Raw genomic sequence first — 57,671 nt, forward strand, 5'->3', positions numbered from 1 at the left:
AACTAATGTATCTGGTAAAACAGAATTATAAATGTGTTTGTAATTTTCTTCTGATGGAGGGAAAACATCTTTTATGTATTGTACATATAAAAAATATTCTGAGTTGGTAACTTCAGCTTCATCCATGAAAAAAGAACGAACGTGTATCTTTTTAGGAGTCGTATTCCAATCGAACATGACATCATCTTGTACTTGCCCCATTGTAAAAGAACCACCTTCTACACCTATCATTCCTGGAGGTGTTTCTTGCCCACTAAAAGAGTTATTTCTAATAAAGCCACCGTTTTTTTCATCATTAAAATTTAAACCGGTAAGTCTAGATTTATTTGAATTTGAGCTTTTACAGTTAGATAACAATAAAATTGTTAATAGAACAAAAGAGATTTTAAAAATGTTTTTCATTTCCTAATTTAAAATTGATAGGGTTTTATATAGCGAATTTACGATAAATATACATTCTTACAAGTAAAACACCAAGTTTTAATGCATCATTTATGTACATATTTTTATAAACGATTGCTTTTTTACTTTAGTATAATTTATCTTTGTTTGCCATAAAATATCTAAATTTTATTTGCGTTATTTGAATAATTAAATGAAAAAACAGTTTTTACTTCTTTTTTGTGTATTTCTATTGCAGCAAAACTATGCCCAGGTTGGCAATTCTGTGTTGGCTTCTGGAGCGTGGTTTAAGTTTTCTGTAGATACTACAGGAGTCTTTAAAATTAATCAAAATTTCTTACAACAAATTGGTATTTCTACCAACGGATTAAATCCGAAGAAAATTCATATTTATGGTAATGGTGGTCAGCTTTTACCAGATTTGAATAGCGAATTTAGGTACGATGATTTACAAGAAAATTCTATTTTTATTCAAGGTGAAAATGATGGTTCTTTTGATGCTAATGATTATATTTTATTCTATGCAAAAGGACCACATAATTGGACAGTAAATTCAGCAACAAATTCCGCAACGCATAAGCAGAATATTTATTCAGATAAAGCCTATTATTTTATTACCGTTAATGCTATTGATGGAAAAAGAATTCAACAGAAGCCTAGTGTAACAGCTAGTGCAACAACACCATTAACTACTTTTAACGATTACACTTTTTACGAAAAAGAAGAAAAAAGTATTCTGGCAGTAGGTACGCAATGGTTTTTTAATACGGATTTTAATATCGAAAACACCCAAACTTTTAACATTCCTTTTCCTGATGCAGTTTCAAATGAAGAAATTACTGTAAAAGTTGGTGGTGTTTCTAATTCTGTGGTTTCTTCTACTATGGATGTAAAAGTAAACGGACAAGACCTATATACCATTAATTATCCTGCAGTTAATTCTGGTTCTTTAACCAAAGCATATGCAGTACAAAGAAGTGCAACTATTGTAAATTCATCAGAAAATATTGATGTTTCTGTTACTTATAATAACAATGGAAATCCGTCTGCCAGTGCTTTTTTAGATTATATAGAAGTTGTTGGTAAGAAGCAGCTGAGGTTTAGCGATTTCCAATTCTCTTTCAGAAGTTTTGAGCAGGCAAATACTACTGGAGTTGTTGAATATCAAATAGAAAATGGAAGCTCAGCTTTTCAAATTTGGGATGTTACCAATTACATAGCGCCACAAGTTATTCTAAATGAAAGTACAGCTGCAAATTTTACTTTTAAAGATAATGGAGGTGAGCTCAAAGAATACATCATTTTAAATGAAAATGATTTTTATACACCAGAGATTGTTGAAAATTCTAAAATCTCAAACCAAAATTTACACGCTATAAAAGATGTAAATTATATTGTAATTACAAATTCAGAACTTTCTGGTCAAGCACAAAGATTGGCAGATTATCATCAAGCGAATTCAGGTTTATCTACAAGAGTTGTGCTTTTAGATGAAATTTATAACGAATTTTCATCCGGTTCTAAAGACATTACAGGAATTCGAGATTTTATAAAACACGTATATGCAACAAATTCATCCGAAGATACAAAGCTAAAATATGTTTGTTTTTTTGGTGATACTTCTTACGATTATAAAGATCGAATTGCGAGTAACAATAATATAGTTCCTGTTAAATTATCGACTATCAGTTTTAATTTGGCTAGTTCTTGGGTTACTGACGATTTTTTTGTGATGCTAGAAGATCATGAAGGTACTATGTCTAGTACTCATACCGTTGATGTGGTTTCAAGCAGAATTCCGGTTTCTACCATTAGTGAAGCTACTGTAGTTGTTGATAAAACTCTAAATTATTACAGCAAAGAGGCTATAGGCGATTGGCGAAATACCATTACACTTTTGGCAGATGATATTGATGTTACAGGAGAAGAAGTGATTGAACAAGGTGTAGAATCTATTGCAGATGAAATAAAAACTAGCAAACCTATTTTTAATGTAAATAAAATTTATGTCGATGCTTATGTGCAAGAAAATTCTTCAGGTGGTGAACGCTATCCAGAAGTAAATGAAGCCATAACAAATGCTATTGAAAAAGGTACTTTGGTTTTCGATTATTTTGGTCATGGAGGAGAAGATGGTTTTGCATCAGAAAGAATTTTAGATGTACCACAAATACAGTCTTTTAATAATCCAAATACCTTACCACTTTTAATTACAGTAACTTGCGATTTTTCTAGATTCGATAACCCCAATAGAATTACAGCAGGCGAGTTAACCTTTAAAAGTGATACAGGTGGTGCAGCAAGTATGATTACCACAACAAGAGAAGTTTTTATTTCTACAGGGCAACGTTTTAATGAGCAATTGGTTCGAATTTTGTTAGAATTTAATAATGAAGATTTAACAATTGCTGAAGCTTTAGCAGCCACAAAAAACAATTTTACAAGCACTCAAAAATTCTTTATTTATCACTTTGGAGATCCTGCAATGAAATTGGCTGTTCCAGAACCAAATGTGCGTATTACAAAAATGAATGATGTGGCTATAACACAATCATTAGATACCATAAAAGCACTATCAAAAGTGAAATTTGAAGGTGTTATTACAGATGATGCGAATACAGTTTTAAACGATTTTAATGGCACTTTATCTACAACAATTTTCGATAAATTGATTGATAAAACCACCTTAGATAATGATGGTTTTGGTATTGAAATGATTTTTGATACGCAAGATAGTAAGTTGTTTAGAGGTAAGTCTACAGTTACAAACGGTACTTTCAGTTTCGATTTTATTGTGCCTAAAGACATTAAAATTGCTTACGGAAAAGGTAAATTAAGTTTCTATGCAGAAAATGGTGAAACTGATAAAGCAGGTGCAAATTTTGACATTGTGGTTGGCGGAATTAACGAAAACGCACCAGAAGATAACATTGGACCAGAAATAAGTTTGTTTATGAACGACGAATCTTTTATAGATGGTGGTAACACAAATTCATCTCCCAATTTAATTGCAGTTTTATCAGATGCTAACGGAATTAATACTTCCATAACAGCAGTAGACCATGATATTGTGGGTATTTTAGATGGAGATACATCAAATCCTATTATTTTAAATGATTTTTATCAAACAGAATTAGACGATTATTCGAATGGAAAAGTAAATTATACACTTAGAGATTTAGAAGTTGGGCCACATACTTTAAAAATTAAAGCTTGGGATACTTACAATAACTCATCAGAAAGCACGTTAAACTTTGTGGTTGTAAGCGATGCGATTCTAAATTTAGAAAATGTGTTGAATTATCCAAATCCTTTTGTAAATTATACAGAATTTTGGTTCAATCATAATAAACCTAATGAGCCATTAGAAGTGCAAGTGCAAGTTTTTACGGTTTCTGGTAAATTGGTAAAAACGATTCATCAAAATGTGCAAACAACAGGTAATTTGTCAAGAAATATTACTTGGAATGGTTTAGATGATTTTGGTAATAAAATAGGTAAAGGGGTTTATGTTTATAAATTAAAAGTAACGGCTACAGCAAGTAATTTGGTTTCAGAGAAATACGAAAAATTAGTAATACTTCAATAAAAAGTAGATATTTGTAATAAATAACAAGAAAATTAAGAATGAAAAAAATAGTATTTTGTTTAGCACTTTGTGCATTGACTAGTTTAAAATTCAATGCGCAAACAGATACACAACAAACAGGTGGTATTACCACTGCAACTCCTTTTTTATTAATTGTACCAGATGCTAGAGCAGGAGGTATGGGAGATATGGGTGTTGCAACTACTGCAGATGCTTGGTCTTTATTTCATAACCCTGCAAAAATTACATTTAGTGATCGACAAATAAAAACAGGTATTACATATTCCCCTTGGTTACGTAATTTAACAGACGATATTTTTGTTGGTAGTGGTGCTTATATCAATAGATTTAGTGAAAATGCTGCCTGGGGTGCAGACTTTAAATATTTTTCTTTAGGGCAAATCGACTTAACTAATGATGATGGTAGTGATAATGGTTCTATAAATCCAAATGAATTTGTAGCAACAGGTTCTTATGCTTTAAAATTAAGTGAAACTTTTTCTATGGGGGTTTCTTTAAAATACATTCGTTCTAACTTAGCATTTAATGGTACTTCTGGTAATGCTTTACAACCCATTAATTCTTTTGCTGTGGATGTTTCTGGATATTACCAATCTTACGAAGAAAACTATGGTAATTTTAACGGGCGATATAGAATAGGATTTAATATTGCGAACATTGGACCAAAAGTTTCTTACACACCAGGTGAAGAAGATTTTATACCAACAAATTTAAAGTTTGGTGGTGGTTTTGATTTTATTTTAGATGATTATAACATCATTTCTACAAACATTGAATTTACTAAATTATTAGTACCAACTCCACAAGAAGATGGTTCTGATGAAGAAAAAGGATGGATACAAGGTATATTTGGTTCTTTTGGAGATGCTCCAGGAGGATTTAGTGAAGAGTTAAGCGAATTTACTTATGCTTTAGGTGCAGAATATTTATACAACAATGCTTTTGCTTTAAGAGCAGGATATTTTCACGAAAGTCCAGATAAAGGAAACAGACAATATTTTACTTTAGGTGGTGGATTTAAAACCAACGCATTAAATATAGATTTATCTTATTTGATTAATTCTTCTGATGTAAATAATCCATTAGAAAACTCATTACGTTTTTCTTTATCTTTTGATTTAGGAGAAATTTACGATAATTACTAAAATTGATTTTTTTTTAGTAGATTTATAACAATATAAAAGCAGTCAAATAAGGCTGCTTTTTTTGACCAATTTATTTATGAAAAAAATTGAAATAGCTACAACTGCTACATTATATAATGATGTGTCAGAACTCTCTTCAGAAGACAAAATGTTGATGAACAAAGCTATTGAAGCCAGACATAAAGCCTATGCTCCCTATTCTAAATTTAATGTAGGCGCAGCTTTGTTATTAGAAAATAACGAAATTATTTTAGGTAACAATCAAGAAAACGCAGCCTATCCTTCTGGTATGTGTGCAGAAAGAGTTGCAATTTGGAAAGCAGGTTCTGATTTTCCAGGAGTTAAAATCTTAAAATTAGCAATTACTGCAAGTTCATCGATTACTAAAGTTGATAAACCTGTAGGTCCTTGTGGCGCTTGTAGGCAATCTTTATCAGAATATGAAATAAAGCAAAAACAATCATTTCCTATTTTGTTTATGGGCGAAGTTGGTGAAATTGTAAAAACAGAATCACTACTTTCTTTATTGCCTTTTTCTTTTGATAGTTCGTACTTGTAAAATTTCATGCAAGATTTTTAGAATCTTTTTAGTATGCCAAAACTGTGAAATCAATTAAGGAAATACAAATAAAGAAGAAGACTTTATATTCTCCTGCAAGGTTTCCAAAACCTTGTAGGTATGCAAAATTACTTATTAAAATTAAGTTAGAGTTAATTCAATAATACACACAACATCCTGCAAGGTTTTTAGAACCTTGTAGGTATATAAAAACTATTTATTTGAATTAAATATTTATTAATTTTAGAGGTAGAAGTACAACATCCTGCAAGGTTTCCAAAACCTTGTAAGTATTTAAAAAAGTAACAATTGAAACCAGATATCAGCTCAAGAAAAGACATCAAATTAATCATTACCAAATTCTACGATAAGTTACTAGTAGATGAAAAGATGCTGCCTTTTTTCGAGGAAATTGTTGCAAAAAATCAATTTGAACATCATCTAGAAATTATCACAGATTTCTGGAACGATATTTTGTTTGATACCCTTACTTACCAAAACAACGTGATGCAAAAACACTTGAATATAAATACTTTTATAAACTTAAAAGAAGCACATTTTGCTATTTGGGTATCGTATTTTTTTACCACGATTAATTTTTATTTTGAAGGAGAAAAAGCGCATCAAATGAAAAATAGAGCAAGCTCTATTGCAACAGTAATGAAGCTTAAGCTGAATATTTACAAGAATTAAAATTAAATAACATTAATTTTTTATCTATGATAAGTACTAAATTTTCTATTTGAGTTTTCCATTACTATGCACGCATAGTAAATTGATTCAAACGGATTTTTATAACTTGCTTACTGAAAATACTAATAATATGAATTCATCAAAAATTATCGGAACAGGAACTTTTATTCCTTCTTTAAAAATAGAAAATTCAGACTTTTTAAATGAAGATTTTTTAAATGCAGATGGTACAACTTTTGCTGCAACAAACGATGTAATTGTAGAGAAATTTAAAGCAATTACAGGAATTGAAGAAAGGCGTTACGCACCAGAAAAATATAAAACATCAGATATGGCTTTCTTTGCTGCTCAAAAAGCTGTAGAAAATGCAAACATAAACCAAGAAGATTTAGATTATATTATTGTAGCTCATAATTTTGGTGATTTAAAAAAAGGGATAATTCAAGGAGATACGCTGCCAAGTTTAGCCACTAGAGTTAAGCATAAATTAGGAATTAAAAATCCGAATTGTGTGGCTTACGATATTTTATTTGGTTGCCCTGGTTGGATTGAAGGTGTAATACAAGCACAAGCTTTTATTAAAGCAGGTATTGCGAATAGATGCTTAATTATTGGAGCAGAAACTTTGTCTAGAGTTACAGATAGGTTTGATAGAGATTCTATGATTTATAGTGATGGAGCAGGAGCTTGTATTATAGAAAAAACAGCAGAAGAAGGTAAAGGAATATTAAGTCACGCAACACAAACTTACGCCAATGAAGAGGCTTATTTTTTACATTTTGGAGGTTCTTATAATAATGACGAAGACCAGAATGTGAGTTATATAAAAATGTTTGGGCGTAAAATTTATGAGTTTGCAATCACCAATGTTCCAGCAGCAATGAAATCTGCTTTAGACAAAAGCGGAGTGGAAATTGATGATGTTAAGAAAATATTTATCCATCAAGCTAATGAAAAAATGGATGAAGCTATTGTAAAACGCTTTTATAGACTCTTTAAAAAACGAGTGCCAGCAGACATTATGCCAATGAGTATTCATAAATTAGGAAATAGTTCTGTAGCCACTGTGCCTACTTTATTAGATTTAGTTTTAAAAGGAGAGATTGAAAACCAAGAAGTAAATGAAGGAGATGTAGTTATTTTTGCTTCGGTTGGTGCAGGAATGAATATCAATGCCATTGTGTATAAATTCTAGTTTTACAGGTTAAGAATATTTTATAAACTGAGATTGTGTTATTCAAATAGCACAATCTCAGTTTTTTTAGTTTATCCTCAGACAAAAGATACTTTATAATTTTAGTTTTACGTAATAAATAATTAAATTTACACGTAAAAATAAATGTAATGGATAAAAAACTCACATTAAGTCTTGATAAAACGATTATAGAAAGCGCAAAAAATTATGCTAAATCGAATAATATTAGTTTGTCTAAACTTATTGAATCGTATTTAAAGACACTTACAAAACGAAAAGTACAGGCAACAGAAATAACTCCTTTAGTAGAAAGTTTAAGTGGAGTGATATCATTAGATAAAGATTTCGAGGTAAAAGACGATTATACTGATTATTTAATAGAAAAATATAAATAATGAGGTTATTAATTGATACTAATATCGTTATAGATTTACTTTCGAAAAGAGAAAATTTTTATGAAGAAGCTGCAGATTTATTTTCGAGAGCAGATAAAAATGAATTAGACTTATCTATTTCGTCATTAACTTTTGCGAACACAAATTATATTCTCACAAAACTAACATCAGCAAAACAGGCCAGAGAAATATTAAGAAAATTTAAAGTGCTAGTAGATGTTTTAAGTTTAGATGATAAAATAACGGAATTAGCTTTAAGTGATGATAATTTTCCTGACTTTGAAGACGGTCTTCAATATTATTCTGCTATGGAAAATGAAATTGATATTATAATAACAAGAAATAAAAAAGACTTTAAAAATTCTAAAATACCAGTTTTAACTGCTAAAGAATTTCTAGCTAGAACATAATGTCTTTTATAAATACCTTGTATTTTTATTTAAACATTAATAATCTTTAAAACCCACATCAAAAAAAAACGAATTCTTAGCTATTTTAACGAATTCTAATCCGTAGAAAAAAATATAAATTTCAGTGTTAAAAATTTAATCTGAAATAGTATTTTTGCGCATGCAACAACACAACGTACTTATTTTAGATTTCGGTTCTCAATACACGCAATTAATTGCAAGAAGAGTTAGAGAATTAAACATTTACTGCGAAATTCATCCGTATAACAAATTACCAGAAAGTTTAGCTAGTTTTAAAGCTGTAATCTTATCAGGTAGTCCAAATTCTGTGAGAGGAGAAAATGTGCTTCATCCAGATTTATCAGAAATTAGAGGTAAAAAACCTTTATTGGCAGTTTGTTATGGTGCACAATATTTAGCGCATTTTTCTGGTGGAAAAGTAGCAGAATCAAACACAAGAGAATATGGAAGAGCAAATTTATCATTTATAAAAAGTGATGAAGCGTTCTTTAGAAATATTAATGAAGGCAGCCAAGTTTGGATGAGCCATTCAGATACCATTAAAGAATTACCTACAAATTCAGTGTTATTGGCAAGTACAAAAGATGTACAAAATGCCGCTTATAAAATTGAAGGTGAAAATACTTTTGCTATTCAATTTCATCCAGAGGTATATCACTCAAAAGACGGTAAACAATTATTGGCAAACTTTTTGGTAGATATTGCCCAAGTAGAACAAACATGGACACCAGATTCTTTTGTAGAAAGTACTGTAGAAGCGATTAAAGAAAAAGTAGGTAATGATAAAGTTGTTTTAGGACTTTCTGGAGGTGTAGATTCTTCTGTAGCTGCTGTTTTATTAAACAAAGCAATTGGTAAAAATCTGTACTGTATTTTTGTAAACAACGGACTTTTACGTAAAAATGAGTTCGAAACTGTATTGAAAAGATACGAAGGAATGGGTTTAAACGTTAAAGGGGTAGATGCCTCTGAACGTTTTTTGAAAAAGTTAGAAGGTATCACAGATCCTGAAGGAAAAAGAAAAGCCATTGGTAATACTTTTATTGATGTTTTTGATGATGAAGCGCATCAAATTAAAGATGTAAAATGGTTGGCTCAAGGTACAATTTATCCTGATGTAATTGAATCAGTTTCTGTAAACGGAGGACCATCAGCAACGATTAAAAGTCATCATAATGTGGGTGGATTGCCAGATTATATGAAATTAAAAATTGTAGAACCTTTAAGAATGATTTTTAAAGATGAGGTAAGAAGAGTAGGTGCTTCTTTGCATATTGATAAAGAATTGTTAGGACGTCATCCATTTCCAGGACCTGGTTTAGGAATCAGAATTTTGGGTGATATTACTGCTGAAAAAGTTCGTATATTACAAGAAGTAGATGCCATTTTTATCAACGGATTAAAAGAAGATGGTTTGTATGACAGCGTTTGGCAAGCAGGTGCAATGTTATTACCTGTAAATTCTGTGGGAGTTATGGGTGATGAAAGAACTTATGAAAAAGTGGTAGCCTTAAGAGCCGTAGAAAGTACAGATGGTATGACTGCAGATTGGGTAGATCTACCTTATAAATTTTTGCAAAAAACATCAAACAAAATCATAAATCAAGTAAAAGGTGTAAATAGAGTTGTGTATGATATTAGCTCTAAACCACCTGCAACTATAGAATGGGAATAAAGTATATGAAGCATTTAAAATTTTTTATTTTTCTGTGTATTTTAACATTCACAGTTTCTTGTGGTCAGCAGAAAAGATACATTCAGTATAAAGTGCAGCAAGGAGAAACAATGAGTAAAATTGCTGAAAAGTTGGCGATGAAAACTCCAGATTTAAAGCGATTAAACCCGGATGTAGAAGGCGAGCCTAGAGCAAACACTTTTTTAGTTGTACCAGAAAAAAAACTAAATAATTTTAAAAATCAAGTAAAAGAAAGTGCTGAGGTTGTATCAGATTCAATTGCGAATACAACTAACTTAAATGAAGACGAAAGGCTTTTAGAAGAAATAAAAGAAAAGTTTGTAGTTTACGAAGTTAAAAAAGGGGATACTTTTTACAGCTTAAACAAAACTTTTGAGGTTTCTAGAGGAGAATTATTACAATTAAATCCAGAATTAAAAGAAGGTTTAAAAGTAGGAATGCTTTTAAAAATTAAAGAAATTCCGTTAGAAATTGTATCCGAAGAAATTTTTTATAACGATTATATCAATACAAATAAAAGTTTAAAAGTGGCTTTATTATTGCCTTTTAGAACGCATAAATACAGAAACGATTCACTTACTTTAAAAGAAATTTTTGATAGAAATTCTACCTTACTAAACATCACTACCGATTTTTATTTGGGAGCAGAAATTGCCATAGATTCTTTACGAAGAAAAGGTGTTGATATAGAGTTTACCGTGTACGATACTGGTAATAGAAGATCTAACCAAATTACGAATATTATTTCTAGAAATAACTTAAATAGTAATGATGTGGTTATTGGACCTTTGTATTCAGAAGAAGTTAGCACAGTAGCTTCTAATGTAAATATTCCTGTAATTTATCCTGTTTATTCTGATGATCAATCTGACTTTAGTGCTTCTAATATTGTAAAAACATCACCAGAAAAAAAGGTGTTTAGAGAAGAATTAGAAAGGTATATCATAGAAAATATTAATAAAGTTGAAGTTGTAGCAGATAGTAATGAAATCCTTTTAAACAATACTATTAATGAAAATGCTGTTTTGGATAGAGGTAATATTATAATTGTTAGTGATGATAACTATAAATCTAAACAAACTAGTAGAGCAATACAATCTAATTTAAGTTTGGGAACTTCTGCTACTGTAAATGTATTATCGCCACAAAATGGTTATATCGCAAAAGAACGATTCTTAGAATTGTTAAAGCCAAATGCTAAAAATTGGGTAATTATTGCTACTGATAATAATGTTGCAGTTTCTGATGCGATTAATAGTTTAATAAGTTTGCCAGAAGAAACTACTGTAAAAGTTTTTACTTTTGATAAAGGACGTGTGTACGACAGAATTGACAATAGAAAATTAGCTAAAATCGGTTTTACTTATGTAAGTGATGAGTTTGTTGATGAAAACTCTTTAAGCACAAGAATATTTAATCAGCAATATCAAAAAAAGAACAAAGCTTTGCCTTCTTTTTACGCAACCAAAGGTTTTGATATTACTTATGATATTTTAATTCGATTGGCTTCTGGTTATGATTTAAAATCCACTTTAAACGAAGGAATGTCTGAAAGAGTAGAAAGCAAGTTCGATTATAGAAACAGTACTTATCTTGCAGAAAACCAAGGTTTATTTATTGTACAATACAATAAAGATTTGTCTTTAACTAGGTTAAAGTAATTGAAATAAAAGCTATTTTATTTTTAGATTATAATTCGTAGTTATAAAAGAATGTTGTTAAATACAAGTCTTTTAGCAGCATTAAATTCTTTATATCATTAAAATAGAAACTTTATAAAACTAAAAAAATCCGCTTTAAGCGGATTTTTTTATGATATGATATTTTACAAATGATGCTTATAAACCTAGATTTTCTTCATCTGTTGTTTCATCATTTGCATTTGTTCTTTTAGCATACCGTGTTTGTCTAATTTTTTAGCTTCTGCCATTAAATTAGTTGCTTCACGTTTACGTCTTTTTGTCATTGCAATTCCTGCTAATTGTAGTTTAGCCATTGCCAAATCATGATCCATAGATAAACCTAATTTTACCGCTTTTCTTAAATACTTTTCAGATTGTGTCATGTTAGTTTGGCTTAACATAATACCATGTAAATAATTATAATAACCTTGTTGTTTCGTTATTAAAGCAGCTTCTGGATTTTTAATATAACCTAACCATTTTTGAGCAGCAGGAAAATTTTGTTTACGTAATTGTAAAAAAGCCAATAAAATAAATTCATTTTTAAAATAAAATAAAACGAAGATTCCAGCTAATAATAAGATAGAAATTCCGTTCATAATATTTCCTTGCGTAAATTCATATACAGACCAAACTGTAATTAAACCTGCTAAAACTAATTTTATATTTTTATGAAACATTTTGTGTTTTTAGTTATTAAAATTGAAAAGCAAAAATACATTTTTATCTTAAAAAGATAATCATTTACTTCTTGTAATATTTTTTGTGTTTAAACCAAGCTAAAGCACCAAGAATTGCTACAAAACCTACTGAGTAAAAAACAGAACTTGGTGTTATAACTCTATCTCCACTAGCATAAGAATGCAAGCCAGATAAGTAAAAATTAACACCAAAATAGGTCATCATTATAGAAGCATAGGCAATAATTGTCCATAAATTAAAAGTGTATTTACCTCTTAAACCAGGTATTAAACGCATGTGTAATACAAAGGCATATATCATAATAGAAATTAAAGCCCAAGTTTCTTTAGGATCCCAGCCCCAATAACGCCCCCAACTTTCATTAGCCCACATACCTCCTAAAAAGTTACCAATAGTAAGCATTACTAAACCAACTGTAATCGCCATTTCATTAATAACAGTAAGCTCTTTAATATTTACATCCATTCTCTTTTTATTCTTCTCGTTTGTAAAAGCGATCAGAATTAATGAAACAACTCCAAGAATCATCCCTAGAGAAAAAGGGCCATAACTTGCTACTATAATAGAAACGTGTACTAAAAGCCACCAAGAATTTAAAACAGGTTGTAAGTTGGCAATTTCTGGATCTAGCCAGTTTTGATGCGCAAATGCCAAAATAATAGCAGCTAAAAACGTTGTTGCTCCAATGGTTAGAGCAGATTTTTTACCTAAATATAAACCAAATGCCATAGTTGCCCAAGCCACATAAATAATAGATTCATATGCGTTACTCCAAGGTGCATTACCACTTATGTACCATCTAGAAATTAATCCAAAAGTGTGGAATAAGAAGCTTAAAATAATCAATGCTATTAAGCCTTTTACAATGTAATTTAAAACTTTAGACTTGTAATAAAAGATTTTAAGAATTTCTATAAATATTAAAAGTAAACCGAGTATCATATAAAAAATAGAACTCTTTATAAAAATACCCAATTTGTTATATGCAATTTCTAAATCAATTTTTCTTTCTGTTGGATATACTTCAGCTCCATATTTCTTTTGATAGGTTTTAATTCCGTCTAAAATTTTATTGGCTTTACTGTAATCACCATTTCGTTTAGCGGTTTGTAAAAGTTGCATATACAAAGGCAACAATTTAGGTACATAAAGCGAATCTTTTGTTTTTAATATTTTACTATTTGCAATTTCTGGATGCGAAACCCATTTGTTATTTTCATCATTAGGAATTGGGTAAACTCTTAAAATACCACCACCAATTGCACTATATAATAAACCAACTCTTCTATCAATTTTTATTAAATCCTTTTCAAATTTATTTTGAATTTTCTTCTTTTGAGCCTCTTCTATTTGGTTTTTAATGATGTACTCTCCTCTGTCTGAGAAAAAATCTGATAAACGAGCATATTTTGCCGTTTTTGCAAGGCCTAATTGTTCTCTAATTTTAAAATTATTTTTTTCTAAATAAATTGCAGGTACTTCATACCAAAGTCTAGCATTTTCTATGATTGATAACAAAACCTGGCTAGGTTCCATATCATGTAAAGTTTCTGTTTGAGCTACTTTTCTAACCAATTCAGATGCGAAAGTATGCGCAGGTTTCATTCTACCTCCAGCATCTTGTATTACTAATTTATTAAAATCTTCTGCGTGTTCTAAGGATACTAAATTTGCTTTTAAAATAGAATCAACCTGTTGGTCTGTAATTCTATTTACTCTATGTGGACTACTCTGTTGTTGCTCTGATTGAGTTGTTGTAGTATGCATATGATTTGGATCTGAATGATCATGATCTGCCTCTTGCCCAAAACTAAAAGCAGAAATGAATAGAGCTGCAGTTAAAGACATCAAAGCTTTTTTCTTTCTGATTTTATTTAATGAATTCTTAAGTGAATCAAAACGAGTGTTTTTTGCAAAAAAGATGCAAATTAAACCTGTGTATAAAAGTGAATACCCTAAATAAGTAATAAAAGTTCCCCACCAATCGTGATTTACAGATAAATGTGTTTGTTCTCTTTCACCAGATAAATCGTAACTAGACTGGAAAAATTTATAACCTTTGTGATCTAAAATATGATTCATAAAAATTCGAAAATCAAAAGTTTCATCAGTATCAATAACGGTAACTTCACTAGCATATGAAGCTGCACTTTCTGATCCTGGATATTTTTCTAATTGAAAATCATTTAACTTTACACTAAAAGGCGTTTCTAAAATTTTAGCACCATACCACAATCTAAAATTTAAACCATCTAAAGTAAAATCTTGTGCATTATCATTATTAAATTTACCACCAGTAAGTTCTACTCTTTGGGTTTCTGAGCCTGTTTTTATATCTAAAACAATTACGTCTAAAACTTTGTCATCTTTAGGACCACTTACAGTTTTCATGGTTCCTTTACTTGGATATTGAGGCACTACAAAAGGCAAACCTGCAACATTGTATAAAGAACGCAATTTAAAATCTTGAATGCTATCTTTTACTAAACCACCTTGTTGTTGTGTAGCCATTACTTGATAATTACCATCAGCTTTAGAAAGAATTTTTAAACTATCATTTCTTTTAAATATATTGATATTCGCATTGTTATCTTCAGCATTAAAACCTACTAAAACATTATGAATATTAGCAACTGTACCTGATTTTATGTAATGTTCGTGTCTATTTCCGCTAGAAGATTCTACGATAAATAGATGTTCTACACCATTTTCATCTTCAACTAATTTTTTTTCAGCCCAAGGGATATAATCAACCAAATTAACCTCGTAATCTTTTCCTTTAAAATTATCAGAAAAAGACCAAGAATTAGAACCCCAAGCACTTAATAAAATCGGTTCGTGCTTTGATTTTTGCACCTCATTATTATCAACAATAAGATTTACGTAGGTTGTTTCTGATAAAAATTTATTGGTAGTTTCACCTTCGTCAATTAGCATAATGCCTTCAAACCCCACATATCTGGTTACACCTGCACCAATTATGATAAATAAAAATGCTAAATGAAACATTAAAACTGGCCATTTTTCTTTTCTTAACAGTTTGTATCGGAAAATATTTCCAAAAAAGTTGATGACAAAGAAAATCATAATTACTTCAAACCACCAGGTATTATATACTAGAGCTTTTGAAGTTTGGGTTCCGAAATCATTTTCTATAAAAGTGGCTACTCCCATTGCTGTAGCAAAAAGGAAAAATAAAACAGCCATTAAACGAGTTGAGTATAGAAAATTAAGAAAATTTTTCATCTGAAAATAAGTGCTTTTAAAAGAGCAACAAATTTAAGCATAAAAGCACAAATAACCTTTTTGATATAACTATATTTAATTGTTAAAAAAGAACTAAAAAAATGAATAAAACACACATAATTCCTAATAATATTGAAGAAAGAGTACAAGTTGCGTTAAAATATTTTCCGCAATTAGCGGATATTCAGATTGAATTTAAATTAAAGAAAAACATCAAAAAATCTACAATGCAAGCCAGACCCACTTTTGATAGTTTTTTTAAAAGTAAAAAAAATAGAAAATATTTAATTTTAATCAGTAAAAAATTTAAAATCTCTGATCAAGAATTTTCTACTTTAGATATACCTGATGATATTTTTATTGGTTGGATTGGTCACGAATTAGGGCATATTATGGATTATCAAGATAGAAGTAGATTTAATTTAATTTTGTTTGGACTTAAATATTTGTTTTCAGAAAATCATATTGTAGAAGCAGAAAGAGCAGCAGATCGTTTTGCTGTGAAACATAAAATGGAAGATTACATTTTAAAAACAAAGAATTTTATTTTAAACCACGCAGAAATCTCAGAAGTGTATAAAAATAGAATGAGAAGATATTATTTATCTCCAGAAGAAATTATGTTTTTGGTAGAAGACCGAGATAAAATGGCAGATAAGCTAGAGAAAGCTTTGTAGAAACAAAAGCCTTTGCATTTGCAAAGGCTTTTATTTTAAATTTCATCAAACATCAAACATCATTCAATAATTAATCAATCCAAATTGATTTAGTATTTACAAATTCTTTAATTCCATAGTCTGATAATTCTCTTCCATAACCGCTATTTTTAATTCCGCCAAAAGGCAATCTTGGGTCAGAAGCTACTAATTTATTTACAAAACTATTACCAGCTTCTAATTGTAGCGCAATTTTTTCTCCGCGTTTAGAATTACCCGTTAATACTCCAGAACCTAATCCAAAAGTAGAATTATTAGCCAATTGAATCGCTTCATTTTCATCTTTTGCTTTAATAACAGAAGCCACTGGTCCAAACAATTCTTCATCAAAAGCAGTCATTCCAGGTTTTAAATCAGCTAAGATGGTTGCAGGATAATAAGCCCCTTTTTGCTCAGGAATTTTACCACCTATAACTAATTTACCTCCTTGTTGTATTGTTTTTTCAACTTGTTCGTGGATTTCATTTCTTAAATCAATTCTAGCCATTGGTCCATAATACGCCTCTTCATTGGTAGGTTCATCCATTTTGGCAGCTTTCATTTTTTGGGTAAATAGTTTTAGAAAATCATCATAAATCTCTTCTAAAACAATAAAACGTTTGGCAGCAATACAGGTTTGCCCATTATTTTGAAGTCGACCTTTTGTAGCCAAATCTGTTGCTTTTTCTAAATCAACATCCTCTAAAACAATATAAGCATCACTACCTCCTAACTCTAAAACCGTTTTCTTTAAATTTTCTCCAGCAATTTTTGCTACAGAACGTCCTGCAGGTTCGCTACCTGTTAAAGTTACAGCAATAATATTTTTATCTTCTATAATGGTTTTTATATCTTTTGATTCTACATTTAAATTGGTAAAAACACTTTCTGGAAAACCGGCTTTTTTAAAAGCTTCTTCTAAAGCAAAAGCACAACCTTGTACATTAGAGGCGTGTTTTAAAACACCAGTATTACCAGTCATAACAGCAGGAGCAGCAAAACGAATTACTTGATAAAAAGGAAAATTCCACGGCATCACAGCCAAAATAACTCCTAAAGGTTGATAGGTTACATAACTTTTTTTAGCTTCTGTTTTAACCACTTCATCCGCTAATAATTCGTGAATATTATCAGCATAATACCTGCAAATTAAAGCACATTTTTCAATTTCACTTCTCGATTGTTGAATCATTTTACCCATTTCTTGAGTTGCTAATTGTGCATATGCTTCTTTATTTTCATCAAAAATATTGGCAAGATTACTCATTAATTTAGCACGTTCATCAAATGAAGTTTTTTTCCAAGATTGATACGTTTGGTTAGCTTTTGCTACTTTTTCAAGTGCTTGATCTGCAGTTAATCTGGTATAAGTTGCAATTTCTTCTTCAGTTGCAGGATTTATTGTGGTTACTTTTTTCATAAGTTTAGTGTTTTGTTTTTTCTTTTAATAATACATTCAATATTTTATGGTTTAGCGAATAATCTACAGCTAAATCAATAATGTGAACGCCTTTGGTTTTTAATGTTTTTTCGAAAATTTCCTCAAAATTTTCAACGGAGTTTGGTCTGTAACCTTTGGCTCCAAAGCTTTCTGCATATTTAACAAAATCTGGATTTTGGTATTCCAAACCATATTTTGGGAAACCTTCACCTTCTTGTTTCCATTCTATCATTCCATACGCATTATCATTTAAGATGATAACTACTAGATCTAATTGCATTCGAATGGCAGTTTCTAGTTCTTGAGAATTCATCATAAAACCTCCATCACCATTTACAGAAACTACTTTTTTATTCGGATACAATTCTTTTGCCATTATTGCAGATGCAAAACCTGCACCCATAGTTGCTAAGGCATTATCTAATAATAAAGTATTTTGTGCGTAAGCAGGATAATTTCTAGAAAACCAAATTTTGTATATTCCATTATCTAGCGTAACAATATCATCATTACCCAAAAGATTTCTTATGATTTTTACCAAACGTTGAGGTAAAATAGGAAAACGATTGTCTTCTTCGTATTTTGATAAATGATTGGCTACATTTTCTTTTACACTTAAAAAGAAATCGGTATTCCATTTTTCAGCACAATGTTCTAGCTGATTTGTTAATTTATGAATGCTATTTGCAATATCTCCAATAACATTTAATTGCGGAAAATAGACTTCGTTAATTTCAGCAGCAAAAAAGTTGATATGAATTACTTTTCTATCATCCTCAATATCCATAATAAATGGTGGTTTTTCAATAGTATCATGACCAACATTTATAATTAAATCAGCCTTTTCAATCGCTTCGTGTAGAAAGTCATCCGAAGAAAGTGCAGCTGTACCTAAGTATAAAGGATTGCGTTCGTCTATAATTCCTTTACCCATTTGTGTATTAAAAAAAGGAATTTTTAATATATTAACAAATTTGGTTAAAGCTTCACTAGCTCTTTTTCTGTTGGCACTTGCACCAATTAATAATAAAGGTTTTTTTGCAGCCGAAATCATTTTTTCTGCTGCTTTAATCGATTCTAAATTCGCAGACGGAATTTTAGAAGTTACAATATCAAAAAAATGAGGTTTTTCAACTTCTTCTTTACAAACATCTTCAGGTATTTCTATGTGTACACCTCCAGGTCTTTCTTCTTGAGATAATCGAAAAGCCTCTCTAATTACAGCTCCAGAATTTTTACCATAAGTAATTTGTTTCGAGAATTTGGTTAGTGGTTGCATCATTTCTAAAATGTCTACAATTTGAAATTTACCTTGTTTACTTTCTTTAATTGGTTTTTGGCCAGTAAGCATTACCATTGGCATTGCACCTAATTGTGCATATGCAGCAGGCGTCATTAAATTGGTGGCTCCTGGTCCTAAAGTAGACATACAAACTCCGGGTTTTCCTGTTAACCGTCCGTAAGTTGCAGCCATAAAACCTGCACCTTGTTCGTGTCTGGTTAAAACTAATTTTATTTTTTCTGATTTTCTGATGGATTCTAATAGATCTAAATTTTCCTCTCCTGGTAAACCAAAAATATATTCAACGCCTTCGTTTTCTAAGGCCTGAATTATAAAGTCTGATGTTTTCATTTTACATTTTTAAAGATTATGTTTCAATTTAAGGTTTTTAGTTTTTTTAACCCAATTTATAATCTCAAAAAAGTGTTAATTTTAAAGGGTTTACGCGATTTTTTATGTATTTTTAAATGCGTTCGTTTTTAATTTAAATGAGCCTTCTTTTTAGGTTTGTTTAAAATATATTTACATAATTTTCTTTAATTTAAGGATATGAAAAAGTTAGGAATAATCGGTTTTGGTCCAAGAGGTTTATATGCTTTAGAAAGTCTATTTTTTGAGTTATCTAAAAATAGAAAAGTTAAAGTTCAAGTTTTTATTTTCGAAAATGAAGATGAACTTGGAGCAGGACAAGTTTGGAACTCTAAACAAGCTACTATAAATTGGACAAATATTTCTGTAAGAGCTTTAAGAAATTTAAAAGGCAGACCAGAAATTAAGATTGATGACATTATAATTCCTGAATTTCCTTCTTATATTGATGCATTACCAAAAGAAGAACAAGAAGCTTTACAAAATTTACCAGATCAATTTCCGCCAAGAAGTGCAATTGGTCAATATTTAAAGGATAGAGCAACATCAATCTTAAAAGTTTTAGAGAAAAATGATTTGGTTATAATCCATAGAAAATTTATAATTGATATTAATTACAAAAACTCTGAATTTATAATCACTGATTCTTCTAAAAATAAATATATAGTTGATGAAGTTTTGGTAACAATTGGTCATCAACCTACAAAATTATCTAAAGATTTACAACATCTAGAAGTTGAGAGTTTAGAAAGTGATAAAATTTTTTTCTCAGAAACTTATCCTATTGAAAATATTATACAATCAGCTGCAACTCACAAAGCAAAACATATTGTAATTCGAGGTTTTGGATTGGCAATGATTGATGCTGTTAGAGCATTAACTATAGAAAAAGGAGGGGAGTTTAAAATTACAAATGATAGAACTTTTGCCTCTGAATTTATTTCATCAGAAAAAGTAGCTCAGAAAATTATTCCTTATTCTTTAAATGGATTGCCTATGGTTCCAAAGCCATTAGATAAAAATGTTGATGAACAATTTGAGCCATCTAAAGCGCAAATAAAACATTTTAAAAACACAGTTTCTAAATATGCAATTGAGGATGAAAAAGCTAATGACGCTAAATTTTTAAAAGAAATATTTGCTGAAATTGGTGTAGAAATTTATTTAGCTTTAGAAAATAAACTAGGTTCTGGAAACAGTGCTAAAGAATTAGAAACTGCCATTTTAAATTGGTTTGATGATGATAAATATAAACACGAAACCCTTGTTGATTCTGAAATTGACACGAATACTTTAATTGCAACTTATGTAAATATGGCTGCAAATGAAGTGCCCATTTCATTAGATTTTTGTCTTGGCCAAGTGATAAGGCATTTGCAACCTACTTTATACAAAACATTTTCTCACGCAAATGTAAGTGATGCTGTTTTTGCTGATGTAATTCAGTTTGATGAACAAATGAAACGTTATTCTTATGGACCACCAATTGAAAGTATGCAGCAATTAATTGCACTTCATAATGCTGAAATTCTTGATTTTAATTTTGCGAATAATCCAGAAATAACAGCTAAAGATACTTTTTGGACTTTTGAAAAAAACGAACATAAAATTGATTGTGAAGTAATTATTAATAGTGTATTAAGTGCACCAAAACTTCTAGAGGTAACTACACCATTAATTTTAAATCTTTTAAGAAATGATTTAATTCAGCCTGTTCACAGTGAATTAGGGATTGAAACCCATACAGATGGTACTATTGTTTTAGATGATGAAACACGTAAAATTCCATTAGCAGTTTTAGGACGTTTGGCAAAAGGTAGCGTAATTGGTGTTGATGCAATTTTAGAATGTTTTGGTCCTAGAATTAAAGATTGGGCAAAGGGTTTTATAAACAGATTATAAATTTGGTTGTTTTTCGCTTAAATATTTCCAATAGCGTTTTGGAACGTGTCTAATATGCAATTTCATATTTTTACGTTCTTTGATGTTTGTACTATCAAAATAATCTTTCCAAAGTTTTTGAAACTCGAATTCCTCATCAGCAAAAAAGTCTGAACTGGTTTTAGAAAAATCAAAATTCTCTGGAAAATCTAGATTGATGAAATCTAATTTATGTAAATCATAAAACAAACCATAATTTCTTCGGATGTCATAAATTACCCATTTTTGATCTGCATATCTGCTTTTAAAATGCTTAGCAATTAAAGGTAATACATTAAAATCGGGTTCTATATTTGCAAAATAAATGTTGTCTTTGGTTAATTTAAAACGCACAAAAGCTTCCATTCTGTGTTTTTCTCTACTTACATTTTTTGCAATTTGCGATGTTTTTAAAACACTTGGTTGTGTAAAATCTGTATCTACTTTTTCTGAGCTGTTAAAAATATACAGCATATAATCTAACAATACATTTTCTACTTTAGGTTGCTCACTTAAAAAAGCATAATAAATTTTGGTGGATGATAAAGTAGATGCTTTTTGCTTTAAACCTTTCCAAACACGATCTGATTTTTGCTTATCAGTATTAATAGTTTCATTATCGGAAAACAATTCACTTTGATTTACAAATTGGTTTTGAATCGTTACATTTTTTAATTTGTATTCGAAAACGTAAAATACACAAGACAAAAAACCTTCGAAAGTACCATCATAAAGTAAAGTTTTATGTTGCATTTAAGAAAATAAGTTTAATTGCGGACTTAACAATTTATCGTATTTGCTATTTGAGTTTTTAAGAATTATAGCCTTTAATTTTGTAGCTGTTAAATCTCTTCTTTCAAACTGGTTGCTATCGCAAACTAAAAAGTATTGCGCTCTGTTAAAGGCAATTCCTATTTTTTTAAGATGATCCCAATTTAATCTTCTATATTTTCTTGCCATTAAAATTTTAGCAACAGATTTCATACCAACTCCAGGAATTCTAGCCAACATTCTTTTATCAGCTTTATTTACATCTACAGGGAATTCGTGTAAATTACGCAAAGCCCAACTCAATTTTGGATCGATATCTAAATCTAAATTTTGATGATTTAAGTTTACAATTTCATTGGTATGAAAGCCATAAAAACGCGTTAACCAATCTGATTGATATAGTCTATTTTCCCTTAACATAGGTACTTCACTACCAATTGCTGGCAATCTATTATCATAAGAAATAGGCACATAACCAGAATAATACACTCTTTTTAAATTGAAGTTTTTGTAATAATGTTCTGCAGTTTTTAAAATCTGAAAATCATTTTCGCCACTTGCACCAACAATCATTTGTGTGCTTTGACCTCCAGGCGCATATTTAGGTGTACTTTTTATAATTTTCTTTTCAGATTTGTATTGAATAATTTCATTTTTCACCTTTTCCATAGGTTTTATAAAATCATCAAAGTTCTTATCAGGAGCTAATAATTTCAATCCGCTTTTTGTGGGAATTTCGATATTAACACTCAATCGATCTGCATACAAACCAGCTTCACGCATTAATTCATCTGAAGCACCAGGAATTGATTTTAAATGTATATAACCATTAAAGTTTTCTTCTAATCGTAATTTTTTAGCAACAGCCACTAAACGTTCCATTGTATAATCTGCACTTTTAAAAATACCAGAGCTTAAAAAAAGACCTTCAATATAATTTCTTCTATAAAAATTAATGGTTAAATCCACTACTTCTTGCACTTTAAAAGCAGCTCTTTTTACATCGTTACTTTTACGAGTTACGCAATAGGCACAATCGAAAATACAGTGATTGGTTAATAAAATTTTTAGTAAAGAAACACATCTGCCATCTTCTGTATACGAATGGCAAATTCCCATTCCTGTAGCATCGCCTAAACCTTTATTTGTATTGGTTCTTTTGCTGCCACTTGAAGAACAAGAAACATCGTATTTAGCAGCATCTGCTAAAATTTTAAGTTTTTCTAAAGTGCGCTCAAAAGACATAAATTACTGGTATTTACAGTTTTATTTGTGTTGATTTTATTCGATAAATAGGTTTGGTAGGTTTTGTAAAAATACTGCTTTTTATAGTTTGAAAAATACGGTTTTAGAATAGTTTTCCACAAAAGTGATTAGCTTAAAAATGGAATTTATTTTCTGAATGCTTGATGTTTGCAAACAAGTTTAGCCCAGATAGCAACGACATCCTTTTTTAATTTTTGTGATAAAATAAGCCATCCGTTTTTGTAAAAAGATGGCTTAGCAAATGTGCTTTTCGTTTGAATAAAGTATTAAAAAAGATATAGTGGATAGCTGGAAATAGCTTCTAAAAAAAAGGCTTGATCTATTTTACAAACTTTTCCCATTTTTTAAATTTTTTCTCTTTCATAACACGTTCCATTTTAACTTGCCCACCTTTTTTCTTATTTTGATCGCTCCAATTATGGAATTTTTCTACATCAATAATGGTTACTTTTACCCCTTTTAGGGCTTTGCTTCTTGCTACTTTATAATTTTTATTTGCCTCTTTTAAAAAGTTGTCTAAAGCATCAGCAACCTCTTTTTTATTGGCTTTTAAATCTGTACCTAAATACCAAGAATGATAAAATTCGCCATCATCAAATCTTTTTGCACAAATCGTATATTCAGAAATTTTGGTTGAGAATTTTTCTTCTAAATGTTTCATAGCATCATCCATTTTATTTACAGAAAGTTGAGAGCCTACTGTGTTTAAAAAGAATTTTGTACGCCCAGTAATTTTAATTTCTGCTTTTTCTACATCTGTAAAAGCAATAGTATCACCTATTAAATAACGCCAAGCACCACTTACAGTACTCATAATTAAAATGTAATCTTGATTTAATTCTACCTCTTTTAAAGTTAAAGAAGGTGCACTTTTTTTAATAGAACCATCTGCTTTTATATAATCAGGATTCATTGGTACAAACTCAAAATAGATTCCGTTTTCGGTGTTCAATTGCATTGCATCTGTTTCTGGTCTTGTTTGTGTGGCAATGTAACCTTCTGACGCCAAATAAGTATCTATAACAGTTACTGGCTTACCTAAAAGTGCTTTAAAACTCTTTTCGTAAGGACCAAAAGCAACTCCACCAGAAGTATACACTTGTAAATTTGGCCAAATATCGTGAATGTTGTCTGCTTTGTGGTATTTAATAACTTCTTGCAACATTAATTCTATCCAAGAAGGAATTCCGCTTAAAGCACCAATATCCCAATTTTTTGCATTTTTTGCGATGTGCGCAACACGTTCATCCCAATCATCAATCTTAGCAATATCTTCACCAGGTTTGTAATATCCTTTAAACCAAAAAGGAATGTTGCTTGCGCTAATTCCGCTAATTTCTCCTTCTAAATGGTCATTTTTTTCTTGTAAATCTGTAGAACTACCCAACATCATAATTTCTTTTTCGAAAAAATCTGCAGGCAAATCGAAATTGTTTAAAGACAAAACTTGCTTTATTCCAGAACTTTGAATGGCATCTATCATAGCATCTGTAACCGGAATTCTTTTACTGCTTTTACCTGTTGTACCCGAACTTAATGCAAAGTAAGAAGGTGTGCCTGGCCAAGTAACATCTACTTCGCCTTTGTGTAATTTGCTCCACCATTTTTCATTGATTTTGTTGTAATCGAAATAAGGCACAACATCTGCAAAAGATTCGCAAATATCATCACTTAATAAAATAGTTTCAAAACTGTATTTTTTACCAAATTGAGTTTCTTTTGCAGTTTCTAAAAGATTTTTTAAAACGGCTTCTTGTGCTTCTATATGATTTGTTTCTGATGTTAATGTATCTGTTAAGTTGATAACTCCTTTTATAATATTACCTAAAATTGCCATAGTTGTTGATTTTTAACAAAGTTGCACAATATTATAGTTATTGTTTAACTCTAATCATATAAAAATGAATGCAAAAGAAATAGGCTCGTACTACTATTTTTGAGTTAAGATTTATAGCATTTGCGATACTTTATAAATTGGATTTTTATTTATTTTGATGAAATTTAAAAACATAAACAATGGAAAATCAGAGTAAAAATGAATTGGATTTTATAAAAGAATACGAAAGTAAAGGGTATAAAAATTCATACAGAGTACAAGAAAATAAGTTAATAGAAAATGAAACAAAATCTGAATTTAGTTCAAAAGATATTAAAGTAGTTGCAAAACATAGATATGAAGGCATGAGTAACCCAGAAGATATGTCTATTTTATACGTTATTGAAACTAATAAAAATACAAAAGGTACAATTTTAGCACCTTATGGACCTGCAGGAGATACAGGAGTTTTAGAATTCATAAATGAGATTCCTGAAGAAAATATATCAGATTCAGAAAATATTCTGAACAAATAGAAAAGATTTTATGTAGTGAAAATTAATTCTGATGGAGTTTAATTTTCTTCTTTATTAAATGCTCTTTTTCTAGCTGATTATTTACGCTTTCTATGGCTAGATTAATATGTGTAATTGCTTTTTTTAAGTTTTTTTTAGCAGCATAAAAATCTGATTTTGTCCCATAAAATAAATATTTACGTTGTTCAAAATCATTAGCATTTAGTTTGCTTAAATAAGTGTCTGCTTTTTGTAAATCGTTTTTTTGAATACAAATTACTGCCATAGTTAGCAAATGATTTGCCATTGGTTGTAAGGAATTTAAGCATTTATACCAGTATAAAATTTTATCCCAATTTGTAGCATTAAAAGTTTTTGCTTTTAAATGCTCTGATGCTATTGCAGCTTCATAATGATAGCAAGAAAACTCATTGTTTTCTACAGCTTTGTACATCATAGAATTCCCTAATTCTATTAACGGGTAATGCCACAGACTTCTATCTTGATGCTCTAAATCTAGAATTTGGTTTTGTGCATTTGTTTTAGATTCTAAACGTGCAGCATGAAAACACATTAACGCAAATAGAGCATAACTTTCTGAAGTTCTTGTATGTATATTTTTTAAAAGCATTTTGCACAAACGCATTGCTTCACCACACAATTCTTCTTGTATTAATTGTTCTTTTTTATTGGAGTGAAACCCTTCGTTAAATATCAAATACAATACTTCTAAAACACTCTCAAGTCTTTTTTTAAGAGCTTTTCCTTGTGGAATTTGGAATGTTAAATTTTCTTTTTGGATAACTTTTCTTGCTCTAACCAAACGTTTTTTTACAGTTTCTTCTTTGGTTAGTAAAGCTGATGCTATTTCTTTACTACTAAAACCAGAAACTGTTTTTAGAGCAAAAGCAATTCTGTCTTTAGCGTTTAACTTCGGATGACAAGCAGTAAAAATCATTCTTAATTGAGCGTCTTCAATTTCTGATTCTAAAAAAAGTTCGTTAATTGCAATAGTGTTTGCGCCTTGATAGAAATTTGGTAGGTAGTTTTTTTCTGTTTTTAATTTTCTAAAAATATCTAGAATTCTATTTTTTGCAGCCTGTGTTAACCAAGCTTCTGGGTTTTCTGGTACCTGTTTACGCCAAGACATACTGGCTTTTATAAAAGTGTCTTGCACAGCATCTTCAACAATTTCTAAATTAGATAATCCAAAAATTCTTGTTAAAACAGAAACCATCTTTCCTGAGTGATATCTGAAAAGATGGTCTATGAGTTGGTTTTCCATTATTTATCAAAAACCATTATTTCTCTAATTTCAACTGTTGCTCCTAAATCATAATCAGGAAAATCTTGTGCAATTTCTTGTACAGCATCAAAATCTTTGGCTTTTACAGTGTAATAACCACCAACAATTTCTTTTACTTCTGCAGATGTTAAATCTGTTACTGTTCTGTTTTTACCAACAATTCTTCTAATGTCTGGTGTTAAAGCTTCTCCGCCAACAAGAAAACCTGCTTGTTGCATCTTATCATTCCAAGCAAACCATTTGCCCATTCTTGTTTGTAATTCTTCAGGAGAAAGACCAAGATCAGCATAATCTGCGCCAATAAAAATCATCATAAATTGTTTCATCATATATATTTTAAATTGTTATTATATCTATAAGACGTATGCCAAATTATAAAAGGGACAATTTTTAAAAAATTATTTTTTTTGTTTTTGTTGATGATTGTAATATGTTGTACCAATTAAAACTACACCAATAAAAATAGAATAGAAATAGGCTTTAAAATCGCCACCTTTTATTAGTGAAAAAACTCCAACCAAAATACTTAGAGCACCTATGATGATTAAAAAATAATACAGTATTTTTTTCATTGATGAGGTTTATTTATGAAATATAAAATTAAACTATTCAGCAACACTATCAATCAAAATTTCTAGTAAATCAATAGCTGCTTGTGCTATTTTTGTTCCTGGACCATAAACACCTACAGCACCAGCATCGAATAAATATTGATAATCTTGTGCAGGAATTACTCCACCCACAATAACCATAATATCTTCTCTGCCATATTTTTTTAACTCTGCAATTACTTGTGGTACTAATGTTTTATGACCAGCAGCTAAAGAAGAAATTCCTAAAATATGTACATCATTTTCTACAGCTTGTTTTGCAGCTTCTTTTGGTGTTTGAAATAAAGGGCCAATATCAACATCAAAACCTAAATCAGCATAAGCAGTAGCAACAACTTTTGCGCCTCTATCATGACCATCTTGTCCTAATTTAGCAATTAGAATTCGTGGTCTTCTACCTTCTAAATCTGCAAATTTATCTGCGAATTCAGATGCTTTTTTAAATAGTTTATCGTCTTTTATTTCTTTACTATACACACCAGATATGGTTTTAGTAACTGCTTTATGTCTGCCAAAAACTTTTTCTAGAGCATCAGAAATTTCGCCTAATGTGGCTCTGTTTTTTGCTGCTTTTACGGCTAAATCTAAAAGGTTACCTTTTTTTGAATTTGCTGCATTGGTTAAATTTACTAAAGATTTTTTTACTTCAGCGGTATTTCTACTGGTTTTTAATTGATTTAGTCTTTCAATTTGTGATTTACGAACAGCTTCATTATCTACTTCTAAAATATGTAAAGGATCTTCTTTTTTTAGTTGATATTTGTTTACACCTACAATTACATCTTGACCACTATCTATTTTTGCTTGTTTTTTAGCAGCAGCTTCTTCAATTCTTAATTTCGGAATTCCTTTTTCAATGGCTTTGGTCATTCCACCTAAATCTTCTACTTCTTGAATCAGGTTCCAAGCTTTGTTGGCAATATCCTCCGTAAGTTTTTCTAAGTGATAACTACCAGCCCAAGGATCTACAGTTTTTGTAATATGGGTTTCTTGTTGTAAATAGATTTGAGTATTTCTTGCAATTCTTGCTGAAAAATCTGTAGGTAAAGCAATCGCTTCATCTAAAGCATTAGTATGTAAACTTTGTGTGCCTCCAAAAGCAGCAGCCATTGCTTCTATAGTTGTTCTGGCTACATTATTAAAAGGGTCTTGTGCTGTTAAAGACCAACCACTTGTTTGGCAATGCGTTCTTAAAGCTAATGATTTTGTGTTTTTAGGATTGAATTTTTTTACAATTTTAGCCCACAACATTCTAGCTGCTCTCATTTTAGCAATTTCTGTAAAATGATTCATACCAATTGCCCAAAAGAAAGACAATCTTGGCACAAAAGTATCAATATCTAAACCAGCTTCAATTCCTTTTTTTATGTATTCTAATCCGTCTGCTAAAGTGTAAGCTAATTCAATTTCTGCAGTTGAACCTGCTTCTTGCATATGATAACCAGAAATAGAAATCGAATTAAATTTTGGCATATTTTTACTGGTATATTTAAAAATATCAGCAATAATTTTCATTGATGGAGAAGGAGGATAGATGTAGGTATTACGCACCATAAATTCCTTTAAAATATCATTTTGAATCGTTCCTGATAATAATTCTGGGGCAACACCTTGTTCTTCTGCCGCAACAATATAGAAAGCTAAAATGGGCAAAACGGCTCCATTCATTGTCATAGAAACCGACATTTTATCTAAAGGAATTTTATCAAATAAAACTTTCATGTCTTCTACAGAATCTATGGCAACTCCAGCTTTACCAACATCACCTTGTACACGTTCGTGATCTGAATCGTAACCTCTGTGTGTGGCTAAATCGAAAGCAACAGATAATCCTTTTTGGCCTGCTTCTAGATTTCTTCTGTAAAAAGCATTGCTTTCTTCTGCAGTAGAAAAACCTGCATATTGTCTTATTGTCCAAGATCTACGAACGTACATCGTAGAATATGGACCTCTTAAGTTTGGTGCGATTCCTGCTATAAAATCTTCGTGTTTTCGAGTTAGGTTTTGCTCATCTAACTCAGAAATTTTTAACTTTATTTTGGACACATCTTTTCTACTCATTGTCTAAACGTTGTTTTTCAACTGTTTCAGAAAGACGTTTTCTAACAATTGGAGTGATTAATGTTTTTATATGTCTTTGTTTGATAAAAGGATACAATTCTAATTCTGATTTCATTTCATCAGTAGAATTTACTTGTAAGTTTGTACCTAATAAAACAATTTCTTTAGCATTGAATTTCTCTTCTTCTTTTGCAGCACTTTCATTAATTTTCTTTTGAATGATGCCTGCTTTTAGCTGTTTTAAAAATCCGCCAGATTTTTCTATTAGCTTAAAAAGTGTCAAGGCATTTTGCGCTAATTGATGCGTTATTGAATCTATATAATAAGCACCATCAGCAAAATTTTGAGCTTCTGATAAGTAACTTTCTTGTTGTAAAATTAAGAGTTGATTTCTAGCAATTCTTTCGCCAAATTCATTTGATTTATGGTAAATTTCATCATAAGAAACATTAGAAATTGTGTTTGAGCCACCTAAAATTGCACTCATACTTTCTGATGTAGTTCGTAACATATTTACATTATAATCATATAAAGTTTTGTTACGTAAACTAGGTTGTGTAAAAATATGAGTTTCTACATCTTTTATAGCATACTCATTTAAAAGTGATTCCCATAAAATACGAAAAGCTCTTAATTTTGCAATCTCGAAAAAGTAATTGCTACCCACAGCAAAATTAAAATGTATTTTATCTGCAAAATAACCTCTAAAATGATTTAAATATTCGTTAGCGTGTGCTAAAGTGTACGCTAATTGTTGTGTAATATTTGCCCCTGCATTCTGATACAAATCCCCAGAAATGGAAATACAATTATCAGTATTTTCTACTATTTTTTCTAATTGATTATGGTCTGCTTTTAGGTTTGTAAACCAATTGCCTTGTTCAGCTAAATTGCCAATAATATCCGTTTGAAAAAATGTGTTTTGTGAACTACAGAAATTTGCTAATTCAATTTGAAAATCAGCATTTAAGAAAGAAAAATTAAAATAAATGCTGGTGTTTTCTATATCAATAGAGTTTAAAACTGTTTTATAATCGAAAGTTTTTGTAGCTTTAAATTGAATGGAATTTGCGCCTCTTTGTAAAGCATCAATAGCTAAAGAGTTGGCTATTTTTTCATCATCAATAAATATTGCTTGACAAATATTAAAGCCTTTTTTGGGTACCTTTATTTTTGTGTTTTTTCTATCTTCTTTGGTGTAAAAAGGTTTTACAATAACACCTTCATCTGTATGCCAAAGTAAAGTTTCGTTATAATCTGCACCTTTTAAATCTACTTGAATTTTTTGTTTCCAAGCTTTTGCAGGTAAGGGATTAAATTCATCAAAAAGAAAGTTACTCATTATTTGTTTATTGTATCAAATTCAATAATATAGATGTCTTCGTTTTCTTTTTTCATTAAATATTTTTCTCTTGCAAATCGTTCTAATTCAAGAGAATCTTCTAGCTTTTTTATAGTTTCTTTGTCTTTTGCAATTTTTTCTTCATAAAAAGAAATTGTGCTTTCTAAATCGTCTATTTCTTTATCAAATTTACGATGTACTAAATAAGAATTTTCATCAAAAAAGATCATCCATACAATAAAAGGAACTAAAATAATTACAAAAATATTTGTAAGAATTTTAAAGACGGAATTACTTTTTAATTGCTGAAAAAAACTCATTATAATCGCTCGTTTATCACACTTCTTACAATATCTATAGCTACTGTATTGTGTCTGTCATTAGGTATAATAATATCAGCAAAATTCTTAGTTGGTTCTATAAATTGCTGATGCATAGGCTTTAATGTGTTTTGGTAACGATCTAAAACTTCTTCAATATCTCTGCCTCTTTCAGAAATGTCTCTACGAACTCTACGAATTAAACGCTCGTCTGTTTCTGCGTGTACAAAGATTTTAATATCAAACAAATCGCGTAATTTTTCGCTATTAAAAATTAAAATACCTTCAATAATAATAACTTTTCTAGGATGTGTTTTTACGGTTTCTTTGGTTCTGTTATGTCTTATAAAAGAATATACAGGTTGGTTAATTGTATGCCCTTTTCTTAATTCTTTTAGGTGTTTTATGATTAAATCAAAATCAATTGCTCTTGGATGATCGAAATTGATTTTTGTACGTTCGTCATAAGATAAATTATCTGTGGCTTTGTAATAAGAATCTTGCGAAATTACACAAACTTCATCCGAAGGTATTTCTTTTACAATTTGATTAACAACCGTAGTTTTTCCACTTCCAGTACCACCTGCAATTCCAATAATTAACATAAATTTGATTGATTTGTTTTGATTTACTCCACGAAAGTAATAAAGATTTTACAAAGTTGTAAATTTATTAACTTTTATACTTCATGTTTAAATTTAAACAACAAGTTTTACAAGGTTAAAATTGATTTAATGATGTGTTAATTTCGCTATAATTTCAGTAAGTTTTGGGAATTCTTTTGATAATTCAGCAGCACTTGGTAAAACAAAATCCTTAAAATCGAAACCAGGAGAAACTGTACACCCCACAAAAGCAAATGAATCTTTTGTTATAATTTCTGCAGCAAAATAATAATGTGCTGGTACTGTGTATTGTGGAATTTCGCCATTTATAAAATCATTGCCAATTAATACAAATGAGTATTCGCCTTTAGGAGAAATCTGATGTAATTTTAAAGTAGTTCCTGAATAAAAATGCCAAATTTCATCTTGATTGATTTTATGAAAAGCAGAGAATTTTTCTGATGTTAGCAAAAAATAAATACTTGTACAATAGTTTCTGTTACCGTTAAAATGATCACTTAAGTTTTCTGAAGAAATGATTCCTTTACTTCTGTAAGTTTCTTTATAAAATCCACCTTCAGGATGTGTTTTTAAATCAAAAAAATCGATAATTTCTGTTGCAGTCATTATTTAAAATTTTTCTCTATCAATGATAAATTGTGCCATATCTTTACCCCAAATTTGATATGTTAATTTTGATGGATGTACGCCATCACTAAAAAATATATCAACATCACCCTCTAAATTATATTTTTTTTGCCAAGTTTCTAAAGTAATAATTTCATTATTGTAATGTACATTACTCTTTTTTTGAACTCTTCTGTACAATCTTTTTCCTAAAATTTCAACCAAATTTCCTATCACAAATTTTATGACATTTGTAAAAGCAGGAAACTCTTTAATAGGAGGCATATTTGTAAAATAAATTGGTGTTTTCGGGAATTTTCGCTTTAAAGTTCTTATCAATAAATTAATTTGAAACATCCAAGTTTCTGGAGTGTTCAATTTAAAAGCATCATTACCACCTAAACCAATTACTATAATATCTGCGTTCGTTTCTTCAATTTTTGGTACAATTCTTTTACGTACCATTTTAGCAGTGTAGCCACTTTTTGCGTAAACTCGCCAAAGAATTGAATGGTTTGTTTCTTCAGAAATCTTTTTTGCTAATGCACCTATAAAACCATTTTCGTGAAAATCTACACCTACGCCAGCAATTGTACTCTCTCCAATTGCTAAAATTTTTAAGGTTTTTTCTGACTTGGTTTTTATATAACCTTGTGGCTTTTTAGCTTCAGGAAGTTTGGGTACATTTCTTCGGATTTTTTTTCCTTGAAAATATAAAATTGGTGAAAGCGGAACAGCAATTACAGCCCCTAAGTAATATTTAAAACTCACGATTCTGTATTTTTTTGTTCATTAGCCTTTTTAATAATGGCTTTTAAACGTTTTTTATTAAGCTCTTTTTCTAACTTTACTTTGTTGATTTTTCTATTTATCAACTTGGTATGTTTCGCTTTGTTAACCGTATTTTTTGCTTTTCCTTTTTTAGGCATTTTTAGAGAGTTGTTATACGAAAGTAAGAAATTTAAACTCAAATAATAACTATTATTCACTTTGTTAAAAGCAGTTATAAAACTCCTTTATTTGTTTGTTATTTTCTATCTTTAAACTTTAATTAGAATCACGATGAGTTTAGAGAAATACAAAGTTACATCTACCATAAATTTAAAGGATTTACCTACAAAAGAAGTAGATGAAGATGCTAAAAAAGCCCTTAAAAAGATTCGAAAAAAGATTAGTGATGTACAAAACGCAATGTATGCAGAGGGTAAATATGGTTTACTGATTTGCTTACAGGGTATGGATACTTCTGGTAAAGATAGTTTAATTAGAGAAGTTTTTAAAGATGTAAATGCAAGTGGAGTAGTAGTACACAGTTTTAAAGTACCTACAGAATTAGAGTTGAAGCACGATTTTATGTGGAGACATTATATTGCATTACCAGCAAAAGGTAAAATTGGCATTTTTAATAGAACGCATTATGAAAATGTGTTGGTTACAAGAGTACACCCAAATTATATTTTAGGCGAAAATATACCCTCAATAAAAAGTGTTGATGATTTAGACGATGCTTTTTATCATAATAGAATGGAAAGAATCAATCAATTTGAAAACCATTTGGCAACCAATGGAACAATTGTTTTAAAATTCTATCTAAATTTATCTAAAGACGAACAAAAAAGAAGATTGTTAAGAAGGTTAAACATTCAAGAAAAGAATTGGAAGTTTTCTGATGCAGATTTAAAAGAACGCAAATTGTGGGATAAATATATGTTTTGTTACGAAGACTTATTAAACAGAACATCAAAAGAAAATGCACCTTGGTTTGTAATTCCTGCTGATGATAAACCAACAGCCAGATTAATTTTGGCTAATATTTTATTAGAAGAACTAGAAAAGTATAATTTTACAGAACCATCATTATCGCCTAAATTATTAGCGCAAATAGATGATTTTAAAGCACAATTAAATAAAGAATAAACTAAATAATGTTACAAATTTTGAGCATTAAACTCAAAGAAGCACATTAACCTTAAACTAAAAACTTTGAACCTTAAACTAGAAAAACCAATCGTATTTTTCGATTTAGAAACCACAGGAGTAAATATTGGAAATGATAGAATTGTAGAAATTTCCATCTTAAAAGTATTCCCAAATGGAAATAAAGAAAGTAAAACTTGGTTGGTAAATCCAGAAATAGAAATTCCAAAAGAAGCCTCAGATATTCACGGAATTACAAACGAAAAAGTAGTTACAGAACCTACTTTTAAAGAGTTGGCTAAAAAAGTGAATAAAATGATTATGGGCTGCGATTTGGCTGGTTTTAATTCTAATCGCTTCGATATTCCTTTGTTAGCAGAAGAATTAATGCGTGCAGGAATCGATTTTGATATGAACAATAGAAAAGCCATTGATGTGCAAGTTATTTTTCATAAAAAAGAACAAAGAACCTTAAGTGCAGGTTATCAATTTTATTGCGGCAAAGAATTAGAAGGTGCTCATGGAGCAGAAGCAGATACTAATGCAACTTTCGAAATTCTATTGGCACAATTAGATAAATATGATGATATAGGAAATACAGTCGATGCTTTAAGCGAATATTCAACACACGGAAAAAGAGCTGATTTTGCCGGTTTTATTTTGATGAATGATGAAGATCAAGAGATTTTTTCTTTCGGAAAATATAAAGGTAGAACTGTAGAAGAGGTCTTAAAAGAAAACCCAGGTTACCATAACTGGATTCAGAACGCAGATTTTCCTTTATACACAAAAAAGGTTTTAAAACAGATTAAAGAAAGAATGTCTGCACCAAAGAAAAATACAATGACAGACGAAGAAAAATTAGTTGCTTTACAACAAAAGTTTAATTTGAGATAGATGATTAGATGTTGAGGTGGTAAGATTTTTCGAGAAGTAATCTAACCATCTAATAATCTTAAAGTTTAAATAATCGATAAAATATGTTTACAGAATATAAAAATTTACCCAATAATTCTCGTGTTTGGATTTATCAATCAGACAGAGAGTTTACCAATAAAGAAGTTGAATTCATATCAACTAAAACAGAAGAATTTATTAATGCCTGGACCAGACATGGAGATGATTTAAAAGGATCTTTTACCATTAAATACAATCAGTTTTTGGTTTTAGCAGTAGATGAAAGTTTTAATAATGTTTCTGGTTGTTCTATAGATAGTTCTGTACGTTTTGTACAGGAATTAGAAAAAGAATTAGAGTTAGATTTAATGAATAAAATGAACATTACTTTTAAAGATAATGAGCATATTAATTTGGTGAAATTATCAGATTTTCAAAGATTTGCTGCAGCAAAAAAAATAACTTCAGAAACCATTGTTTTTAATAATATGGTAGATACCAAAGAAGATTTCGAAAATAATTGGGAAGTACCAGCTAAACAAAGTTGGCACAAACGCTTTTTGGTATAAGAATTGATTTAAGTAAGAACAACGCAGCTTAACAGGTTGCGTTAGGGATTGAACCTTTCGTAAAGCTCAAGACAGGCCAATTGTTTGAGCTCTCCCGATTTTTTATCGGGAAGCGAGTAGCGAAAACCTGTTAAAACGCCCAAAAAAGTATAAAATTAGTATGAAAAATAAGCTATTACTTTTATGTTTGGTTGCTATTGTTAATATACTGCAATCTCAAACTATAGATCCTTTAAGAACAAAAGATTTTGAAGCTCAAGATATTTGGGTAGATAGTATTATGAGTAAAATGACCATTGATGAAAAAATTGGTCAATTATTTATGGTGCAAGCCTATTCTAATTTAGACCAAAAACACGAAGATTTTATTACAGAAATGATTACAAAATATCATGTTGGTAATTTAATTTTTATGCAAGGTACACCAGAAAAACAAGCGGTTTTAAATAATAAGTATCAAGCCTTATCTAAATTGCCTTTAATGATTGGTTTTGATGGTGAATGGGGTTTAGATATGCGTTTGCAAAACACGTATAGATTTCCTTGGAATATGACTTTGGGTGCCATAAAAAACGATTCGCTTGTAAAACAATTTGGCGAGCATTTGGGCGAGCACTGCAAACGATTAGGAATTCATATTAATTTTGCACCTGTAGTAGATGTAAACGTAAATCCTGAAAATCCGATTATTGGGAATCGTTCTTTTGGAGAGAGTAAAGAAAACGTTTCTAATAAAGCAATTGCTTTTACACAAGGATTGCAGAAATTCGGAGTAATGGCAAATGCAAAACATTTTCCTGGTCATGGAGATACTGCTTCAGATTCTCATTACAAATTACCACTATTAAATTTTGATAAAGCTCGTTTAGATTCCATAGAATTATATCCTTACAGAAAAACTTTTGATGCTGGTATTGGTAGTGTAATGACTGCGCATTTAAGCATACCAAGTTTAGAGGCGAATGCAAAATTACCAACTTCATTATCTAAAAATGTAATTACAGATTTGTTGCAGAACGAACTTGGTTTTAATGGTTTAATTATTACTGATGCTCTAAATATGAAAGGTGCTGCTAACTACGCAACATCTGCAGAAATAGATTTGGCAGCCATACAAGCAGGTAATGATATGTTGTTAATTCCGCAAGATGTGCCTGCCACAACTCGTTTAATAAAGCAATCTATTTTACTAAAAACTTTAACAGAAGAACGTTTAGATTTTTCGGTTCGTAAAATTTTAAAAGCCAAATATTGGATGGGTTTGTACAACTATAAACCTGTAGTTTTAGAAAATTTAAACGAAGATTTAAATAGAGTTAAGGATGAATTGTTGCACAGAGAATTGGTCGAAAATTCAATTACTCTGGTAAAAAATGAAAAGCAAACCATACCTTTTGCCAATTTAGATCATCAAAAAATAGCTTATGTAAAATTAGGAGATGATTTAGGATATCACTTTGTGAATATGCTAAAAAAATATACAAAAGTAGATGTAATTACAGATAGCAATTTAGACGGATTACTAAAAAAATTAAAGCCTTACAATCAAGTAATTATTGGTTTTCATAAATCTAACGATCATCCTTGGAAAAGCTATAAATTTAAGCAAAAAGAATTAGTTTGGTTGCAAGAAATTGCAAGACAAAAAAATGTGATTTTAGATGTTTTTACGAGTCCTTATAGCTTGTTGCAATTAAAAAGTTTTACAAATATAGAGTCTTTAATTGTGTCTTATCAAAATAGTAAATTGGCACAAGAAATTTCTGCCCAGATTATATTTGGTGCTATAAAAGCTAAAGGAAAGTTACCAGTATCTATTGGTAACGAATTTAAAGCAGGTTTCGGAATTGATACTTACGATTTATCAAGATTACAATACACAATACCAGAAGCAGCACAATTATCGGCTAAACAATTGGCCAAAATAGATACCATTTCTAAAACTATTTTAAAAAAGAAAATGGCACCTGGTTTTCAAGTTTTAGTAGCAAGAAAAGGTAAGGTTGTTTACAACAAAAGTTTTGGTTATCATACAGATGAAAAAAAACGAGAAGTCAAAAATTCTGATATTTACGACTTAGCTTCTCTTACAAAAATTCTCGCGTCATTACCTTTAATTATGCAAGCAGAAGAAGATGAGAAAATACCTTTATCTGCTAGTATTCAAGATATTTTACCAAGTTTTGCAAAAACCAATAAAGCATCTGTTACTGTAAAAGCAATTTTATCGCACTTTGGTAAATTACCAGCTTGGATTCCTTTTTATCTAAAAACAAAAGACAGCATAACGCATGAAAATTCAACAAAGTTTTACAGAACTACAAAAACAGGAAGGTATAATGTAAAAGTTGCCGAAAATCTATTCATAACAAGTTCTTACAAAGACAGTATTTACAAATACATAAAAGAAGTAGATCAAAGAGAAAAAGAAGGTTATAAATATAGCGATTTAGGGTATTATTTATTTAAAGAAGCTTTAGAAAAAAAGTACAATAAACCTTTAGACGAATTGGTGAATCAAAAAATTTATAGCCCTTTAGGTGCAGATAGAATGACGTATTTGCCGCTTAAAAAGTTTCATAAATCTGTAATTGTGCCATCAGAAAAAGATGATTATTTTAGAAATCAATTATTGCAAGGTAATGTGCATGATATGGGTGCTGCAATGTTGGGAGGAGTAGCAGGTCATGCAGGTTTATTTGCCAATGCAAACGATGTTGCCAAAGTTATGCAAATGTATTTGCAAAAAGGATTTTATGGAGGCAGACGCTATATAAAATCAGAAACTATAGATAAATTTAACCATCGTTATTACCAAGATAAAAAAGTACGTAGAGGTTTAGGTTTCGATAAACCACAATTAAATCCAGATGTAAAAGCTACTTGTGGTTGTGTCTCCGACGAAAGTTTTGGACATTCTGGTTTTACAGGCACATTTACTTGGGCAGACCCAGAGAGTGAAATTGTGTATGTTTTTCTGTCTAACCGAGTTTATCCAACAATGAAAAACAGAGGTTTGGTAAAAGAAAATATACGTACAGAAATTCAGCAGATTATTCAAGATGCTATTATAGATTAATTTTTTTTGAAGCTATTTCCAGCTTTCACTACTCACTTTTTTTGCTTAATAAAAAAGCAAAAAAGAGTTCAAACAGGTCGTTCAATCTGGGCTAAACTTGTTTGCTGGCTTTATGGCAGATTAATCCTCAGTATTAGCAATCGAAAATTTTGTGAAAACAAAAACTAAAATATAAGAAATAAGCCAATATCCTAGCGCTATTTCCCATCCGAAGAAAAAGTAAATGAGTAGTGCTTGTAAAAGATAAAACACAGGAAAAGAAATTACATTTACAGCGTATCTCATAGTGTCTACAAACTCAATTTCTTTTATATTCTTCTTCATTTTTTGCCAAATTAAATACGGGAAAATACTATTTAAAAGAACGATATAAAACAGCGGTTTTAAACGATTTATCGGTTTTTTTACAGGTTTTGGATAACTGTTTTTAGCAATTATTTTATTAACTGTATCCACCTTTGTAAAATCTACATTTGCTTCATTTAAATGTTTTAATTTGGTTGTATAGTTTTCATCATCAGGAATATGAACGGTTAATTTTTGTAGTTGTTCACTAACCAATCTTTTTATAGTATTTATGGCTTTTGGTTTTTCATTGGCATTAAAAATAGCTCTAGAATGAATCCCTTCTCCAAATTGCACACAAACTTTAGCAGGATAACTAGATGAATTTTGATAGGTAATACCAACAGGTATAACCGTGATTTCTAAATCAGGATTTTGTTCTAAAGCACCAAAAACAATTCTGGTAAAACCTTTGCTTAAAGGCTTTATATTTCTATCTCTTGAATGGCCACCTTGTGGAAAAATAATTAATGTTTCTTTATTTTTTAAAATTTTAAAGCATTTTTCAAAAACTTCTTCGTTGTTAGAGAGTTGTTTAATTCCGTCTCTAATTCTGTAAATAGGCATTAAGTTTAATGAAGCCAATGCTTTTTTAATCAATGGTTTTTTAAAAACATCTGCTCTAACTAAAAAATGATTTTCTCTAGGATTAAATGTTGTTACAAACAAAGGATCCATCAATGCATTTGGATGATTGATAGCAAACAAAACCGCTCCTTTTTTAGGTATGTTTTCTTTACCAGAAATTTTTATTTCTTTTGCATAAAAGTTTAAGCTAATTTTTAAAAAAACTTTTACACTTTGATACCAAATTTTTTTAATCATAATTAAGAATCAATTAATATTATGATATTCGTCATATTTAAAAAATTTTTAGTTTTTTATTTTTGATATTAAATATAAAGAATAATGTAATGTTATTTTTGAAATTAAATTTTTAAAAATTTAATTTATTACAGTTATCCCCTGTTTTCAATACCTTAGGGAGAGGTTCTAATAATCTTCTCCCTGGGTATTTTTTAGTTATCATTTATTTCTTCCCCAAAAAGTGGCAAGAGCCATTCCAGAAAACACATCCCAAATACCCCAGAAAGCGGCTAACAAAGCCATACCACCTAAACCATCGAAAAAACCAAAAATTAACAATAATCCTAAACCACCATTCTGAATTCCAGTTTCCATAGAAATAGTTTTACAATCTTTATTATTTAATCCAAAACTTTTTGAAGTATAAAAACCTAAGATAAATGCAAAAATATTATGAAAAATCACCAAAGCTAAAACGTGATGAATATGATTTACAAAAACATCTAAATTTTGTGAAAAAGCGATAAAAATCAAAGCAATAAAAACCAGCATAGATAATGGTTTTAACACCTTTTCAATTTTACCAGCCATTTCTGAATGGTAATGTTTTATGAGCATTCCGCAAATTAAAGGGATTCCTAAAATTAAAGAAACGAGCTTTAATAAATCTACCCAATTGAGTTCTACAGTTTTTAAAATTTCGTTTGTAGGGCCATATAAACTACCCCAAAATTGCAAATTAAAAGGTGTCATAAAAATGCAAATAAGTGTTGCAAAAGCGGTTAAACTAACAGATAGCGCAGCATTTCCTCCAGCCATTTTACTAAAAAAGTTAGATACATTTCCACCTGGGCAAGCTGCAATCATCATCATTCCTAGAGCAAAACTTGGATGAGGTTTTATTAAAATAATCCCTAAAAAAGTTAAGGCAGGTAATAATATAAATTGCGACAAAACACCTACGAAAACAATTTTCGGATTTTTAAATAAGCGTTTAAAATCATCTACAGAAATTGCTAAAGCAACACCAAACATAATTATGGCAATTGCAATATTTAAAACCCACAATCCACTAGAATCGAAGTTTATTTTTATAGCATCTATGTCTATTTGATTTTGCATATTCTTGTTTTATATTCTAGGTTCAGAGTTCAGAGTTCAGAGTTCAGAGTTCAGAGTTCAGAGTTCAAAGTTTAAAGTTTTGGGTTTAAAGTTTAAAATGTTTTTCATTTTTGCTAACATCTAACATCTAACATCTAACATCTAACATCTAACATCTAACATCTAACATCTAACATCTAACATCTAACATCTAACAGCTAACATCTAACAGCTAACAGCTAATTCGTAAATGCGTATTCAATAATATTTGCACCCATTTTTAAAGCTTTTTCTCTAACTTCTTTTGGGTTGTTGTGTATAATTTGATCTTCCCAACCATCACTCAAATCGGTTTCATAATCGTAAAAAACAATTAATCTACCTTCGTAAAAAAGTCCAAAACCTTGTGCATTTTTCTTATCGTGTTCATGAATTTTAGGAATTCCGTTAGGAAATTTAAAAGTCTGATTATAAATAGGATGATTACTAGGAATTTCTTTAAGCTCTAAGCTAGGAAAGACTTTTTTTAACTCTCTTCTTATAAATTTATCTAAACCATAATTATCTGAAATGTGTAAAAATCCCCCAGAAATTAAATAGTTTTTTAAGTTGGTCGCTTCGTTATCAGAAAAATAAACATTGCCATGGCCTGTTAAAAATAAAAGAGGATAATTGTAAATGTCTTCGCTATTAACAGCAACTGTCTGCGGATTTTTAGAAATATTAGTTTTAATATTATGATTGGTGAATTCAACTAAATTCGGAATTGCAGTTGGATTTGCATACCAATCTCCACCACCGTTGTATTTTAAAATGGCAACATCTTGTGCGTTTAGCTGAAAAAAAATAGATAAAAATAGGAGCGTTATAAATTGCTTCATAAATTTTAGAAAGAATTTATAGCAATATAGTAAAAATGATTTTACTGATTTATAAAAGATATAGTATTCACAGCAACTAAAGCAGCAGTTTCAGTTCTTAATCTGCTTTTGCCCAAAGAAATAGGAGTATAATTTTTTTCTAATGCTTTTTTAATTTCATCCAAAGAAAAATCACCTTCGGGTCCAATTAAAATAGTGGTTTTTTCTGATGGTTTTACAACTGATTTCAACAAATTTTTGTCTTGTTCCTCACAATGAGCTATATATGTTTCACCTTCTAAATCTTGATTTAAAAATTCATTAAATTTAATAGGTTTATTCAATTTAGGAATCGTAAATTTTAAAGATTGTTTCATTGCAGACTGAATTATTTTCTCAAATCGTTCTAGTTTTACAACTCTACGTTCAGAATTATTACAAATGATTGGTGTAATTTCATCAATACCAATTTCTGTGGCTTTCTCTAAAAACCATTCAATTCTGTCGTTGTTTTTTGTAGGTGCAATGGCAATGTGTAAATAATAACCCCAAGGTTTTGGTTTTTCTTGATGCGCTATAATTTCTGCAATGCATTTTTTATCACTTGCTATTGTAATTTTAGCATCAAACAAAAAACCTTTTCCATTGGTAATATGTAAAACATCATCTTGTTTTTTTCTTAAAACACGAACAATATGTCTGCTTTCAATTTTATCAAAAGTAATTGAAGAAGTAGAAGTATTAATATCAGAATTATAAAAAAGTTGCATTGGTAAAGGTTCAAAATTAAAATTAGTTGCAAAGTTGCAAAGTTGCAGATTTACAGAGTTCAAAGTTTTTAAGTTAGAGTAATTTTTTATTTTTGCTAACTGCTAACTGCTAACTGCTAACTGCTAACTGCTAACTGCTAACTGCTAACTGCTAACTGCTAACTGCTAACTGCTAACTGCTAACTGCTAACTGCTAACTGCTAACTGCTAACTGCTAACTGCTAACTGCACTACTGAATACTCTTTCTATACGTTCTTCTTCTTTTATGAGTTACCGGATTAAAATCTTCCCAAATTTTTCTGATGGATTCATTTTCTTCTAACTCAGGAGTTCTAATACAGTTTACAATGCCTCTTTTGGCAAAAGTTTTTGTGTATTGATCAAAAATAATAGCAGTTACTCCTTTGTTTTGATAATCTGGATGTACGCCTATTAAATAAAAAGTAACATCTTTAGAGTGTCTTCTTGCTTTTAATAAACGAAACATGCCTAAAGGAAATAATTTTCCTTTTGCTTTTTGTAATGCTTCTGAAAATGAAGGCATAACAATGGCAAAAGCGACAAGTTTATTACTTTCATCAACCACGAATTTTATATATTCAGGATTAATAAAAGTGATGTATTTTTTCTTAAAGTATTCTATTTGATCTTCTGATATAGGTACAAAAGTTGATAGTTTAGAGTAAGAAGCACTAAAAACTTCGAACATTTCATCTACAAAAGGTAGAATGTCTTTGGTTTTTGTAAAATCTAATGCCTTTAATTTAAAACGTCTTTTTATAATGCTACTTACTCTATCAAAATAAACAGCATCTACATTTTTAAATTTAAACTTATTTTCTAAATATTCTTTTTCTTTTACGTAGCCTAATTGCTCTAAATGATCTTTGTAATAAGGATGATTGTACCAGGTAATCATTGTGCCTTGATGATCGAAACCATCAATTAAAACTCCGGTTTTATCTAAATTATTAAAACCAACAGGTCCTTCTATATATTCTAAATTATTTTTTTTACCAATTTCATTTATCTTATCTAAAAGAACTTTGGTAACTTCTATATCATCGATAACATCAAACCAACCAAAACGCATTTTTCTGATTTGCTGGTTATTTATTTCGTACCAATTGATAATAGCAACAACTCTACCTACAATTTTTCTACCTTTATAAGCAAGAAAAAATTGGGCATCAGCATTTTTAAATACAGGATTTTTTTTTGCATTAAAATTGGCAATTTCATCCTTAATAATAGGAGGAACCCAGTACTTGTTATTTTTATATAATGAAAACGGAAATAAAACAAAACGTTTCATTTCTTTTTTAGTAATAGCTTGTTTTAAGGTAATCATAATTATTATGGGGGTTTAATTTTTCCTTTTTCGGCTTCTTGTTCTTGTTGTTTTCTTCTTTTCTTTCTTGGTAAAAATACCAAAAATTCTACTAAAGAAGCCTTTTCGCTTTTTATTGTAATTAGAAACTGGCGAATCTGTTATTTCTCTACCGTTTTCATCCAATTCAATATAAGCATCTTTATGCTTGTTAATTCTGTAAGAAACTCCAAAACCTGCATAAAAACCAGTAGATTTACCTTCAGATAAAAGTCTAATTGAAGAATTGATTTGTAAATCTTTACTGTACAAGTATGCCAACCCAAAACCTAAATTTATTTTATTTTGATATTCTTTAAACACAGTTTGGTTTTCTAAAAAAGAAGACCATCTGTCACTAAAATTATAAGTACCTGTTATGATGTATGATAATTCTGAAAATTCTGTACCTATTTGATCGTAAAAAATGTTGGTTATTATGTTAAATTTAGAACTTAAATTGTTTTGTAATAAAACACCTATTTTAGGTGATATACTTTCGTTCTTATAGAATTCGCTTACAAAATTGGTGTTTAAACCTGCATAAATAGCAACAGAAGGTATCAATCTTTTTTTATCAAATGCAAATCTTCTTTTCCAGCTTCTAACCTCTTTGCTTTTGTCTTCATATTCTTGTTGAAAAATTAAATATTTTGCGCCTACTGTAAATTTACTTAAACCTGTTGTATAGTAATGAGATGTAAAAATATTTTTAAATGCTATTTTATCTCTTTGATAACTAGCTTGTGCATTTATTTCTAATTTTTCTAAGAAAAAACTGGTTCTAAAAAGCATATCAAAACCTAAAGATTGAGGTCTAGAAAATGTAGGTTGTATAGAAGTGTTTCTAAAAAAAATATTACTTTCAAATTGATAAACTCCAGTACCAACACTATAAGGGCTCTCAGAAAAACCAGGTTTATTAGAATTTATAACCTCTGTATATTGGCTATATATTGATGAAAAACACAATAGAAAGAAGAAAAGAAAGATTTTCAATTTAGGGTTTTTCATCGCCAATAAACAATTTTAATTTAAATATTGAATTACTAAACAAACATAGAACAAAAATGCTGTTTTTAAAAGCATTGCATACTTTTTTAGCTTTGTAAAAGTTTTATAGTTTGTTAACGCTACAATTATTATCAAATTGTTATTTTTGATAGATTTTTTAATACAATTATCATATGGGTTTATTGAAAACTATATTTTTTATTTTAATTATTTACTACGCTCTTAAATTTTTAACAAAATTATTAGCGCCTTTTTTGATGAAAAGAGTGGCTGATACTATCCAAAAGAAAGCAGAAGAACAGTTTGGAGGGCAAGCACAACAACCAAAAAGTAATATAAAAGAAGGAGAAACTATTATAGATAAAGCACCTAGAAATACCACGCAAGGTAAAAACTCTGTAGGTGAGTATGTAGATTTTGAAGAAATAGAATAATTCTGCTTATAAAAATTACGTCAACAAAAAACTTAACTTTTAAATTAAGCCATTGAAACTTAAAAAAATATTTCCATACGTAATTGCAGTTGCAATTTTTGTAATTGCTTCCGTAATTTACTTTCATCCTGTTTTAAAAGGACAAAAAATAGCCCAATCAGATATTACCCAATTTACGGGTATGGCTAAAGAAATTAAAGATTTTAGAGCCGATAAAAACACAGAACCTTATTGGACAGGAGCTTCTTTTAGCGGAATGCCAGCTTACCAAATAAGTGCATATTATCCTTACGATTTTGTAAGAACTTTAGACAGAACAATTCGTTTTTTACCAAGACCAGCAGATTATACCTTTCTATATTTTTTAAGTTTTTTTGTATTGATGATGGCCTTAAAAGTAGAATGGAGGTTGGCAATTTTAGGTGCGCTTTCCTTCGGATTTTCTACCTACCTAATCATCATTTTTGTGCCTGGACATAATGCGAAAGCACATGCAATTGCTTATATGCCTTTAGTTTTGGCGGGTATTTTGTGGGTTTTTCAAAAGAAATATGTTTTAGGTTTTATTGTTACAGGTTTGGCAATGGCTTTAGAAATTTACACAAACCACATACAAATGACTTATTATTTAGGTTTTTGTTTATTGATTTTAGGTATTGTTGAACTTACAAATGCTATTAAAGAAAATAAAATTCCGAGATTTATAAAACAAGCTGCTGTAATTATTGCTGCAGTGGTTTTAGGGATTGGTGCAAATGCGCCTAGATTAATGGCAATGAAAGAGTATGCAGATTATAGTACCAGAGGTAAATCTGAATTAACCATAAACGCAGACGGATCAAAAAAAGAAGCTTCAAAAGGTTTGGATAAGTCCTATATTACAGAATATAGTTACGCCAAGTTAGAAACTTTCAATTTGTTTGTGCCACGTTTTATGGGTGGTGGAACTGTAGAAGAGTTAAGTAAAAACTCTAATTTTTATCAATTGATAGAAAAAAGAGCTGGTAAAAAAGTTGCAGATGATTATTCGAAACAAGTATTAACGTATTGGGGAGATCAAACTATTATTGAAGCTCCGGCTTATATTGGTGCAGTGGTATTTTTCTTATTTTTCTTAGGGATTTTCTTAGTAAAAGGAAGATTAAAACAGTGGTTAGTGGCAGCAACTGTATTTTCTATTCTATTAAGTTGGGGTAGAAATTTTGAAGGTTTAACCAATTTTTTTATCGATTATGTGCCTCTATATAATAAGTTTAGGGCAGTTTCTTCGATACAAATTATAGCAGAATTGTGTGTGCCAATTTTAGGAATTTTGGCTTTAAAAGAATTCTTTTCATCAAAAAAATCTGATAAAAAGAAATTAAAAGCTTTAGAAAAAGCTGTTTTTACTTTTGGAGGTTTAATTATTTTCGGATTTATTTTAGCACATAGTTTTTCTACTTTCGAAGGAATAAGAGATGCGAATTATAATGATTTACCTGGTTTAATTGATGCTGTTATTGCTGATAGAAAATCGATGTTATTAATGGATACTTTACGTTCTTTAATTTTGGTAATTTTAGCGGCAGGTGTTTTATGGTTTTTCTTAAAAAACAAATTAAAACAACAATTTGCAATTATTGGTTTATTGGTTTTTATCTTATTCGATTTAATCTCTGTAAATAAAAAATACGTAAACGAATCTGATTTTAAACCGTCTCGAAGAGTTGAGCAGCCTTTTGTAAAATCGAATGCAGACAAACAAATATTAGAAGATAAAACACATTATAGAGTTGCTAATTTTGCTGCAAACCCAATGCAAGATGGAGCTACATCTTATTTTCATCAATCAATTGGTGGTTATCACGCAGCAAAAATGGGACGTTATAAAGAATTGTTCGATTTTCATATTGCAAAAAATAATATGCAAGTGTTAAATATGTTAAACACTAAATACTTTATTATTCCAGATAATGAAGGACAAAAACAAGCACAATTAAACCCTGATGCAAATGGAAATGCTTGGTTTATAGAAAATATAAAAGTTGTAAATTCTGCAAATGATGAAATAAAAGCTTTAGATTCTTTAAATACCAAAACATCAGTAGTTTTAGATAAAAGCAAATTATCAGAAAATATAAGTTTTGATATTCAAAAAGATTCAACGGCAACAATAGAATTACAGAATTATGATGTTACTACTTTAACATATCAATCAAAATCAGATAAAGAGCAATTTGCAGTATTTTCTGAAATCTATTATAAAGATGGTTGGAATGCTTATATAGATAATCAATTAACACCACATTTCAGAGTAAATTATGTGTTAAGAGGAATGAAAATTCCTGCTGGCGAACACAAAATCGTTTTTAAATTTGAACCAGAAGTAATTCAGAAAGGTAGTTTTATATCTTTAACTTCTTATGGATTATTGATTTTAGTAACTTTAGGATGGTTGTTTTATGATGAAAAAAAGAAGAAAAAAGTAGCTAAAAATGTATAAGAAACTCCCATCAAAAAGATACGAACACACTTTAGCTTTTTTGCAAAAAACAGTTCCTACACCAGCAACAATTTTAGATTTAGGTGTTCGTAATCCGTTTTCTGAAATTATGGAAGCCAATGGTTATACTGTAATTAATACAGAAGGTGAAGATTTAGATTTATTACCCGAAATTGTAAAAAAACATAAAGTGGATGCTGTTTCTGCTTTCGAAATTTTTGAACATTTAATTGCTCCTTTTAATGTGTTAAGAGAAATTGAAGCAACTAAATTAATAACTACAATTCCTTTAAATCTTTGGTTTGCGAAAGCCTACAGAAGTAAAACTGATATGTGGGACAGACATTATCACGAATTTGAAGATTGGCAGTTTGATTGGTTATTAGAAAAATCGGGCTGGGTAATTAAAGATAAAAAAAAGTGGACAAGCCCAATTAATAAAATTGGTTTTAGACCTATTTTAAGAAAATTTACGCCTAGATATTATGCTGTTTTTGCAGAAAGAAAATAGTATATGAAAATAGGAATGATTTTAGACGAGGAATTTCCTCCAGATCCTAGAGTAGAAAACGAGGCAATTGCCTTAATTAATGCAGGTCACACCGTTTTTCTTTTTTGTTTAAGCTATAATGATCGTCAAGCATCATCAGAAAGTATTAACAAAATTCAAGTAAAACGTTATTTGTCAACTCAATTTATCTATAAATTATCAGCTTTAGCGTATACAGTTCCTTTGTACAAATTGATGTTAAAGGATAAAATAAAGCACTTTTTACAAGAAAATAAAATTGATGCGATTCACATTCACGATCTTAGAATTGCTGATACTGTTTTTAGTGCCAATCAAAAATTAAAACTTCCTACTATTTTAGATTTACACGAAAATAGACCAGAGATTATGAAGTTTTATCCGCATTTAACAAAGTTTCCAGGTAAGTTTTTAATATCACCTAAAAAGTGGAAAAAGAACGAGGAAAAATTTATTAAAAAAGCAGACAAAGTAATTGTAGTAACCCAAGAATCTAAGAAAGAAATTATAAAAAGAGTACAAATTAATGCTGATAAAATAATTGATGTTCCAAATACAGTTCGTAAAGATTTTTTTAAAAAGCATTCTACATTTCCTGATATTTTAAATAGATATCAGAATCATTTTGTTTTGCTTTATATTGGTGATACTGGTTTAAGAAGAGGTTTACAAACTGCTATTAAATCGCTAGTTTTTTTGAGTGATGAAATTCCGAATATTAAACTAGTTGTTGTGGGTAAAAACTCAACAGATGCTATTCTTAAACAACTAGCAAAAGATTTAAAAGTGGAAAAGTATGTGGATTTTTTAGGATGGAAAGACCCAAAATATTTTAGTTCTTATATTTTAAGTAGTGCTGTTTGCATTTCGCCTTTGCACAGAAATTTACATCACGATACTACTTATGCGAATAAGATTTTTCAATATATGAGTTTTGGCAAACCTTTATTGGTTAGTGATGCTACAGCTCAACAAAACTTGACAGAAAATTACAAATCTGGTTTGGTGCATAAAGCAGAAGATGTAAATGATTTTGCTGATAAAACAATCCAATTATATAAAAACGAAGCATTAAGAAATAAATTTGGTGAAAATGGAAAAGATTTTGTGAGAAATAAATTTTCTTGGGAGCAAACATCAAAAAAACTCATACATTTATATGATAATCTTTTAAATTGAAAGTACTTATTATAACATATTATTGGCCTCCTGCAGGTGGTTCTGGCGTTCAGCGTTGGTTAAAATTTGTAAAATATTTACAAGGTTTTGATATTGAACCTATTGTTTATACTGTTGACAATGCAAATTATCCAAAAGAAGATGCGTCTTTGGTAAATGAAATTCCGAAAGATGTAACAATTTTAAAACAACCCATTTGGGAACCTACAGATGTACTGTTTTGGAAAAAGAAAAATCAGCAAAAAAAAGATATTTCTAATAGTACAAATAGTGGTTTTTTATCTTTTATAAGAGGTAATTTCTTTATACCAGACCCTAAAATATTTTGGGTAAAACCTTCTGTTAAATTCTTAAATCAATTTTTAAAAGAAAAACCTGTTGATGTTGTAATTTCTACTGGTCCACCTCACAGTATGCATTTAATTGCAAAAAAAATCAGCCAAAAAAATAACATCAAATGGTTGGCAGATTTTAGAGATCCTTGGTCAGATTTGTATTATAACAAAGAATTTAATCAGCTTTCATTTGCTAAAAAACGAAATATAGCATTAGAGAACTCCGTTTTTAATTCTACAGATTGTCTTTTAACTGTAAGCAATACTTTAAAAATGGAATTTACCAATAAAACCAAAAGAGTAGAAGTAATTACTAATGGTTTTGATGATGAAGTTGCCACTAAAAATATTGTAAGATTAGATAAAAAATTCACAATTTCATATATTGGTTTATTGCCAAAACAAAGTAATCCGAAGTTGTTATTTACAGTATTGCAAAAACTTTGTTTAGAAGATGCTATTTTTAAAAATGATTTGCAACTCAATTTTATTGGTGATATTTCTGATGAGGTAAAAAAAGAAATAGAGTTTAATAATTTAATTGATAATACTGAGTTTAAAGGCTATGTTTCTCATAGAGAAGCTATTGTTTATCAGAAAAAAGCGCAGGTTTTGTTGCTGTTAATTCCGAATGTAAAAAAATCAGAAGGTATCTTAACAGGTAAACTTTTTGAATATTTAACAGCGAAAAGACCTATTTTAGCTTTAGGTCCAGAAAAAGCAGATTTATCAGAAATATTAGAAAACACAAATGCAGGAGTTGTTGTAGGATTTAATAATGAAGTCAAATTAACGTCAGAAATTAAAAAATTATATCAACAATATAAAGAAGGATCTTTACAAGTAAATTCTAAAAACGTTGAACAATATCATCGTATAAATTTAACAGGACAATTGGCCATCATTTTAAAAAGTATGAAATCGTAAAATGGGAATCGTATTAAAACAATCTTTTAAAAATACATTATTTATTTACTTGGGTTTTGCCATTGGCGGAATAAATACTTTGTTTTTATACACACGTTTTCTAGAAGACGAATATTATGGTTTGGTAACCTATTTATTGGCAACTTCAAACATTTTAATGCCTTTAATTGCTCTTGGAATTCATCATACTATTGTAAAATTTTTTTCAAGTTATTTTACCAAAATAGATAAAGACAAGTTTTTATCATCAGTGCTATTCTTACCTTTATTGATAGCTTTACCAATGGGTTTTTTTGGTAATTTATTTTACGAAGAAATCAGTACTTATTTATCCGAAGAAAACCCGATAATAAAAGAATACACTTTTGTAATTTATTTAGTGGCTTTTACTTGTGCTTATTTTGAGGTTTTTTATGCTTGGGCAAAAGTGCAATTTCAATCGGTTTTTGGTAATATTTTAAAAGAACTTTGGAATAGGGCAGTAGTTATGCTTTTGTTATTTGCAGTGTATTTTGAATTTATTACTAAAGCTGAATTTATTTTTTATTTAACAGCAGCTTATTTTTTAAGAATGTTTGTTATGATGTTTTATGCTTTTAAATTATACTTCCCAAAATTCACATTTGCAAGACCCGATAATTTTAATGAAATCTTACGTTTTTCTTTATATATAATTCTTGCGGGTAGTGCAGGTGCTATTATTTTAGATATTGATAAATTTATGATTCCTGGTAAAGAATCTTTAGAAAAAGCCGCTTATTATTCTGTAGCTGTGTTTATTGGTTCTTTTATAGAAGCGCCAAGTAGAGCAATGTTAAATATTTTACAGCCCTTAACATCTAAAACTTTAAATGAAGAAAACCATAAAGAAGTGGCTTCTTTATATAAAAAGAGTTCTATAAATTTATTATTGATAAGTGGTTTTTTCTTTGTGTTGATTAATGCCAATGTAAATCAATTATTTAGTTTATTACCCAAAGAATATGCAGGTGGAGCTTTAGTTGTTTTTATGATTTCTTTGTTAAAAATGTATAATGGCTTTTTAGGAAATAATGGCGCAATTATAAACAATTCTAAATTTTATAAAATTGTATTACCATTAAGTTTAGGAATGGCATTTTCTGTCTATTTTTTAAATAAACTCTTTTATTACGAGTTAGAAATGGGAACTGATGGTTTGGCTTTGGCAACTTTAATTGTAATTTTTGCAGCAAATACTTTTCGATTATTATTTGTAAAAAGAAAGTTTTCTATGACACCTTTTACAAACAGAACATTTGTAATGTTAGTAATAATAGTCTTAATGTATGTGTTATTTAATTTTTGGGATTTTACAATTAGCGATATTTATTTGTTCAAATTTCCTATTCATCCAATAATCAACATCGCCTTAAAAAGCATTATTATCACAGCAATTTATTTCTTTCTGATTATCAAACTAAAAATTTCTGATGATATTAATCGAATTTTTAAGAGGTTTTACAAATAACAATCTATTAAATCTGTAAGCATATGAAACAACAATGCAATACACAGAATTCTTGTCTTTTTAAAAAATAAACCTGCTACATAAAAAAGCATTGCAATATATGTATGCAAAGGATGAAAATTAATACTGCATCTATTTTCGGCAAAAATTGGAGTTGCCAATAAATGATCTAAATCGACCAACATTGATAAAAGAAAAATAAGGTAAACTTTTTTCCATTTATCCTTAAAAAAGAAATAAGCAATTAAAAGAGGAACAAAAAAATGAAAGGAATAATGTATGGTGAATTTTAGCATAAAAAAAAGACTTATAGTAAAAATAAGTCTTTTTCTAGAATATGAATAATTATATAATAAGTGGGGGAACTCATATTACTGAGTAAATATAATTATTTATTAGTCTCAATTAATTTACATATGTTAATAAAAGATTGTTTTTTTGAGATTTATACCTAGTTTTTTTGAAAATTGTATTTTATAATGTAAAAGAATTTGCCATAAAAACAGTTGCAAAAAAATACTTAAAATTGAATGAAATCTTTTTTTAATTGAATAACTTTTAGGGAACTTATTCTACATTGTGAAATGTATGTGTATTCTTGTATTTATGAATGGTTTACTTTTAAAATTTGTAGTTTAAAAAGGCTTATCCTAAGATAAACCTTTTCTATTTTAAATAATTTTTTGGGGAACTTAAATTAAAATATTTTTAGCCCGGCAAAATTATATAATTATTGTTATTAAACTCTTTACCTATGTTATTAGAGTTATTTAGAGTACATTTTTTTTCTAATTCTACTTAATTGAACTGCAGAAATATTAAGATAAGCAGCAATATGGTATTGAGCAATAATGTTTTCTATATCAGGTATTTCTCTTTTGAGTTTTAAATATCTTTCTGATGCATCTAAAATTGCAAGGTTATAAATCTCAGATTCCATTAAAAAAAACACATATTCTAATAACCTTGAGTATAAATTGGCTAAACCAATATCTGTTTTAGTTAGCGTCATAAAATTATTGTAATTAATTTTATACAATGTGCAATCTGTTAAGCATTCGTAAGCTAGTTTGCTTGGTTCTTTCGATAAAAGTGAGTTTAAAGAGCCTGTAGGTTTACCTAATGTAAAAAATGATCTGGTGTATTCTTTCCCTTTTTCATCAACAATATAAGATCTTACAATACCAGTTTTTATAATATAAAAATTTATAGCGACTTCATTAAATTTAATTAAAAACTCATTTTTTTTAAATTCTACTTTTGAAGCTAATTGTAAAAAAGAGTCAAAACTTTTTTCAGGTATATCTTTAAATTGATTTGTGAATTCTTTTAATGATAGCATACATTTAAGATTTTCTTTTAAAGATAAGAAATCTTAACGGATTATAAAAAGCTAATCGCATTTGGGCCTTCCATAAAAAGTAAATCTAATATCGATAAATTTGGGATAAAACCGTGTTTATCATCAAACATTTGAATATATCTTTCTATTAATTTTTTAGGTTGATGTTTCTTATCTGCCAAAAACCTAAAATCATTTGTTATATTTTCGGTTTGATATTCTTTTGTAAGTATAAAGTCAGAATTTAATTGTAAAGCATCAGTAATAAAAAGGTAAGTATCAATATTTAAATCCTGTAAGTATTTGTATTTCTTATTGAAAATTGGAGCGATATCATCTTCTAAAAAATCAAAAAAAGGTGATGTTCTGTAAGCAATTTTCAATGACTTAAAATGTTGGTCTTGCCAAGGAACATTATTCTCTACTAAAGTATCTTTTGTTTTCTTTCTTCCGTCTTTAATTTGATGTTTTACCGGTATCGTTAATAACTGTTTACCACTGGAATTATATATGTAACAACGATTTCTGTAACTCTGTTTCTGAAAATTATCTTCTACTTCAAACACAACATCGTCTGCTTTTACAAGCTCAGCATATTGAGAAATGGGTGAAAAATATGTTGGAATAAATAATGACATTTTATTTGTTCAAAGTTCAGAGTTCAAAATTAAATTCTAAGACAACTTAACAATAAAACTTAAGCTTTCTTTTTAGATTTATAAAAGCTCCAACCAATATAAAGTGCAATTAATGCAAAAACTAAATATCTGTAAGAAACTGGTTCTCCATCTCCGTGAACAGTTGTAAACATTCTATCCCAGCGAATTGATTTAAGTTTTGCGCCAAAACTAGGTGCATCAGCATCCCAACTAAACCAAACCATTACAGGTTTTCCTAAAACGTGATCGAAAGGAACATAACCCCAATATCTAGCATCTAAAGAATTGTGTCTGTTATCACCAATTAAATAAAAATAATCTTGTTGAAACGTGTAAGAATCGACTTTCTCTCCGTTAATAAAAATATCTTTACCATTTACAACTAAATCATTATACTCATAGTTTTTAATGATTTGCTCATAGAAAGGAAGCGACTCTGTATCTAATTTTACAGTTGCTCCTGCTTCTGGAATATATATTGGTCCAAAATTATCTTGGCTCCAACCTAATTCTTTAACATGAGGAAAAATGGCATTATCTGCAGAATGATTTATTTTAGTTACAGATTTTGTTAGCGGATATTTTTTAAGTCTAGCAACTTCATCCTCAGTTAAATTAATGTTTATTTTGTTATCAACATTAACCATTTTAATTTTTCTCGCAAAGTCAGGATTTATACCTCCAGCAACTTCTGTATATAAAGAATCTTGACCAATTTTAGATAGACTTCCATTCTCTTTTATAGCAGTTTGTACTTTATCATTTTCCCAGTATTCAGTAAGAATTTTATAAACTCCGGTTCTTTCTTTATCTAATAAAAACTTAGGAAAACTACTTTGACTTATAGGTTCTTTACACTCAAAAGTATAGTAAAACTGTAATTTTGCTCTGTAAGGTAATTCGTTCTTTTTGCCATTTATGTAAAAATAACCATCTTTCATTTCTAGAGAATCGCCAGCAATACCAACTGCACGTTTTACATAGTTTGTCTTTTTATCTACAGGTTTGTAGGTAAATTTCCCAGAATTATCTCCCCACATTGTAGCCAATGAATCTGCAGGCCAGTTAAAACAAACAATATCATTGTTTTGTATTTTTTGTAAACCAGGCAGACGAGTGTATGGTAATTGTGGCTTTTTTAAATAAGATGGTAAACCTGTTAATGGTAAAGAATCGTGAACCATTGGTGCAGCAATTACTGTTGATGGAACTCGTGCTCCATAATGAAATTTACTCACAAATAAATAATCACCAACTAATAAAGATTTTTCTAAAGATGATGTAGGTATTGTAAAAGGCTGCATAAAATACGTATGCACTAAAGTTGCAGCAATAATTGCAAATGCAATAGAGCTAACCCATTCACCCAACTCAGATCTTGGTTTTAAACTTCTATCTGCATTGTGTTTAGCATCTGTTGCATAATTAATGTAAAAAATATACAAACCTAAAGTTACAATAGCCAAAAGCGAATCTGTTTTTTTATAAAAACCAAAAGTTCTAATAGTTTCTATCCAAATTACAGGAAACATTAATAAGTTAACAATTGGTATAAAAAGTAGAATAATCCACCATTTTGGTCTGTTAATCATTTGCATTAAAACAATACCATTATAAATTGGTACTGCAGCTTCCCAAGCTTTTCTACCTGCCTTTACATATAATTTCCAAGTACCCAAAAAGTGTATTACTTGCACTACTAAAAAGAAGATAAACCACTGTGTATAAGTCATAATATATTTTTAATTTCTTAAAATAGAAATAATTTTTAATGTTTTATAAGTTGCAAAATAACTAAAAAGTTACAGTATTTAAGAGATGTTTAACACATCTTTCATAGAAAATACGCCTGTTTTATCTAAAATCCATTCTGCTGCAATTACTGCACCTAAAGCAAAACCTTTTCTATTGTGTGCAGTGTGTTTAATTTCTATGGTATCTACTTCAGAATTGTACCAAACAGAATGTGTACCAGGTACATCTGGGATTCTTTTAGCCACAATTGGTATACTATTTTCTTCTGATGTTTCATCACCCAAAACCCAATCTTTTTTAGATGTGTTTTCTATTACACCTTCTGCTAAAGTTATTGCAGTTCCACTGGGTGCATCTAATTTTTTAGTATGATGAATTTCTTCCATAGAAACATTGTACTCCTTTAAAGTACTCATCATTTTTGCCAATTGTTTGTTCAATTCAAAAAAGATGTTTACGCCAACACTAAAGTTAGAAGCATAAATAAATCCGCCATTTTTTTCTTTGCAAAGTGCAACAGCTTTATCATAATTTTCTAACCAACCTGTAGTTCCAGAAATTACAGGAACATTGTTGTTTAAACAATTGGTTATATTGCTAAAAGCGGAATTTGGTATGCTAAAATCAATAGCAACATCAGCCAAAGTTATATCAATAACATCATTGGCATCTTTACGAATTACTATTTCGTGGCCTCTAGAAATTGCAATTTTTTCAATTTCTTTACCCATTCTTCCATAACCTAAAAGTGCAATCTTCATTTTAAAATGTAAATTTAATTTGTAATCCTACTGTTGGTGCTTCAAACTGAATTGGATCAGGAATAAAAGCTGGTTTTATAGACAAATTATCGTCTGTATTAAACTGTAATAAATGCGCATTTACACTCGCTTCTACAATTTGTAAAACGTAAATTATAATACCAGATAAAAGCGAAAAATCTCTATTTTCTTTTAACTGCTCTTGCGCAGTTTCTAGAGTTTCTGTAGATACTAAAACGCTTCCATCTTCTAAAGTAAACTCGTCTTGCAATCCTGCTTTTCTTAATTTGTATGCAGTTCTATAACGTTTATAATCGTTATTATTAATTTGATAATAATATACTGGT

General features: G+C 29.5%; 52 protein-coding genes (2 of these 52 running past the window's edge). 22 read left to right on the forward strand and 30 right to left on the reverse strand.

From position 1 onward, the window contains the following. Positions 1-402: the 5' portion of a gliding motility lipoprotein GldJ gene (gene gldJ, locus BW723_RS09785; protein WP_068359486.1), read on the reverse strand. It extends 1,275 nt beyond the left edge of the window; 402 of the gene's 1,677 nt are visible here — the first part of the coding sequence; its start codon is at positions 400-402; its stop codon lies off the left edge, out of view. A gap of 193 nt (positions 403-595) precedes the next feature. Here gldJ and porU point away from each other — a divergent pair, with 193 nt between their 5' ends. The 9 genes from porU to BW723_RS09830 all read left to right on the forward strand — a co-directional run bounded on the left by porU (position 596) and on the right by BW723_RS09830 (position 11,787). After that, on the forward strand, positions 596-3,991 hold the full coding sequence (gene porU / locus BW723_RS09790) for a type IX secretion system sortase PorU (protein ID WP_068359487.1): 3,396 nt from the start codon (positions 596-598) through the stop codon (positions 3,989-3,991). Between the two features lie 38 nt (positions 3,992-4,029). After that, positions 4,030-5,157 carry a type IX secretion system outer membrane channel protein PorV gene (porV, locus tag BW723_RS09795; RefSeq protein WP_068359490.1) on the forward strand — a complete coding sequence of 376 codons (1,128 nt, stop codon included), beginning with the start codon at positions 4,030-4,032 and terminating at the stop codon, positions 5,155-5,157. Between the two features lie 76 nt (positions 5,158-5,233). Further along, a complete protein-coding gene (gene cdd / locus BW723_RS09800) occupies positions 5,234-5,716 on the forward strand; it encodes a cytidine deaminase (protein WP_068359492.1) in 483 nt (160 codons plus the stop codon). A gap of 309 nt (positions 5,717-6,025) precedes the next feature. Then, on the forward strand, positions 6,026-6,409 hold the full coding sequence (locus tag BW723_RS09805; RefSeq protein WP_068359494.1) for a group III truncated hemoglobin: 384 nt from the start codon (positions 6,026-6,028) through the stop codon (positions 6,407-6,409). Positions 6,410-6,539: 130 nt separating this feature from the next. Further along, entirely contained in the window at positions 6,540-7,604 is a 1,065-nt protein-coding gene (locus BW723_RS09810) for a 3-oxoacyl-ACP synthase III family protein (protein ID WP_068359496.1), read from the forward strand. Positions 7,605-7,753: 149 nt separating this feature from the next. Next, positions 7,754-7,999: a DUF6364 family protein gene (locus tag BW723_RS09815; protein ID WP_068359498.1), complete on the forward strand. Its 246-nt coding sequence runs from the start codon at positions 7,754-7,756 to the stop codon at positions 7,997-7,999. Further along, on the forward strand, positions 7,996-8,409 hold the full coding sequence (locus tag BW723_RS09820) for a type II toxin-antitoxin system VapC family toxin (protein ID WP_068359501.1): 414 nt from the start codon (positions 7,996-7,998) through the stop codon (positions 8,407-8,409). Before BW723_RS09815 ends, BW723_RS09820 begins: the two co-directional genes overlap by 4 nt. A 160-nt stretch (positions 8,410-8,569) precedes the next feature. After that, on the forward strand, positions 8,570-10,105 hold the full coding sequence (gene guaA / locus BW723_RS09825; protein ID WP_068359503.1) for a glutamine-hydrolyzing GMP synthase: 1,536 nt from the start codon (positions 8,570-8,572) through the stop codon (positions 10,103-10,105). Between the two features lie 5 nt (positions 10,106-10,110). Further along, the gene (locus tag BW723_RS09830) at positions 10,111-11,787 is read left to right on the forward strand and encodes a LysM peptidoglycan-binding domain-containing protein (protein ID WP_226789270.1); all 1,677 of its coding nucleotides are present in this window, start codon (positions 10,111-10,113) and stop codon (positions 11,785-11,787) included. 185 nt (positions 11,788-11,972) lie between these two features. Here the strand turns inward: BW723_RS09830 and BW723_RS09835 are convergent, their stop codons facing one another. After that, positions 11,973-12,488 carry a hypothetical protein gene (locus tag BW723_RS09835; RefSeq protein ID WP_068359507.1) on the reverse strand — a complete coding sequence of 172 codons (516 nt, stop codon included), beginning with the start codon at positions 12,486-12,488 and terminating at the stop codon, positions 11,973-11,975. A 64-nt stretch (positions 12,489-12,552) separates the two neighbouring features. After that, complete coding sequence (locus BW723_RS09840) at positions 12,553-15,756, reverse strand: cytochrome c biogenesis protein CcsA (RefSeq protein WP_068359509.1); 3,204 nt, start codon at positions 15,754-15,756, stop codon at positions 12,553-12,555. Between the two features lie 101 nt (positions 15,757-15,857). Here BW723_RS09840 and BW723_RS09845 point away from each other — a divergent pair, with 101 nt between their 5' ends. Next, positions 15,858-16,433 carry a M48 family metalloprotease gene (locus BW723_RS09845; protein ID WP_068359511.1) on the forward strand — a complete coding sequence of 192 codons (576 nt, stop codon included), beginning with the start codon at positions 15,858-15,860 and terminating at the stop codon, positions 16,431-16,433. Positions 16,434-16,503: 70 nt separating this feature from the next. On the opposite strand, the gene BW723_RS09850 is transcribed toward BW723_RS09845, so the two are convergent. Together BW723_RS09850 and BW723_RS09855 are read right to left on the reverse strand one after the other, a co-directional pair. After that, complete coding sequence (locus BW723_RS09850; RefSeq protein WP_068359513.1) at positions 16,504-17,871, reverse strand: NAD-dependent succinate-semialdehyde dehydrogenase; 1,368 nt, start codon at positions 17,869-17,871, stop codon at positions 16,504-16,506. Between the two features lie 4 nt (positions 17,872-17,875). Continuing rightward, positions 17,876-19,525, reverse strand: a complete 1,650-nt coding sequence (locus BW723_RS09855) for an acetolactate synthase large subunit (protein ID WP_068359515.1) — start codon at positions 19,523-19,525, stop codon at positions 17,876-17,878. A 198-nt stretch (positions 19,526-19,723) separates the two neighbouring features. Here BW723_RS09855 and BW723_RS09860 point away from each other — a divergent pair, with 198 nt between their 5' ends. Continuing rightward, positions 19,724-21,445: an FAD/NAD(P)-binding protein gene (locus BW723_RS09860; protein WP_068359518.1), complete on the forward strand. Its 1,722-nt coding sequence runs from the start codon at positions 19,724-19,726 to the stop codon at positions 21,443-21,445. Here BW723_RS09860 and BW723_RS09865 read toward each other — a convergent pair. The 3 genes from BW723_RS09865 to BW723_RS09875 form a co-directional block, all read right to left on the reverse strand. Continuing rightward, the gene (locus BW723_RS09865; RefSeq protein ID WP_068359521.1) at positions 21,440-22,216 is read right to left on the reverse strand and encodes a TIGR03915 family putative DNA repair protein; all 777 of its coding nucleotides are present in this window, start codon (positions 22,214-22,216) and stop codon (positions 21,440-21,442) included. The two genes, BW723_RS09860 and BW723_RS09865, sit on opposite strands and share 6 nt — an antisense overlap. Continuing rightward, positions 22,217-23,479 carry a putative DNA modification/repair radical SAM protein gene (locus BW723_RS09870; RefSeq protein ID WP_068359523.1) on the reverse strand — a complete coding sequence of 421 codons (1,263 nt, stop codon included), beginning with the start codon at positions 23,477-23,479 and terminating at the stop codon, positions 22,217-22,219. A gap of 340 nt (positions 23,480-23,819) precedes the next feature. Then, positions 23,820-25,337 (reverse strand): GH3 family acyl-acid amido synthetase, encoded by a 1,518-nt coding sequence (locus BW723_RS09875; RefSeq protein WP_068359525.1) that lies wholly within the window; start codon positions 25,335-25,337, stop codon positions 23,820-23,822. 179 nt (positions 25,338-25,516) lie between these two features. Here BW723_RS09875 and BW723_RS09880 point away from each other — a divergent pair, with 179 nt between their 5' ends. After that, positions 25,517-25,852, forward strand: coding sequence for a hypothetical protein (locus tag BW723_RS09880; protein ID WP_068359527.1), 336 nt, complete (start codon positions 25,517-25,519; stop codon positions 25,850-25,852). 22 nt (positions 25,853-25,874) lie between these two features. On the opposite strand, the gene BW723_RS09885 is transcribed toward BW723_RS09880, so the two are convergent. The 10 genes from BW723_RS09885 to BW723_RS17845 form a co-directional block, all read right to left on the reverse strand. Further along, entirely contained in the window at positions 25,875-27,116 is a 1,242-nt protein-coding gene (locus BW723_RS09885; protein ID WP_068359529.1) for an RNA polymerase sigma factor, read from the reverse strand. Then, entirely contained in the window at positions 27,116-27,466 is a 351-nt protein-coding gene (locus BW723_RS09890) for a YciI family protein (protein WP_226789271.1), read from the reverse strand. The genes BW723_RS09885 and BW723_RS09890 overlap by 1 nt, the downstream gene beginning before the upstream one ends. A 69-nt stretch (positions 27,467-27,535) precedes the next feature. Beyond that, entirely contained in the window at positions 27,536-27,709 is a 174-nt protein-coding gene (locus BW723_RS17715; RefSeq protein WP_157578336.1) for a hypothetical protein, read from the reverse strand. A 33-nt stretch (positions 27,710-27,742) separates the two neighbouring features. Next, complete coding sequence (gene scpA, locus BW723_RS09895; RefSeq protein ID WP_068359533.1) at positions 27,743-29,809, reverse strand: methylmalonyl-CoA mutase; 2,067 nt, start codon at positions 29,807-29,809, stop codon at positions 27,743-27,745. Further along, positions 29,802-31,151 (reverse strand): methylmalonyl-CoA mutase subunit beta, encoded by a 1,350-nt coding sequence (locus BW723_RS09900; protein ID WP_068359535.1) that lies wholly within the window; start codon positions 31,149-31,151, stop codon positions 29,802-29,804. The genes scpA and BW723_RS09900 overlap by 8 nt, the downstream gene beginning before the upstream one ends. Next, positions 31,151-31,471: an FtsB family cell division protein gene (locus BW723_RS09905; protein WP_068359537.1), complete on the reverse strand. Its 321-nt coding sequence runs from the start codon at positions 31,469-31,471 to the stop codon at positions 31,151-31,153. Before BW723_RS09905 ends, BW723_RS09900 begins: the two co-directional genes overlap by 1 nt. Next, complete coding sequence (gene udk / locus BW723_RS09910; protein ID WP_068359540.1) at positions 31,471-32,076, reverse strand: uridine kinase; 606 nt, start codon at positions 32,074-32,076, stop codon at positions 31,471-31,473. Before udk ends, BW723_RS09905 begins: the two co-directional genes overlap by 1 nt. A 126-nt stretch (positions 32,077-32,202) precedes the next feature. Continuing rightward, a complete protein-coding gene (locus BW723_RS09915) occupies positions 32,203-32,703 on the reverse strand; it encodes a cupin domain-containing protein (protein WP_068359542.1) in 501 nt (166 codons plus the stop codon). Positions 32,704-32,706: 3 nt separating this feature from the next. Beyond that, a complete protein-coding gene (locus BW723_RS09920) occupies positions 32,707-33,474 on the reverse strand; it encodes an SGNH/GDSL hydrolase family protein (protein WP_068359544.1) in 768 nt (255 codons plus the stop codon). Further along, a complete protein-coding gene (locus tag BW723_RS17845; protein WP_169835735.1) occupies positions 33,471-33,632 on the reverse strand; it encodes a hypothetical protein in 162 nt (53 codons plus the stop codon). The genes BW723_RS09920 and BW723_RS17845 overlap by 4 nt, the downstream gene beginning before the upstream one ends. Before the next feature lie 133 nt (positions 33,633-33,765). Between BW723_RS17845 and BW723_RS09925 the strand changes: the two genes are divergently transcribed. The 4 genes from BW723_RS09925 to BW723_RS09940 all read left to right on the forward strand — a co-directional run bounded on the left by BW723_RS09925 (position 33,766) and on the right by BW723_RS09940 (position 39,165). Next, positions 33,766-34,620 (forward strand): PPK2 family polyphosphate kinase, encoded by an 855-nt coding sequence (locus BW723_RS09925; protein WP_068359546.1) that lies wholly within the window; start codon positions 33,766-33,768, stop codon positions 34,618-34,620. A 66-nt stretch (positions 34,621-34,686) separates the two neighbouring features. Further along, positions 34,687-35,517 carry a 3'-5' exonuclease gene (locus BW723_RS09930; protein ID WP_068359548.1) on the forward strand — a complete coding sequence of 277 codons (831 nt, stop codon included), beginning with the start codon at positions 34,687-34,689 and terminating at the stop codon, positions 35,515-35,517. Positions 35,518-35,600: 83 nt separating this feature from the next. Then, entirely contained in the window at positions 35,601-36,086 is a 486-nt protein-coding gene (locus tag BW723_RS09935) for an ABC transporter ATPase (protein WP_068359550.1), read from the forward strand. Between the two features lie 160 nt (positions 36,087-36,246). Further along, the gene (locus BW723_RS09940) at positions 36,247-39,165 is read left to right on the forward strand and encodes a glycoside hydrolase family 3 N-terminal domain-containing protein (protein WP_068359552.1); all 2,919 of its coding nucleotides are present in this window, start codon (positions 36,247-36,249) and stop codon (positions 39,163-39,165) included. A 120-nt stretch (positions 39,166-39,285) separates the two neighbouring features. Here BW723_RS09940 and BW723_RS09945 read toward each other — a convergent pair whose 3' ends face one another. The 6 genes from BW723_RS09945 to BW723_RS09970 all read right to left on the reverse strand — a co-directional run bounded on the left by BW723_RS09945 (position 39,286) and on the right by BW723_RS09970 (position 45,432). Next, complete coding sequence (locus tag BW723_RS09945) at positions 39,286-40,335, reverse strand: lysophospholipid acyltransferase family protein (RefSeq protein WP_068359554.1); 1,050 nt, start codon at positions 40,333-40,335, stop codon at positions 39,286-39,288. Between the two features lie 201 nt (positions 40,336-40,536). Next, positions 40,537-41,439 carry a bile acid:sodium symporter family protein gene (locus BW723_RS09950; protein WP_068359555.1) on the reverse strand — a complete coding sequence of 301 codons (903 nt, stop codon included), beginning with the start codon at positions 41,437-41,439 and terminating at the stop codon, positions 40,537-40,539. Between the two features lie 218 nt (positions 41,440-41,657). Continuing rightward, positions 41,658-42,299 carry a DUF4159 domain-containing protein gene (locus BW723_RS09955; protein ID WP_068359556.1) on the reverse strand — a complete coding sequence of 214 codons (642 nt, stop codon included), beginning with the start codon at positions 42,297-42,299 and terminating at the stop codon, positions 41,658-41,660. A 41-nt stretch (positions 42,300-42,340) separates the two neighbouring features. Further along, on the reverse strand, positions 42,341-43,048 hold the full coding sequence (locus BW723_RS09960) for a 16S rRNA (uracil(1498)-N(3))-methyltransferase (RefSeq protein ID WP_068359563.1): 708 nt from the start codon (positions 43,046-43,048) through the stop codon (positions 42,341-42,343). A gap of 230 nt (positions 43,049-43,278) precedes the next feature. After that, positions 43,279-44,400: a GNAT family N-acetyltransferase gene (locus BW723_RS09965; protein WP_076686377.1), complete on the reverse strand. Its 1,122-nt coding sequence runs from the start codon at positions 44,398-44,400 to the stop codon at positions 43,279-43,281. 15 nt (positions 44,401-44,415) lie between these two features. Next, on the reverse strand, positions 44,416-45,432 hold the full coding sequence (locus BW723_RS09970; protein WP_068357784.1) for a transporter: 1,017 nt from the start codon (positions 45,430-45,432) through the stop codon (positions 44,416-44,418). A 173-nt stretch (positions 45,433-45,605) separates the two neighbouring features. Here BW723_RS09970 and BW723_RS09975 point away from each other — a divergent pair, with 173 nt between their 5' ends. From BW723_RS09975 to BW723_RS10000, 6 genes are read left to right on the forward strand one after another with little or no spacing between them, the layout of a single operon-like run. After that, positions 45,606-45,866 (forward strand): DUF4834 family protein, encoded by a 261-nt coding sequence (locus tag BW723_RS09975; protein ID WP_068357781.1) that lies wholly within the window; start codon positions 45,606-45,608, stop codon positions 45,864-45,866. Between the two features lie 43 nt (positions 45,867-45,909). Continuing rightward, positions 45,910-48,348 (forward strand): YfhO family protein, encoded by a 2,439-nt coding sequence (locus BW723_RS09980; protein WP_068357778.1) that lies wholly within the window; start codon positions 45,910-45,912, stop codon positions 48,346-48,348. Then, positions 48,341-48,859 carry a methyltransferase domain-containing protein gene (locus BW723_RS09985; RefSeq protein WP_068357775.1) on the forward strand — a complete coding sequence of 173 codons (519 nt, stop codon included), beginning with the start codon at positions 48,341-48,343 and terminating at the stop codon, positions 48,857-48,859. The genes BW723_RS09980 and BW723_RS09985 overlap by 8 nt, the downstream gene beginning before the upstream one ends. 3 nt (positions 48,860-48,862) lie before the next feature. Next, positions 48,863-50,056: a glycosyltransferase family 4 protein gene (locus BW723_RS09990; protein ID WP_068357772.1), complete on the forward strand. Its 1,194-nt coding sequence runs from the start codon at positions 48,863-48,865 to the stop codon at positions 50,054-50,056. Further along, positions 50,053-51,318, forward strand: a complete 1,266-nt coding sequence (locus tag BW723_RS09995; protein ID WP_068357769.1) for a glycosyltransferase family 4 protein — start codon at positions 50,053-50,055, stop codon at positions 51,316-51,318. Before BW723_RS09990 ends, BW723_RS09995 begins: the two co-directional genes overlap by 4 nt. Before the next feature lies 1 nt (position 51,319). Further along, positions 51,320-52,807 (forward strand): lipopolysaccharide biosynthesis protein, encoded by a 1,488-nt coding sequence (locus BW723_RS10000; RefSeq protein WP_068357766.1) that lies wholly within the window; start codon positions 51,320-51,322, stop codon positions 52,805-52,807. On the opposite strand, the gene BW723_RS10005 is transcribed toward BW723_RS10000, so the two are convergent. From BW723_RS10005 to BW723_RS10030, 6 genes are all read right to left on the reverse strand, one after another. After that, positions 52,798-53,103: a DUF6122 family protein gene (locus BW723_RS10005; protein WP_068357763.1), complete on the reverse strand. Its 306-nt coding sequence runs from the start codon at positions 53,101-53,103 to the stop codon at positions 52,798-52,800. The genes BW723_RS10000 and BW723_RS10005 overlap by 10 nt on opposite strands. Positions 53,104-53,573: 470 nt before the next feature. Continuing rightward, complete coding sequence (locus BW723_RS10010) at positions 53,574-54,149, reverse strand: Crp/Fnr family transcriptional regulator (protein ID WP_068357760.1); 576 nt, start codon at positions 54,147-54,149, stop codon at positions 53,574-53,576. 41 nt (positions 54,150-54,190) lie between these two features. Further along, positions 54,191-54,787 (reverse strand): WbqC family protein, encoded by a 597-nt coding sequence (locus tag BW723_RS10015; RefSeq protein WP_068357757.1) that lies wholly within the window; start codon positions 54,785-54,787, stop codon positions 54,191-54,193. A 59-nt stretch (positions 54,788-54,846) separates the two neighbouring features. Then, entirely contained in the window at positions 54,847-56,541 is a 1,695-nt protein-coding gene (lepB, locus tag BW723_RS10020) for a signal peptidase I (RefSeq protein WP_068357754.1), read from the reverse strand. A gap of 78 nt (positions 56,542-56,619) precedes the next feature. Further along, a complete protein-coding gene (gene dapB, locus BW723_RS10025; RefSeq protein ID WP_068357751.1) occupies positions 56,620-57,324 on the reverse strand; it encodes a 4-hydroxy-tetrahydrodipicolinate reductase in 705 nt (234 codons plus the stop codon). A gap of 1 nt (position 57,325) precedes the next feature. Further along, positions 57,326-57,671, reverse strand: the 3' portion of a protein-coding gene (locus BW723_RS10030) for a DUF5683 domain-containing protein (protein ID WP_068357747.1). The gene runs 251 nt beyond the window's last position; 346 of the gene's 597 nt are visible here — the last part of the coding sequence; its start codon lies beyond the right edge, outside the window; its stop codon occupies positions 57,326-57,328.

It is taken from the genome of Polaribacter reichenbachii, assembly GCF_001975665.1.
GTDB lineage: Bacteria > Bacteroidota > Bacteroidia > Flavobacteriales > Flavobacteriaceae > Polaribacter > Polaribacter reichenbachii.

Bases quoted from the DNA above. Each gene is read 5' to 3' on its own strand.
- BW723_RS17715 (WP_157578336.1), bottom strand. From the start codon at position 27,709: ATGAAAAAAATACTGTATTATTTTTTAATCATCATAGGTGCTCTAAGT.
- BW723_RS10000 (WP_068357766.1), top strand. From the start codon at position 51,320: ATGGGAATCGTATTAAAACAATCTTTTAAAAATACATTATTTATTTAC.
- BW723_RS09940 (WP_068359552.1), top strand. From the start codon at position 36,247: ATGAAAAATAAGCTATTACTTTTATGTTTGGTTGCTATTGTTAATATA.
- BW723_RS09865 (WP_068359521.1), bottom strand. From the start codon at position 22,216: ATGCAACATAAAACTTTACTTTATGATGGTACTTTCGAAGGTTTTTTG.
- BW723_RS09870 (WP_068359523.1), bottom strand. From the start codon at position 23,479: ATGTCTTTTGAGCGCACTTTAGAAAAACTTAAAATTTTAGCAGATGCT.
- lepB (WP_068357754.1), bottom strand. From the start codon at position 56,541: ATGACTTATACACAGTGGTTTATCTTCTTTTTAGTAGTGCAAGTAATA.
- scpA (WP_068359533.1), bottom strand. From the start codon at position 29,809: ATGAGTAGAAAAGATGTGTCCAAAATAAAGTTAAAAATTTCTGAGTTA.
- BW723_RS09850 (WP_068359513.1), bottom strand. From the start codon at position 17,871: ATGAAAAAAGTAACCACAATAAATCCTGCAACTGAAGAAGAAATTGCA.
- BW723_RS09965 (WP_076686377.1), bottom strand. From the start codon at position 44,400: ATGATTACCTTAAAACAAGCTATTACTAAAAAAGAAATGAAACGTTTT.
- BW723_RS09925 (WP_068359546.1), top strand. From the start codon at position 33,766: ATGAGTTTAGAGAAATACAAAGTTACATCTACCATAAATTTAAAGGAT.
- udk (WP_068359540.1), bottom strand. From the start codon at position 32,076: ATGTTAATTATTGGAATTGCAGGTGGTACTGGAAGTGGAAAAACTACG.
- BW723_RS09955 (WP_068359556.1), bottom strand. From the start codon at position 42,299: ATGAAGCAATTTATAACGCTCCTATTTTTATCTATTTTTTTTCAGCTA.
- BW723_RS10010 (WP_068357760.1), bottom strand. From the start codon at position 54,149: ATGCTATCATTAAAAGAATTCACAAATCAATTTAAAGATATACCTGAA.
- BW723_RS09945 (WP_068359554.1), bottom strand. From the start codon at position 40,335: ATGATTAAAAAAATTTGGTATCAAAGTGTAAAAGTTTTTTTAAAAATT.
- BW723_RS09885 (WP_068359529.1), bottom strand. From the start codon at position 27,116: ATGGAAAACCAACTCATAGACCATCTTTTCAGATATCACTCAGGAAAG.
- dapB (WP_068357751.1), bottom strand. From the start codon at position 57,324: ATGAAGATTGCACTTTTAGGTTATGGAAGAATGGGTAAAGAAATTGAA.
- BW723_RS09840 (WP_068359509.1), bottom strand. From the start codon at position 15,756: ATGAAAAATTTTCTTAATTTTCTATACTCAACTCGTTTAATGGCTGTT.
- BW723_RS09970 (WP_068357784.1), bottom strand. From the start codon at position 45,432: ATGAAAAACCCTAAATTGAAAATCTTTCTTTTCTTCTTTCTATTGTGT.
- BW723_RS09905 (WP_068359537.1), bottom strand. From the start codon at position 31,471: ATGAGTTTTTTTCAGCAATTAAAAAGTAATTCCGTCTTTAAAATTCTT.
- cdd (WP_068359492.1), top strand. From the start codon at position 5,234: ATGAAAAAAATTGAAATAGCTACAACTGCTACATTATATAATGATGTG.
- BW723_RS09960 (WP_068359563.1), bottom strand. From the start codon at position 43,048: ATGCAACTTTTTTATAATTCTGATATTAATACTTCTACTTCTTCAATT.
- BW723_RS09900 (WP_068359535.1), bottom strand. From the start codon at position 31,151: ATGAGTAACTTTCTTTTTGATGAATTTAATCCCTTACCTGCAAAAGCT.
- BW723_RS17845 (WP_169835735.1), bottom strand. From the start codon at position 33,632: ATGCCTAAAAAAGGAAAAGCAAAAAATACGGTTAACAAAGCGAAACAT.
- BW723_RS09935 (WP_068359550.1), top strand. From the start codon at position 35,601: ATGTTTACAGAATATAAAAATTTACCCAATAATTCTCGTGTTTGGATT.
- BW723_RS10015 (WP_068357757.1), bottom strand. From the start codon at position 54,787: ATGTCATTATTTATTCCAACATATTTTTCACCCATTTCTCAATATGCT.
- BW723_RS09860 (WP_068359518.1), top strand. From the start codon at position 19,724: ATGAAAAAGTTAGGAATAATCGGTTTTGGTCCAAGAGGTTTATATGCT.
- BW723_RS09875 (WP_068359525.1), bottom strand. From the start codon at position 25,337: ATGGCAATTTTAGGTAATATTATAAAAGGAGTTATCAACTTAACAGAT.
- BW723_RS09855 (WP_068359515.1), bottom strand. From the start codon at position 19,525: ATGAAAACATCAGACTTTATAATTCAGGCCTTAGAAAACGAAGGCGTT.
- BW723_RS09880 (WP_068359527.1), top strand. From the start codon at position 25,517: ATGGAAAATCAGAGTAAAAATGAATTGGATTTTATAAAAGAATACGAA.
- BW723_RS09985 (WP_068357775.1), top strand. From the start codon at position 48,341: ATGTATAAGAAACTCCCATCAAAAAGATACGAACACACTTTAGCTTTT.
- BW723_RS09815 (WP_068359498.1), top strand. From the start codon at position 7,754: ATGGATAAAAAACTCACATTAAGTCTTGATAAAACGATTATAGAAAGC.
- porU (WP_068359487.1), top strand. From the start codon at position 596: ATGAAAAAACAGTTTTTACTTCTTTTTTGTGTATTTCTATTGCAGCAA.
- porV (WP_068359490.1), top strand. From the start codon at position 4,030: ATGAAAAAAATAGTATTTTGTTTAGCACTTTGTGCATTGACTAGTTTA.
- BW723_RS09890 (WP_226789271.1), bottom strand. From the start codon at position 27,466: ATGATGAAACAATTTATGATGATTTTTATTGGCGCAGATTATGCTGAT.
- BW723_RS09975 (WP_068357781.1), top strand. From the start codon at position 45,606: ATGGGTTTATTGAAAACTATATTTTTTATTTTAATTATTTACTACGCT.
- BW723_RS09835 (WP_068359507.1), bottom strand. From the start codon at position 12,488: ATGTTTCATAAAAATATAAAATTAGTTTTAGCAGGTTTAATTACAGTT.
- BW723_RS09915 (WP_068359542.1), bottom strand. From the start codon at position 32,703: ATGACTGCAACAGAAATTATCGATTTTTTTGATTTAAAAACACATCCT.
- BW723_RS09830 (WP_226789270.1), top strand. From the start codon at position 10,111: ATGAAGCATTTAAAATTTTTTATTTTTCTGTGTATTTTAACATTCACA.
- BW723_RS09950 (WP_068359555.1), bottom strand. From the start codon at position 41,439: ATGCAAAATCAAATAGACATAGATGCTATAAAAATAAACTTCGATTCT.
- BW723_RS09810 (WP_068359496.1), top strand. From the start codon at position 6,540: ATGAATTCATCAAAAATTATCGGAACAGGAACTTTTATTCCTTCTTTA.
- BW723_RS09845 (WP_068359511.1), top strand. From the start codon at position 15,858: ATGAATAAAACACACATAATTCCTAATAATATTGAAGAAAGAGTACAA.
- guaA (WP_068359503.1), top strand. From the start codon at position 8,570: ATGCAACAACACAACGTACTTATTTTAGATTTCGGTTCTCAATACACG.
- BW723_RS09990 (WP_068357772.1), top strand. From the start codon at position 48,863: ATGAAAATAGGAATGATTTTAGACGAGGAATTTCCTCCAGATCCTAGA.
- BW723_RS10005 (WP_068357763.1), bottom strand. From the start codon at position 53,103: ATGCTAAAATTCACCATACATTATTCCTTTCATTTTTTTGTTCCTCTT.